Below are 57,047 nucleotides of genomic sequence, written 5' to 3'. Positions count from 1 at the left end.
CAGGTTCGTAAGCCCTGTTGCTACCTGCAACCTTGAAGCAGGCGACGTCAACCGCTCCATCGCCCTCGACCCGGTGCAGGTCAGTGCTTTCAACAGCAGCCCCTACGCTGGCGCACACAACTTTGAGCTGACGGCCAATTGCAGCGATGCCGCCAACGTCACCTTTCGTTTTTCCGGCCCGCCCTCGCCTGAAAATGACCTGCTCTTCGCCAATACAGGCACCGCTGGAGGCGTGGCGCTGTGGCTGTATTCACGTATCAACGGAACGAATCAAACGATCCCTGCCAATGGCAGCGACAACGAACGCACGCTGGTTGTGAGCGGCAATCGCGCGGTACTGCCACTCGGCGCTGCGTACCACAAAAGCGGCACGGTCGGCCAAGGCACGCTGATCAGTACCGCTACCGTCAACATCACCTACAACTGAAACCCTGAGGATTAACGATGCGTCTCTCAATACTGCCTCTGCTATTGGCGTTCACGGCCAGCCTGGGCGCTCCTGTCGCCTTCGCTGCTACCACCGGCACCCTGACCTTCCAAGGCGTGGTCAACGCGGGCACGTGCAACCTGATCGCCGGCGATGTAAACCGCACCATCACTCTACCGCCCGTCAAAGTGTCGGACTTCGATAGTGCCGACTCCGCTGGAGAACACGATTTCGAGCTTGCCGCTGACTGCGACTCTGACGTCAAGAACGTGATCTTTCAATTCGCTGGCACACCCTCCGCCGGCAACGCAGAGCTCTTTGCCAATACGGGAACTTCGGGCGGCACCGCTCTTTGGCTGGCCAGCGCAGGCATCATCCCCGCCAACGGTACGGAGGCCCAGCGTAGCCGTACGGTTGCAACGAGCAGCAGCAAGGCGGTACTGGCGCTCAAAGCGGCTTACCACAAAACCGGCGCGGCGATTTCCCACGGCACGCTGGCCAGTGCCGTCACCGTTTCTATCACTTATAACTGATGGGCTTGGTGTAGCGCCCGCGACGCCTGATTGCTGTGGCCCATAAAAAATGCCCGACCTTTATAGGCCGGGCATTTTCTGGTCCCGCAAAAATCAGGACTGACTGGATGGCGTCGGGGTTACCGGCGTTGCAGTCGGGGTAGCAGCGGTGGGCGACGGCGCGGACACCGAATTGGCTGCAGAAGCAGTCGGAGCCGGCTTGGCCGCCACGGCAGGCTTTGGCGCTGCTGGCTTTTTCGCCGCGGCAGGTTTTTTGGCCACCGCAGGTTTTACCGCCGGTTTGGCTGCTGCTGGTTTCGCGGCGGATTTTGCCGCAGCTGGCTTGGCAGCGGGTTTGGCGGAAGCTGGCTTGGCAGCGGATTTGGCAGCAGCCGGTTTAGCCGCAGGTTTCGCTGCTGCTTTAGCAGCCGCTGGCTTGGCGGCAGGTTTGCTGGCCGGTTTGGCAGCAGCTGTTTTGGCCGCTGGCTTGGCCGCAGGTTTCGTCGCGGCTTTGGCTGGCGCCTTGGCCGCAGATTTTGCAGCCGGTTTAGCGGCAGCTTTAACCAGAGGCTTGGCAGCGGCTTTGGCTGCTGGTTTTGCAGCTGCAGTTTTGGCCGCTGGTTTTGCCGCAGGTTTTGCTGCGGCAGTCTTGGCTGGAGCCGCTTTGGCGCCAGTGAGTTTTTCGATTTGCCTGGTCAAGGTATCGACCTTGCTGTGCAACGTTTTCAACTCAGCCTTGCTAGGCACGCCCAGTCGCGAAATAGCACTGTTGAGGCGCTTGTCGAAGGTTTCTTCCAACTTGCCCCACGTGTCAGAAATACTCGACTTGGCGGAACCGGCCGTTGCCTTGGCCGCATCAACTTTTTTCCCCACTGTACTCTTGGTCAACTTCTCGGCCTTCTCGCCGTCCTTGACCAGAGTCTCGAAGTATTTACCGCCGTCACTGCTAACCTTCGAGTACACGCCTAAACCAGCAAGCCAGATTTTGCGGGAATATTTTTCAACTTCCCCGACCCACGAGCTGCCTTCTTTCTGAGTAGTCTTTTTAACAGCCATCCCGATGTCTCCTTAGTGTTTACGCGCGACACGTTCGAGCAATGCCGTCAGCTCTTCGAGCTTAGCAGAGAGTGTCTCCACGTCATGTTTAGACGCAATGCCGATTCGATTCAAGGCACTTGCAACACGCGTGTCAAAAGCTTTTTCAACTTTATCCAGCTGAACTTCAACCAGGCTCCTGACGCCGGAGACATTACTCTTTACCTGGTCAATCTGACTGTTGGCGGCATCAAGTTGTTCAACTACAACTTTTTTACCTTTACTTTCAACATGTTGGCCGCTCTTAACCAGCTCTTTGAAGTACTCGCTGCCCTCACTGCCGACCTTCGCATAGGCACCAAGACCCGCCAGCCAGATCTTGCGGGCATAGCTTTTAACCTCACTCAGGGGAGTGGTTTGAACGTCGATTTTTTTCTTCAAAATAACTTTGGCCATGGTGCACCTCACACAAAAAGGGGGGGAGGACGGCCCGCAGGAGTTGAGGGCTTGGGCACAAAGTAGGGTTTAAAATTAGAATCGGCACCCTAAGAGCAGCCAGGTCAGGCCAACGCTTTATCCAAGGCCTTTTCGATTTCGGACTTTATCGTGCCACTCATGGCCGACATCAACAGGCCGAGTTCGACATCGATGCGCAGTGAGTTGTCGGCCACCGCAACCGTGCCTTTAACCCCGGAGCGCTTGAGCTTCAGGGTGTCGCCAGCCCATGAAGACTCCACCCCATATTTATCCTCGAGTTTGCGCGCCAATTGCTCAGCCTTGGCCCGCGCCTGTTCTTTTCCCAGGGTATGTTCACGCTCAACGGTAATACGGGCCATTGCAATGACTCCTCTATATAACGACTCAGAACACCCGCCATGCGGCAAAAGGTCTCGATGAGCGCCTATCTTACCTGCAGCCTTGCCAAGACAAAGTAGGCCTTGGGGATTATCATGTCCCGCATTCTCTTTTGGTGACAGCGATATGACTGATCAGCGCAAAGGCAGCGATGCCGAACCCACCACTCACTTCGGCTTCAAGAACGTCCCGGAAAGCCAGAAAGCGGAAAAAGTCGCTGAGGTGTTCCACTCCGTGGCGGCCAAGTACGACCTGATGAACGATGTGCTCTCCGGCGGCATGCACCGCCTGTGGAAGCGCTTCACCATCGAGTTGTCGGGCGTACGCACCGGCAACCGGGTGCTGGACATCGCCGGTGGTACAGGCGACCTGGCGGCCAAGTTCTCCAAGCTGGTTGGCCCCACCGGCCAGGTGGTATTGGCCGATATCAACGGTTCGATGCTCAAGGTTGGCCGCGACCGCCTGCTCGACAAAGGCGTGGCCGGCAATATCGAGTTCGTTCAGGCCGATGCCGAGAAGCTGCCCTTCCCCGACAACCGTTTCGACTGCGTGACCATCGCGTTCGGCCTGCGTAACGTGACTCACAAAGAAGACGCGATCCGCTCGATGCTGCGCGTACTCAAGCCGGGTGGCCGCCTGCTGGTGCTGGAATTCTCCAAGCCGACCAACGCGCTGATGTCCAAGGTCTACGACACCTATTCGTTCGCCTTCATGCCACTGATGGGCAAGCTGATCACCAACGACGCCGAGAGCTACCGCTACCTGGCCGAGTCGATCCGCATGCACCCGGACCAGGAAACCCTGAAGTCGATGATGGTGGAGGCCGGTTTCGACCGCGTGACCTACCACAACATGACGTCCGGCATCGTCGCCCTGCACCGCGGCATCAAGCCCTGATGCTGCTGCAAGGTCTTCTCGCCAGCGTCGAGCACGGCCTCAACCGTGTACTGCGCCTGGACAGCACCGCCCTGGCGCGGCTCGCGCACCTGACCGGCAAAGTCATTGCCGTCGACTGCCGAAGCCCCGCCTTGCAGCTGTTTATCCTGCCCAGCGATGAAGGCCTGTTGCTCGCCACTCAATGGGCCGCTGAGGCCGATTGCACTCTGCGTGCGCCAGCCTCAAGCCTGTTGCACCTGGCACTGAGCCGCAACAAGACCGCCATCCTCCACAGCCCCGAGGTGGAACTGGAAGGCGACAGTGCGGTGCTGATGGACCTGGCCGCCGTGCTGCAAGACCTGGAGCTGGACTGGGAATACGAACTGTCGCGCTGGATTGGCCCCGTCGCCACCCAGTTGATCAGCGGGCACCTGCGCAGCCGCTCGCGCTGGTACCAGCAAGGGTTCGCCAGCCTCAACCAGAACCTTGCCGAATACCTGAGCGAAGAATCGCGCACCCTGGTCGGGCAACGGGAAGCGCAAGCGCGCTTTCGCGAGCTCGACAAGGCCAAAATCGACCTGGAACGCCTCGAGGCCCGCTTCGAGCGCTTGAGCCGTTCCCTTGATCCAAGCGATAACGCATGAAGCTGCTCGCCGTCCGCCGTTTGTTTCGTATCCAGCGCGTCGTAATCCGCTACCGTCTCGATGACCTGCTGTTTGCCCTGCCTTTGCCATGGTTCCTGCTGGCGGTGCGTTATGTGCTGCCGTGGCGCTGGTTGCCGCGCAAACCGTCACCGTTGAGCCGTGGCGCCAGCCTGCGCCTGGCGTTGCAGGATTTGGGGCCGATCTTCATCAAGTTCGGGCAGATCCTCTCCACCCGCCGCGACCTGTTGCCCGAAGACATCGCCGACGAGCTGATGCTGCTGCAAGACCGCGTGCCGCCGTTCGATTCGCAGCAATCGATGGCGCTGATCGAAGAACAGCTGGGCCAGAAGATCAGCGAGGTGTTCAGCCGCTTCGACGTCGAGCCCCTGGCCTCGGCGTCGGTGGCGCAAGTGCACGCCGCGCAGCTCAAGACCGGCGAAGAAGTGGTGGTGAAAGTCATTCGCCCAGGCCTCAAGCCGATCATCGGCCAGGACCTGGCATGGCTGTTCATCCTGGCCCGCGCGGCCGAACGCTTCTCTGCCGATGCGCGCCTGCTGCACCCGGTGGACGTGGTCGCCGACTACGAAAAAACCATCTACGACGAACTCGACCTGCTGCGCGAAGCGGCCAACGCCAGCCAATTGCGACGCAACTTCGAAGGCTCGCAACTGTTGTACGTGCCGCAGGTGTATTGGGACTGGTGCCGGCCCAAAGTGCTGGTGATGGAGCGCATCTACGGCGTGCAGGTCACCGACCTTGCGACCCTGGCCGACCAACGCACCGACATGAAGATGCTGGCCGAGCGCGGTGTGGAAATCTTCTTCACCCAAGTGTTCCGCGACAGCTTCTTCCACGCCGACATGCACCCGGGCAACATCTTCGTCAGCACCGTCAACCCGTGGAGCCCGCAGTACATCGCCATCGACTGCGGCATCGTCGGCAGCCTCACCCCGGAAGACCAGGATTACCTGGCGCGCAACCTGTTTGCCTTCTTCAAGCGCGACTACCGTCGTGTGGCGCAGCTGCACATTGATTCGGGTTGGGTGCCGGCGGAAACCAAGCTCAACGAATTCGAAGCGGCGATCCGTACCGTCTGCGAGCCGATCTTTGAAAAACCGTTAAAAGATATTTCCTTCGGTCAGGTACTGATGCGTCTGTTCCAGACCGCGCGGCGTTTCAATATGGAAGTACAGCCGCAGTTGGTGTTGTTGCAGAAGACCCTGCTGAACATCGAAGGCCTGGGCCGCCAGCTGTACCCGGACCTCGACTTGTGGAACACCGCGCAACCCTTCCTGGAACGCTGGATGCGCGAGCGCATGAGCCCCAAAACCATGCTGGGCAACCTGCACAGCCAGTTCGAACAGCTGCCGCACCTGACCAACATGACCCGCGACCTGCTGGAGCGCATGTCCCAGCCCCACGCCAAGGACCCTGAGCCACCGTGGCGCAAGCGCAAGGACGACTGGTTCCTGCGCCTGCTCGGCGCCGCGCACCTGGTGGGCGGTGTGATGCTGGCGATTGGTGGGCCATTGAACCAACTGGGCCACTGGCCAGCCGGCATCATGGTCGCCGTGGGTGTTTATCTGATCGTGCGTCGATAGCCCATCCGGTTATACACTGTCGCAAATTGCCGGAGCCGAACATGAAAGACTGGCTGGATGAGATCAAGTGGGACAGTGACGGCCTGGTGCCGGCCATTGCCCAGGACTACAAGACCGGGCGCGTGCTGATGATGGCCTGGATGAACCGCGAGGCCCTGAGCCTCACCGCCGCCGAGCAGCGCGCCATCTACTGGTCACGTTCGCGTGGCAAACTGTGGCGCAAGGGCGAAGAATCCGGGCACGTGCAGACCCTGCACGAGCTGCGCCTGGACTGCGATGCCGACGTGGTGATCCTCAAGGTCGAGCAGATCGGCGGCATTGCCTGCCACACTGGCCGCCACAGTTGCTTCTATCGCGTGTTCGAGAATGGCGAATGGAAGGTTGTGGAGCCGGTGCTCAAAGACCCGCACGCCATCTACCCAGCAGGACACTGAACATGAGCGATACCCTGAACCGTGTGGCCCAGGTGCTGGAAGACCGCAAAGGCGCGGATGCCGACAGCTCCTACGTCGCCAGCCTGTACCACAAGGGTCTGAACAAGATTCTGGAAAAACTCGGCGAAGAATCCGTCGAGACCATCATTGCGGCCAAGGACGCGCAAATCAGCGGTGATTACAGCGATGTAATCTATGAGACCGCAGACTTGTGGTTCCATAGCCTGGTGATGCTCGCCCAACTGGGGCAGCACCCACAGGCCGTGCTGGATGAACTGGACCGTCGCTTCGGCTTGTCCGGGCACGCCGAGAAGGCCTCGCGCCCGTCCGCCTGAATAACGTAAGACTTGAGGATTTGAAGCATGGGCATTTTTGACTGGAAACACTGGATCGTCATTCTGGTGGTGGTGGTATTGGTGTTCGGCACCAAGAAGCTCAAGAACCTGGGCACCGATGTGGGCGAGTCGATCAAGGGCTTTCGCAAAGCCATGAACGATGATGAAAAGCCAGCCGAGCCAAGCGCCAACCCGGTGCCACCGGCCCAGCCTGTTCACCCGCAGGCCACCCAGCCGATCACCGAGCGCCGTACCTTCGACGTGCAGGCTGAAAAGGTCCAAGAGCCGACCCGCAAAGACTCGTGAGCACTGACTAATGTTTGGTATCAGCTTCTCTGAACTGCTGCTCGTCGGCCTGGTGGCCCTGCTGGTACTGGGGCCGGAACGCCTGCCCGGTGCCGCACGCACCGCCGGCTTGTGGATCGGGCGCCTCAAGCGCAGTTTCAACGCGATCAAACAGGAAGTTGAACGGGAAATCGGTGCCGACGAAATCCGTCGGCAATTGCACAACGAGCACATCCTCTCGTTGGAGCAGGAAGCCCGCAAGATTCTTTCCCCGGTGCAAGAGCCGGCCAAGCCGGTAACGCCGGTGGCCGAGCACAGCATCGCGCCAGCCCCTGTGGCCGACGCCGCACCGGCAGCGCCCGCTCCTACGACGCCCGCGCCGACGCCCGTTGCGTCGCCCGCGCCCCATGACCCTACATTGCCGCCGCGAGCCCCATGAGCGCTGATAAACCGGAAAACGACCAGCATATGCCGCTGGTCTCGCACCTCACCGAGCTGCGTACCCGCCTGCTGCGTTGCGTGGCGGCGATCTTCATCATCTTTGCCGGGCTGTTCGCCTTTACCCAGCAGATCTACACCTTCGTCTCGACGCCCCTGCGCCAGTACCTGCCGGCCGGCGCGACGATGATCGCCACCGATGTGTCGTCGCCGTTCCTGACGCCCTTGAAGCTGACCATGATGGTCTCGCTGTTCCTGGCGATCCCGGTGATCCTGCATCAGATCTGGGGTTTTATCGCGCCAGGCCTCTACAAGCATGAGAAGCGCATCGCCGTGCCGTTGCTGGTGTCGAGCATCCTGCTGTTCTACACCGGCATGGCCTTCGCCTATTTCCTGGTGTTCCCACTGATCTTCAAGTTCTTCGCCGCCGCGACTCCAGCCGGTGTGGAAATGATGACCGATATCACCAGCTACCTCGATTTCGTGATGACGCTGTTCTTCGCCTTTGGCGTGGCGTTTGAAATTCCGGTAGCGGTAGTGTTGCTGGTGTGGATCGGCGTGGTCGACGTCAAGTACCTGAAGAAGATCCGCCCGTATGTGATCATCGGCTGCTTCGTGGTCGGCATGATCCTCACGCCACCGGACATCTTCTCCCAGACCTTGTTGGCCGTGCCGATGTGGATGCTGTTCGAAGTGGGCATCCTGTTCAGCGGCTTGATCAGCAAGCGTGGCGAACACCCGGATGACGCGCCTGTCGACGACGACCAGCCGCCTGCGACCCAGCCGTGAACCTGCTGCTGCTCGAAGAGGCCGACTTTATCGCGGCCGACCGCGTAGTGCTGCGTGATCGGCGCCTGGTGCATATGCAGGAGGTTCACCGCGCCGCCGTCGGTGACTCCCTGCGCGTGGGCCGGATTGGCGGGCTGATGGGCAATGCCCAACTGCTGCGCCTGGAAGCCGCTGAAGCCGAACTGCAAGTGAGCTTCGACCAACCGCCACCGAGCAAATTACCCCTGACCTTGCTGCTGGCCCTGCCCCGCCCGAAGATGCTGCGCCGGGTGTTGCAAACCGTGGCGGCCATGGGCGTGCCCAAGGTGGTGCTGGTCAACAGCTACCGGGTGGAAAAAAGCTTCTGGCAAACCCCGTTCCTGGAGCCGGAAGCGGTGCGCGAGCAATTGATCCTCGGCCTGGAACAAGCGCGGGACACGGTGCTGCCCGAGATCATTATCGAGAAACGCTTCAAGCCGTTTGTGGAAGATCGGCTGCCGGCCATGGCGGCTGGCACCCTGGGCCTGATCGGCCATCCGGGCGATTACCCAGCCTGCCCCCGAGCCCTCGAGGAACCGGTGACCCTGGCGATCGGCCCGGAAGGCGGCTGGATTCCCTATGAAGTGGACTTGCTGGCCAAGGCCGGTTTGCAGCCGGTGCAACTGGGTGCACGTATTTTGCGCGTCGAAACCGCCGTAACGGCCCTGCTCGCCCGCCTGTTCTAACCCCCCGACTGATCGTTCCCACGCTCTGCGTGGGAATGCCGCTCAGGACGCTCTGCGTCCGCCCTTGTGACGCAGAGCGTCACGCCATTCATTCCCACGCAGAGCGTGGGAACGATCAGCAGAGCGTGAGAACGATCAGCAGAGCGTGAGAACGATCAGCAGAGCGTGGGAACGATCATGTGCATAGCTACAGAATCTCGCGCCCGTGCCGATAGCCTTTGAATAAGTCCAAGCCTTGTTCCAGGGGAGTTCGCAGCATGTATCGTTGGTTAGCCGAGAAGTTGGGGAATGTAAGCGTCAACCGCAAGCTGAGCGTCGGCTTTGGCCTGGTATTGGTCCTGACGCTGTTGATCACCTTTACCGGCTGGACCGGCCTGGGGGATGTGATCAGCCGCGGCGACAAGCTGGGCTTCATTTCCAGCCTCAATGGCCTGACCAAAGACCTGCGCCTGGCACGTCTGGACTTCGATATGCGCCGTGGCGAGCAAGGCACGGACAAGGTCGACGGCCTGCTCGCCCACCTCGACAGCGGCCTGAAGACCGCCGCCGAGCTGATCGAGCAACCTGACGACAAAGCCCTGGTCGAGCAACAGCAGGAAGCCTTGAACCAATACAAAAAGGCCTTCGCGGCCATGGTCCAGGCGGGCCTCAAGCGTGAGGGTGCTCGCAGCAAGCTCGGCGACACTGCCGACAATGCTGTCGCCAAGATCAATGAAATCGAAAAAGCCCTGCTGCAAGGTGACAGCGTCACCCAGTTCAACAGCGTGGTGGAGCAGAGCAAGCTGATCCAGCAATCGCGCTTCCAAGTACGCGGCTACACCTACAGCGGCAAGGTCGAAGCCGAGCAACCGGCCCTGGATGCTATCGACAACGCCCTGAAGAAAATCACCGAACTGCAAGGCCAGCTGCCGGCCCAATACCAGGCCAACCTGCAAGAAGCCGGGGCTTCACTGCAAGCCTACCGCGCCGCCGTCAGCCAGTATCGCGATTCCCAGGTCGCCAGCGCGGCTGCGCTGAAAACCATGATCGCCCAAGGCGACATCCTGCTGGGCCACAGCGAAAAACTCACCGTCTCCCAGACCGCCGTGCGTGACGCAGATGCCGCGCAGGCCAAATACCTGTTGCTGCTTGCCACCGTGCTGGCGCTGATCGTCGGCATCTTCGCAGCCTGGGCCATCACCCGCCAGATCGTCATCCCCCTGAACCAGACCCTCAAAGTCGCCGAGCGTGTGGCCTCCGGCGATCTGAGCCACAACCTGGAATCGGGCCGCCAGGACGAACTGGGTCAATTGCAGCGTGCCATGCAAAGCATGACCGTAGGCCTGCGCGAGTTGATCGGCGGGATCAGCGACGGTGTCACCCAGATCGCCAGCGCCGCCGAGCAGTTGTCGGCCGTGACCGAACAAACCAGCGCCGGGGTCAACAGCCAGAAGGTCGAGACCGACCAGGTGGCCACCGCCATGAACGAGATGGCGGCCACCGTGCAGGAAGTGGCGCGCAATGCCGAAGAGGCCTCGGAAGCCGCCGTGGCTGCCGACCAGCAAGCCCGTGAAGGCGATCAGGTGGTGGGTGAAGCCATCGCCCAGATCGAGCGCCTGGCCACCGAGGTGGGTAATTCCACAGTGGCCATGGGTGAACTCAAGCGCGAGAGCGACAAGATCGGCAGTGTGCTCGACGTGATCAAATCCGTAGCCCAGCAAACCAACCTGCTGGCCCTTAACGCCGCCATTGAGGCCGCGCGTGCCGGTGAGGCCGGCCGTGGCTTTGCCGTGGTGGCCGACGAGGTGCGCAGCCTGGCCCAGCGCACGCAGAAGTCCACTGAAGAGATCGAAGAGCTGATCGTCGGCCTGCAAAGTGGTACCCAGCAGGTGGCAACCATCATGGACAACAGCCGCGGGCTGACCGAGAGCAGTGTTGAGCTGACGCGCCGCGCTGGCCACGCGCTGGGCAATATCACCCGCACCGTCTCGACCATTCAGGCCATGAACTCGCAGATCGCCACCGCCGCCGAGCAACAAAGCGCCGTGGCTGAAGAGATCAACCGCAGCGTGTTGAATGTGCGCGACATCTCCGAACAAACCTCGTCGGCCAGCGAAGAAACTGCGTCCTCCAGTGCCGAACTGGCGCGCCTGGGGATCTACCTGCAGACCCTGGTTGGGCGCTTCCGGGTCTGAATTACCCTACACGGCGGCTTACCAAAGCCGCCGTAACTTGTGAAATTTCCTACGCAGTTATCAGCCCTCCACGGCCCCGAATCGAATTAGCGTTTCATGTGTTGCGAAATGCTTTCTCTGATTCGGAGGTTCACCATGTTTTCTCGGCTAACCCGCGTGCTGGTCAATGCCAGCGTCCGCCTCAAGCTCGCCCTGGGTTTTGGCCAAGTGCTGATCCTCAGTTTCCTGATCGCCGCTACGGGCTGGCAAGCCTTGAACGCCGTGCTTTACCGATCCAATAGCCTGACGACCCTGGGTCAATTGGCCGTTGACGCCGAGGCCATGCGCGCCGACCGCATCGTGTACCGCACCCTGACAGACAGCGATAGCCTGAGCAAAATGGCCGCGAAGATTGAACGGATGGACCAGCACTTGGCCGACCTATCAAACCGCCTGAAAGACCCGGCTGACCTGCAGCGACTTGAAGAAGCCAAGAGCCTTGCAAGCCACTTCAAGGCGGCCCTGACGCAACTTCCGCCCTTGGTCGAACAGCGTGAGCGCATCCGCCCGGTGCTGAAAAAAGTCGCCCTGCAAGCCAGCGATACCCTCGCCCAATTTGCCAGTGACCTGCCTGATCAGAACGACGAAAAGGCCCTTGATGCCATTGAGCAACTGCGGCAGGCCATGGAGCTGGCCGAAGATCGCGCCCAGAGCCCCGCCTGGGCCGCGCAATCGCTGGCAATGTATACAGAGGCCATCGGCAAGGCCCTTGACGCCCTGGAGACCGCGCAACTGGCAGTCACAGCGCTGCCCGTGGACTCAGCACTGCTCAAGACCGACCTGGCTAACTATCGCGAGCAGTTGATCGAGCTCAAGGAAGCCCAGCTCAACGTGGAGACCGTGCAAAACCGCTTCGAACAGCAACTCGATGACCTGCGCGACAACAGTAACCAGTTGAGCCAAAGCCAGAACACCAAGCGCAACAGCGAGGCAGACCACACCCGCACATTGCTGATGAGCGTGACAGTGGCCGCCCTGGCCCTGGGCGCGCTGGCCGCCTGGTGGATCGCCCGGCAGATTGCGGTACCACTGCGGGAGATCCTTGGCGCCGCACGCCGCATTGCCGAAGGCGACCTCAGCCACGACATGGCGGTCGACCGTCGCGATGAACTCGGCCAGTTGCAGCAAAGCATCGGGCAAATGACCCGCAGCCTGCGTAGCCTGATCAGCAGTATCGGTGACAGCGCCCGGCAGATCGCCGGAGCGGCCACGCAGTTATCCACCGTCACCGAGCAGACCCGCAGCGGGCTCAACGAGCAGAAAGATGAAACCGACCAGGTGGCGACGGCAATGAATGAAATGCTCGCCACTGCCCAGGAAGTGGCGCGCCACGCCGAACGCGCCTCGCTGGCGGCCCAAGAAGCCGACCATCAGGCCGGCGCCGGTGAGCAGGTGGTCACCCAGGCTATGGAGCAGATTGGCAACCTGGCCAGTGAAATGGCGCTGTCGGGCCGTGCGATGCTCGCGCTGCAACAGGAGAGCCAGAAGATCGCCAGTGTGCTGGATGTGATCAAGTCTGTTTCTCAGCAGGCCAACCTGCTGGCCCTGAACGCAGCCATTGAAGCGGCGCGTGCGGGCGCTGCCGGCCAAGGCTTTGCGGTGGTCGCCGACGAAGTGCGCAGCCTGGCCCAACGCACTCAGGAATCGGCCGAGGAGATCGAAGGGCTGATCCTCGGCCTGCATAGCGGCACCCAGCAGGTGGCGGATATCATGGACAGCAGCCGTAACCTGACCGATAACAGCGTCACCCTGACCCGCGACGCCGGCGACGCCCTGATCGCCATTGCCCGCACGGTGTCGATCATCCAGGAAATGAACCCGCAGATCGCCGCCGCAGCGGAACAGCAAAGCGCTGTAGCCGAGGAGATCAACCGCAGTGTGCTGAAGGTACGGGACGTGTCGGAACAAACCGCCGCCGCCAGCGAGGAAACGGCGGCGGCGAGTGTTCAGTTGGCGAGGTTGAGCCTGGACTTGCAGACGCTGGTCGACAAATTCAAGCTTTGACCTGTGGCGAGGGAGCTTGCTCCCGCTGGGCTGCGCAGCGGCCCCAAAATCTTGGGAGCGCTACGCACTCCAGCGCGAGCAAGCTCGCTCGCCACAGAGGCAAATATTTCTACAGGACTTGGCGCAGGAAGGCTTGGGCGCGTGGGTCTTTTGGCGCATTGAAGAACTCCGCCGGCGCGGCGTCTTCCAGCAATTTGCCGTGATCGAAAAACAACACCCGGTCTGCCACTTCCCGGGCAAAGCCCATCTCGTGGGTGACGCACACCATGGTCATGCCTTCCAGGGCCAGGGTCTTCATCACGTCCAGCACTTCACCGACCATTTCCGGGTCGAGGGCCGAGGTGGGCTCGTCAAACAGCATCACCTTAGGCTCCATCGCCAGGGCCCGAGCAATGGCAACCCGCTGCTGCTGGCCGCCAGACAGGCGCGATGGAAACTCGCGGGCTTTCTGCGCTATACCGACCTTTTCCAGCAGCGCCAGGGCCTTGGCCTCCCGCTCTTGCTTGCCGCGCTTGCGCACGACCTTTTGCGCCAGGCACAGGTTTTCCAGCACGGTCATGTGAGGGAACAGGTTGAAGTGCTGGAACACCATGCCGACTTCACGGCGGTAGGCATTCACGTCGGTCTTCGGGTCGGCCAGTTGCAGGCCGTCGATGCTCACCGAACCCGAGTCGAATTCTTCCAAGCCGTTAAGGCAGCGCAGAAAGGTGGACTTGCCGGAACCCGAGGGACCGATCACCACCAGCACCTCGCCCTTGGCCACTTGGGTGGTGACATGATCCACCGCGCGCACCACCTGCCCACGGGTATCGAAGACTTTTACCAGATCGCGTACTTCAATCACTTTGGGCAAGCCTCCGCTCAAGCCGGCTGGCCATCTTCGACAGCGGCAGGTTGATCAGCAGGTACAAGCCCGCCACACAAAACAGGATTTCAAACGGCGAGAACGAGGTGGTGATCACTTCGCGGCCGCTCTTGAGCAACTCGGTAATCGCGATCACCGACACCAGGGACGTGTCCTTGACCAGGCTGATAAATTGCCCGGCCAGGGGCGGCAGCACGCGCTTGAAGGCCTGCGGCAGCACCACGTGGCGCATCGACTGGCTGGCACTCAAGCCCAGGGAGCGCGCCGCTTCGTCCTGGCCACGGGTGATGGACTGCACGCCGGCGCGCACGATTTCTGCCACGTAGGCACCCGTGAACAACGACAGCGCGGCAATCCCGGCAAACTCCCGGGACAGGTTGAGCACCGTGCCGATAAAGAAATAGAAAATGAAGATCTGCACCAGCAGCGGTGTGCCCCGCACCAGCTCGACGTAGATTGTCGACAGGTCGCGCAAGGTGGGGTTTTTCGACAGCCGGCACAGCCCGGTCGCCAAGCCAATCGCCAAGCCCAGGATGCCCGACACCACCGACAGCCACAGCGTGGTCCACAAGCCCCACATCAACGGCCCCAGTGCCCATTGCCGAGTCACGCCGACCACATCGCCTTCAGCCACATCATCGCCGCGCGCCACTTGCAGGCTGTTATCGGCGACTGTGAGCTTTTGTTCCACTCCGGCGTCGTTGCGCAGGGTGACTTCGGCCATATCGCCTTTGCGCACTAACTCGACCACGGTGGAAATATCCGCGGCGCGCTGGGAGGTTTCGGCTTGATAGGCGAAGTATTGGGGGACGCGGTTCCAGCGCCACTCGTAGGACATCAACGACGTGGCGTAGTACAAGGCACCCGCCAGGCCGACCAGCACCACCACCGTCAGCAGGTGCCAGGGCCATTGGGCTTTTTTATGTTTCATTTCACTTTCCGCATAGGTGTCGCCTGATAGGCCGCCATCGCGGGCAAGCCCGCTCCCACAGGTTGATGTGTGAATACAGTCAAATGTGGGAGCTGGCTTGCCTGCGATGCAGGCAACTCGGTGTCAGGCCTTATTCCATGTCCTTGAGCCACTCGGAGCTCTTGAACCACTTGTCATGGATGCGATCGTAGGTGCCGTCGTTACGGATCTGGTGCAGGAAGTTGTTGATGAAGTTGATGCTGTCGTAATCGCCTTTCTTCAAACCGAACGCCAGAGGTTCAAAGGTGAAGGGTTCTTCCAGGAACACCAGCTTGCCGTTCCCGACCTTCTTTTCGGCCACCACGTTGTACGGTGCGTCGTAGACGAACGCATCAGCCTTGCCGTTGACCACGTCGAGCACGCCTTCCTGCTCGTTGTCGTAGCCGTGGTACTTGGCCTTGGAGATCAGCTTCTTGGCAACCATCTCACCGGTGGTGCCGAGCTTGGAGGTCAGGCGGTATTTCTCGTCGTTCAGGTCTTTGTAGGACTTGATGGTGCCTTCCAGCTCCTTGCGGATCAGCAGCGTCTGGCCGACCACGATGAAGGGTTCGCTGAAGTTCAGGCGCAGGTTGCGTTCCTGGGTCAGGGTCATGCCGCTGCCAATCATGTCGAACTTGCCGGTCAGGAAGGCCGGGATGATGCCGTCGTACCCGGTGGACACCAGCTCCAGCTTGACGCCCATGGACTTGGCCATAGCCTTGAGGATGTCCACTTCGAAACCGATGATTTCGCCGCGCTTGTCGGTCATTTCGAACGGCATGTAGGTGGGGTCCATACCGACTTTCAACGTGCCGCGCTTGACCGCCTCATCAATGGCGCCGGCTTGGGCCGCAGTGGCGGCGACCAGCGCGGTGACACCGAGCATCAGCATCGAAAGATACTTTTTCATCATCAAGACCCCTGAACGATTCTTATAAGGTGGGCGCACAGAAGGGCTGCGCCATTTCGGGGTGCGATCCTAACCCACTCGTTGTCCGCCACAAAGGTTTCACCGGTAAATGTTATCGGCGTGTGTCGCAAAACACTGACAGCGAGCCGGCCAGGCACAGAGGCAGACGCTTGCGCGCGACCTCTCGATTAGGGATTGATGTGTAAGCAGTTATGACGATCAGTCGATCTCGGCTATCCAGGCCGTGTCCCTGAACCACTTGTCATGGAGGCGATCGTAGGTGCCGTCCTGGGCGATCTGGTTGAGAAAATGGTTGATCCAATTGAGGCTGTCGTAATCGCCTTTTTTCAGGCCAAACGCCAAAGGCTCAAAGGTGAAGGGTTGCTCCAGTACCAACAATGCACTGTTCTGCGGCCGACTCATCGCGATCAGGTTGTAGGGCGCATCATGGATAAAAGCATCGGCCTTGCCTTCAACGACCTGCCGCACGCCTTCTTCCGGGTTGGCCACACTGTTGAGCCGCGCTGATAGGAGAAAGCGCTGTGCCGCGGCTTCGCCGGTGGTGCCTTGGGTTGCAACGACGCGGTAACTGGGATCGTCCAGCTCTTCAATACTGGACACTTTCCCGCCCAGGCGCGGATGCAGTAGCACAGTCTGGCCCACCACGATAAACGAGTCACTGAAGTTGAGCTTGAGGTTGCGCTCCTGAGTGACCGTCATGCCGCTGCCAATCAGATCAAAGTTGTTCGCCATCAGCCCCGACAACAACTCCGTGTAGGGCACCGCTACCAATTCAAGCTCTACGCCCAGCGCGCGGCTCATGGCGTGGAGCAAGTCAATTTCAAAGCCGACGATGCGCCCCTGCTTATCGAGCATTTCGAAGGGCACGTTATTGGGGGTGGTGCCGACCTTAAGCACGCCGCGGTGCACAGCATTGTCCAGCGCGCCGGCGTAAAGCAGGCCTGCCTGTCCCCCCAGGAAAAAGCCCATCAGCAATGCCAAACAATACCTTTTGATCATGAATGCCCCCGTAGCGAGTCCAATTTGGGGGGCGATCCTAACCCAGCCGCAGGCACGGCAATACGCTTCGAACAAAGGTCTTTTGTTTCGAAATAACAAGGAGTTAGCGATAAAAGGAAGAGGCTAAAAACGCTGTAGGACCAACGTTTGAAACACCCCCGAAGTGAGCCTTCGGGGGTGCCTGAATCAGGCCGGCTGGGCCTGGGGCGACTGTGGTTGCAGGGGCAGCAATGGCGCGTGCGGATCGGCCTTGATCGAGGCACGCCAAGCGCCTAGCCACTCGGCGTGACCTTCGCTCCACACCTGCTCATGCAGACGAGCCAAGGCCACCGGATCGCTGAGCAAGGCCAGGCGTTCGCTGTTGTTGAGGCCAGCCGGGCCGACTTTCAACGCGTGGCGAACACGCTCCATGCGCAGGTACTCGATGGGCTCGGCCTCACGGTGCCGCGAGGTCGCCAAGGCGCAGGCCAGAGCGTTCTGCTGCGGGTCTACCACCGAACGCACAAAGCCGTCGTTGAGGGCGTGCCAACGGTTTTCGTGGGTGTACTTCTCGGTCGACAGCAGGGCCTGCGGCGGGTTGTATTCCTCAGGGATCAGGAACAGGCTCTCGTCGCGGGACTTGAGGCCCAACTTGACCCGGCTGGAAATCACCGACACCGGGATCGACAGCATCAGCGAGCCGACAATCGGCACCAGCCACCACAGGAAGCTGGGGTTCAGCCACACCACCAGCAGCGCCCACAGGAAGCCCAGCACGGTTTGCGGACCGTGGCGCTTGACCGCTTCGCTCCAGGGCGTGGAGTCGTCGTCACGTTGCGGCGAGTTCCAGGTAGCGGCCCAACCGAGGAACGCGGCGAGGACGAAACGGGTGTGGAAAATCATCCGCACCGGCGCCAGCAGCATGGAGAACAACATCTCCAGCAGCATCGACAGGGTTACCTTGAACTTGCCACCGAACTCTTTGGCGCCCTTGGCCCAGATCAAGATGATGCTGAGCAGTTTAGGCAGGAACAGCAGCACGATGGTGGTGGAGAACAGCGCCACCGCCTTGTCCGGGTGCCATTGTGGCCATAGCGGGTACAACTGGCGCGGGGCCATGAAGTACTGCGGCTCCATCAGCGTGTTCACCGCCAGCAAGGCCGTGGACAGCACCAGGAAGAAGAACCACAACGGCGCCGACAGATAAGACATCACGCCGGTCAGGAACACCGCACGGTGCACCGGGTGCATGCCTTTAACCAGGAACAGGCGGAAGTTCATCAGGTTACCGTGGCACCAGCGACGGTCACGCTTGAGTTCGTCCAGCAGGTTCGGCGGCAGTTCTTCGTAGCTGCCCGGCAGGTCGTAGGCAATCCACACGCCCCAGCCGGCACGGCGCATCAGCGCGGCTTCAACGAAGTCGTGGGAGAGAATCGCACCGGCAAACGCGCCTTTACCGGGCAGCGGCGCCAGGGCGCAGTGCTCGATAAACGGCTTCATACGGATAATGGCGTTGTGGCCCCAGTAGTGGGATTCACCCAACTGCCAGAAGTGCAGGCCGGCGGTAAACAGCGGGCCGTACACGCGAGTGGCGAACTGCTGCATGCGCGCATACAGGGTGTCCATGCCCGACGCACGCGGCGCGGTCTGGATAATCCCGGCATCCGGCGTGGCTTCCATCAGGCGCACCAGGCTGGTCAGGCACTCGCCGCTCATCACGCTATCGGCGTCGAGAACGACCATGTACTTGTAGTCACCGCCCCAACGACGGCAGAAGTCGTCGAGGTTGCCGCTCTTGCGCTTAACGCGGCGGCGGCGACGGCGGTAGAAGATCTTGCCGAAGCCACCGGCTTCGCGGCATACGTCGAGCCAGGCTTGCTGTTCGGCGATGCAGATGTCGGCGTCGTTACTGTCGCTGAGCACGAAGAAATCGAAGCGATCCAGGTCACCGGTCGCGGCCACCGATTCGAACGTTGCACGCAAGCCGGCGAATACACGCGGCACGTCTTCGTTACAGATCGGCATCACCAGGGCGGTGCGCGCATCTTTCGGAATCGGCTCGTCACCGGCACTTTTACCGGAAATACGGTATTTATCGTGACCGGTCAGCAGCTCCAGGAAGCCCATGAGCGCAGTCCAGAAACCGGCCGACACCCAGCAGAACAGAATCCCGAACATGATCAGGATGCTGGTTTGCAGCGCGTAAGGCAGTACCTGGGTAGCGGTTTGCAGCAGGGTCTGGTTGCGAATTTCGTCGAAGTCGACCAGCGACCAGCCCTGGTACGGCATGATGCCTTTCATGTACCAGCCGGCCACGATGGTCTGGCCCAGCATCAGCACCAGCAGGATGTAACGACGGATCGAGCCCACGGTACGCCAGCGCGCAGCCGGCAATACCCGCTCATCTTTCGGTGGCTTGGGCGGGTTGGTGCGGCCGGTCATCCGGCGCCAACCGCGCACCAGGATGTTGGTGCGCCAAGGCTCGGGCACCACTTTGGTCCGACGAATCGGCGGCGTGGCCTTGAGACACACACGACCGCTGGCATCGAGCGCCAGCATCTCGGCGTCTTGCAGCTCTTCGGCGCTGTTGAGGGTCAAGCGGCGGCCGACCGACGCTTGGGCAGCGTCGGTCGGTGCGTCGAAGGTCTTGGACGACAGACGTTCGTGCAACTCGCTGAAGGACTTGCAGCCCGCCAGCTCGGCGCGCTGCTCAGCCGTCATGGGTAGATGCGCCAGGTACTCGGACAGAGTCTCTGGCTTGACTTGAGAATTACTCATCGGCAGGCAACTGATAGCTCCAGGTTTCGGTCAGGACTTGCTCGGTCTTGATCGGCTCCGGTGTGGCTGGGGCAGCCTCAGGCTGTTTGGCTTCCTTGTCCTTGGCGTCTTTCTTGGCCTGCTTCTCATGCTGCTTGGCCAAGACTTTGTCGGCCTTGAGCACATGGTTGGAAACCGACTCAGGCTCAGGCTGCACGATATCCTGCACCAATGCCGCACGCATTTCGGTCGGTTTGCTTGCGTCCTTGATCTTCATACGCAGGGTCAGGCGCCAGCCTTTGGTGTGTTCGTTGTAGCGCACGCTGTTTTCAACCAGTTCAGCGTTATCACCCACGCTCACCTGGCTACGTACCGGAGCGTCCGGCAGCAGTTTCTTCAGGGACGGGCCCTCGAAATCTACCAGGTAGGCCACGCTGCCATCGGGCTGACGGATCAGGTTCGATTGCTTCACGTCACCGGTAGAACGCAGGGTCTGCTTGACCCAGGCACTGTCCGGCGAATGGAAGGCCGCGTCGTCCAATGTCCAGTGCAGACGGTAAGCCACGTCCAGCGGCTTGCCGACTTCCGGCAGCTCGGCCGGGCTCCAGAAGGCCACGATGTTGTCGTTGGTCTCATCGGCGGTCGGAATTTCGACCAGGTCGACGGAGCCTTTGCCCCAGTCACCTTCAGGCTCGATCCAGGCGCTTGGGCGCTTGTCGTAGTTGTCGTCCAGGTCTTCGTAGTGGCTGAAGTTGCGGCCACGCTGCAGCAGGCCGAACCCACGCGGGTTCTCGACGCTGAAGTTGCTGACCGACAGGTGTTTAGGGTTGTTCAGCGGACGCCAGATCCACTCGCCATTGCCGGCGTGAATCGACAGGCCGCTGGAATCGTGGAGCTCGCGACGGTAGTTGAGGACCTTGGACGGCTGGTTGGCGCCGAACAGGAACATCGAGGTCAACGGCGCAACGCCCAGCTTGCTGACCTTGTCACGCAGGTACATCTGGGATTTGACGTCCACCACGGTGTCGGTGCCAGGGCGCAGGATCAGACGATAAGCGCCAGTGGCGCGTGGCGAATCCAGTAGCGCGAAAATCACCAAATGCTTGTCACCCGGCTTTGGACGCTCGATCCAGAACTCGGTGAAACGCGGGAATTCTTCGCCAGACGGCAACGCGGTGTCGATTGCCATGCCACGGGCAGACAGGCCATACACTTGGTCCTTGCCTACGACGCGGAAATAGCTGGCGCCGAGCATGGTCATGATTTCGTCTTGCTTGTCGGCCTTGTTGATCGGGAAAAGCACACGGAAACCGGCGTAACCCAGCTGTTCGGTGGCTTTAGGATCAAATTTCACGTCGCCGAAATCGAAACGCGTCGGGTCGTACTTGATTTCGTGCACGCTATCGGCGGTGACTTCGTTGATTTTCACCGGGGTGTCGAAATGCATCCCCTGGTGATAGAAGGACAGCTTGAACGGGGTGTTCTGATCGGCCCACTCGGCTTTTTCATTGCGGAAACGAATTTTCTGGTAATCCGCAAATTTCATTTCGCGGAATTCGTTCGGCAGATTGCTGCGCGGAGCTTCGTACTTCTGCCCAGCCAGCTCTTTTGCCTTGGCCGACACATCATCCAGACTGAACGCCCACAGTTGACCCGCGCCGAACAGGCAAAACAGGGCAGAGCCCGTCACCAGTGCGTTTCGTAACCGTTTGGCAGACAATTTTGGTGCATTACAGGGACTAACAATCACGAGCAACCCTCGCCGAAAACAGATCAAAAAACCAACGGCCAGCTATCTATATGCCAGGTTGGCGAGCAATGTTCCGACTCCTCTGGGGCAAAATGATTCCCCATGCGGTTGTCGGACAAGGCTCTACCTAAGTCAAAAATGGACCAAACAACGCTGATCCCCGTAGCGCGCGATTATCTAGTAGCCCGCGAGACAACGCATCAGGGACAGTGAAGTATTTGTAGCGAAACCCTGCGTTTTTAGGCATTAACGTCGTTTTTCATACATTCATGTCTGTAAGAGGAAGGTCACAGGGCCATCATTGACCAAGTGCACCTGCATATCCGCGCCAAAACGCCCGGAAGCCACCTTGCCATGCAATTGTTGCGCTTGTAACAACAAGTGCTCAAAAAGCGCCGCTCCCAGGGTCGGAGGAGCCGCTGTGGAGAAGCTGGGCCGTAGCCCGCTTTTGGTATCCGCCGCCAGGGTGAACTGCGACACCAGCAGCAAACCGCCGCCGATGTCCTTGAGGGACAGGTTCATCTTGCCCTCCTCGTCACTGAACACCCGATAGTTAAGCAGCTTGTGCAGCAGTTTGTCGGCGCTTTCGGGCGTATCTGAAGGCTCGACGGCCACCAGCACCAGCAAACCCTGGTCAATCGAGCCTACCACCTCCCCTGCGACCTCAACCCGGGCGCCACGCACCCGCTGCAACAGGCCCTTCATGCTTCTTCAGGCGGCAGGTCGAGCAGGCGCCGGGCCATTTCGCCGGTCGCACGCACCAGCGCGTCGGTAATGCCCGGCTCGGACGCCGCATGCCCGGCTTCGCGGATCACCTGCAACTCGCTGTTGGGCCAGGCCTGATGCAGCTCCCAAGCGTTATCCAGCGCGCAGATCATATCGTAGCGGCCATGGATGATGACGCCAGGCAGATGGGCGATCTTGTGCATATCGCGAATCAGTTGGTTGGGTTCCAGGAAGGAGTTGTTGGTGAAGTAATGGCACTCGATACGTGCGATGGACAAGGCGCGCTGCGGCTCGGAAAACCGTTCCACATGCTGCGGGCTCGGGCACAGGCCCAACATACGGCCTTCCCAGCCCGACCAGGCTTTGGCCGCATGCATCTGGGCGATCTGGTCGTTGCCGGTCAGTCGCTTGTGGTAAGCGGCGATCATGTCGTGGCGCTCTTCCACCGGGATCGGTGCCACGTAGTCCTGCCAGTAATCGGGGAACAGGCGGCTCGCGCCCTCCTGGTAGAACCAGCGAATATCCTGGGGGCGGGCAAGGAAAATGCCGCGCACGATCAGGCCGAGCACACGCTCGGGATGGGTTTGCGCGTAGGCCAGGGCCAGGGTTGAGCCCCAGGAGCCGCCGAACAGCACCCACTTGTCGATGCCCAGGTGCTCGCGGATACGTTCAAGGTCGGCGACCAGATCCCAGGTGGTGTTGTTCTCAAGGCTGGCCCTTGGCGTAGAGCGGCCGCAGCCACGCTGGTCGAAGGTGACAATATGGTAGAGGTTCGGGTCGAAATAGCAGCGGCTCTGGGCGTCGCAACCGGAGCCGGGACCTCCATGGATGAACACGACAGGCAAGCCTTCGGGGGAGCCACTTTCATCGACATACAGGGTGTGGGTGTCATCGACAGCCAGATCGTGCCGGGCGTAGGGTTTGATCTGCGGGTACCAAGTCTGCATTGCGTGCTCCGTAGGGTGTCGGGTTCATCCCTGGGGGGACGTCTATTATTTTGCCGTCTGGCATCATAAACCCGAATTGTGCAATGAGCATGTCCTTGAGCACTTAGACCTGTGTCAGCAGTTCGCACCTCAGATAACCGAGCAGATAGTCATACAGCCGATCCACCTCCGGCACCTGGCCGCGTGCCCGCAAACAACCGTGGGCCAGCCCTTTGCCGGGATGGCGGTGTGTCAGTTGATAAAAGTGTTGCTGAACCACCGTTATCGCAGGCAAGCCAGCTCCCACATTTCGAGCGCATTCTCATGATAGAGCGCGGTCAAGCGGGCTTGCTCGCGAAAGCTATTGCAGCAGCACCAACAATTACCGGTAGTGCTTCTGTCCCCAAGCCAACAGCCCTTCAAGCAACTGCCTCAACACCACCCGAGTCGGCTCGGCCAAATCCGGGCGATAACGGAACGGTTCGAACTCCTCCATATAGGTGCTCTGGCACAACTCCAGCTGCACCGCGTGGATATCCTGCGCGGGGTTGCCATAATGACGGGTGATATGGCCGCCCTTGAAGCGCCCGTTCAGCACATGGGTATATTGCGGATGCTGAGCGCAGATGGCTTCCAGCTGGCTGGCTAGCTGCGGGTCGCACGCAGCGCCGTTGAAGGTACCCAAATTGAAGTCCGGCAATTTGCCGTCAAACAGGTGCGGGATCAACGAGCGGATCGAGTGCGCATCGAACAGCAACGCATAGCCGAACTCGGCCTTGAGACGTGCCAGTTCTTCTTGCAGTTGACGGTGGTACGGCCCCCAGATTTTTTGCAGGTAGCTGGCCCGCTCCTCCTCGGAGGGCGTTTGCCCTTCCCGGAACAACGGCACGCCATCGAACAGCGTCTCGGGGTACAGGCCCGTCGTAGCGCCGGCATACAGCGGCGTGTTGTCGGAAGGCCGGTTGAGGTCGATGACAAACCGCGAGTACTCCGCAGCCAGGGTGCTGGCGCCCAGTTCTTCGGCAAAGTCATACAACAGGGGGATATGCCAGTCGGTGTCCGGCAGGCTTTGCGCCTCGGGGATCAACCCGGCCTCCACCGCAGGGGTGAGCCGCAGGCCGGCGTGGGGCATGCTGATCAGCAGCGGTACGCGGCCTTGCTTGAATGTCAGAACCTTATCCACAACTGCATCCTCTCAAACAGTGACGTCGGCGCCGTGGCGCACAACGCGTTTATCCAGCTCGCCACCCAGCCAGTAGGCCAGGTCGGCTGGGCGATCGATCTGCCAGGCGACAAAATCCGCGACCTTGCCCACTTCCAGGGAACCATGGGTATCACCCAGGCCCAACGCGGTGGCTGCGTGTTGCGTGGCGCCAGCCAGGGCTTCTTCCGGGGTCATGCGGAACAGGGTGCAGGCCATGTTCAGCATCAGCCGCACCGACAGCGCCGGTGAAGTACCGGGGTTGAGGTCGCTGGCGATGGCGATCTTCACACCGTGCTTGCGCAGGGCCTCCATCGGCGGCAGCTGGGTTTCACGCAGAAAGTAGAACGCGCCCGGCAATAGCACAGCGACGGTACCGGCCGCAGCCATGGCGATGGCGTCTTCTTCAGTCATGAATTCCAGGTGGTCGGCCGACAACGCGTGGTAGCGCGCCGCCAGGCTTGAGCCATGCAACGACGAGAGTTGCTCGGCGTGCAGCTTCACCGGCAGGCCAAGTTGCTGGGCGACCTTGAATACCCGCTCAACCTGCTCGGGGGAAAACGCCAGGTATTCACAGAAGGCATCGACCGCATCCACCAACCCCTCAGCGGCCAGGGCCGGCAGCATCTGGCTGCAGATGTGCTCGATGTAATCGTCGGCGCGGTCCTTGTACTCCGGCGGTAACGCGTGGGCGGCCAGGCAGGTGGCACGCACGCTGACCGGCAGTGCTTCACCCAGGCGCCGGGCCACACGCAGCATCTTGCGTTCGTTGGCCAGGTCCAGGCCGTAGCCGGACTTGATCTCCACCGTGGTCACGCCGTCACGCAGCAAACTGCGCAGGCGCTTTTCAGCGCTCGAGAACAGCTCATCTTCGCTCGCCGCACGGGTTGCGCGCACCGTGCTGGCAATGCCGCCGCCCTTGGCCGCGATCTCGGCGTAGCTGACACCTTCGAGGCGCTGCTCGAATTCGCCACTGCGATTGCCACCAAACACCGTATGGGTGTGACAGTCGATCAGCCCGGGGGTGACCCACGCGCCTTGCAGGTCATGCACCTGGGCGTAATCCGCGGTTGGCGCCTGGCTGCGGGGGCCGACCCACTCGATGAGCGAGCCGGCAGTCACCATGGCGGCATCCTCGATGATCGAGTATTTGCCGTTGGCCATGGTTGCGACGTGGCAGTGTTGCCAAAGCGTTTTCATCAACGCCTCCCTAAGTTATCGATGAGACAAAACCGGGTCGTAATCGACCTTGGCCGTTTGCCCGGCGGCAGGCTTGACCCACAGCCAGTAGGCGATGATCAGCAGCACGATCCACACGGCGCCCACCATCAACGCCGCCTGGGTATCCGGGAAGTAACCGAGTACACCAAACACAAACAGCATGAACACAATGGCCGCTGCCGGCGCATAGGGCCAGAACGGCACCGGGAATTTCAGTTCGGCGACCTGCGCCTTGGTCATCGAGCGGCGCATGGCGACCTGGGTAAACAGGATCATCAGCCATACCCACACCGTGGCGAAGGTGGCAATCGAAGCAATCAGCAGGAACACGTTTTCCGGGATCAGGTAGTTGAGCACCACACCGCCGAGCAAAGCGGCGCCCATGACCACCACGGTCATCCATGGCACGCCTTGTTTGGACAATTGCGCGAAGCCCTTGGGCGCCTGCCCTTGTTGAGCCAGGCCGTACATCATGCGGCCGGCGCCGAAAATGTCGCTGTTAATGGCCGACACCGCCGCCGAGATCACCACAATGTTGAGGATAGTCGCCGCCGAGCCAATCCCCAGGTTGCTGAAGATCTGCACGAACGGGCTGCCCTGGCTGCCGATCTGCGGCCACGGGTAGATGGCCATCAACACGAACAGGGTCAGCACGTAAAACAACAGGATACGCAGCGGCACCGCGTTGATCGCCTTGGGGATCACCCGCTGCGGGTCCTTGGCTTCACCGGCGGTGATGCCGATGATTTCGATGCCACCAAAGGCAAACATCACCACGGCAAACGAGGCGATCAGCCCACCGATGCCGTTGGGCATGAAGCCGCCATGGGCCCACAGGTTACTCAGTCCGCTGGCCTGGGTTTCGCCCGCCGAGTGAATGCCGAACAACATGATGCCAAAGCCGCCGAGGATCATCGCCACAATGGCACCGACCTTGAGCAACGACAGCCAGAACTCCATCTCGCCAAAGACTTTGACGTTGCACAGGTTCAGGCCGCCGATCAAAAACACGATGCCCAGCACCCAGACCCAACGGGCCACTTCGGGAAACCAGAAGCCCATGTAGATGCCGAACGCGGTGACGTCGGCGAGGCAGACGATGATCATTTCAAAGGCGTAGGTCCAGCCGAGGATAAACCCGGCCATGGGCCCCAGGTAGGTGCTGGCATAGTGGCCGAAGGAGCCAGACACTGGGTTGTGCACGGCCATCTCACCGAGGGCGCGCATCACCATGAATACAGCAGCGCCGCCGATCAGGTAGGCCAGCAGCACGGCAGGGCCAGCCATTTGGATGGCGGAGGCGGAGCCATAAAACAGCCCGGTGCCGATCGCGGAACCCAGGGCCATGAAGCGAATATGTCGGGCGTTGAGCCCGCGTTTCAAACCTTTTTCTGGCTGGTGCATTTCTCTTCCCTAGTTATTCTTATCCCGAGAAAATTCAAAGCTGCAAACATTCAAACTGTGGGAGCTGGCTTGCCTGCGATAGCTGTCTAGCGGTGAATGCATCTGTGACTGATACACCGCTATCGCAGGCAAGCCAGCTCCCACATGGGTCAATGTCGCTCTTAGAGGCTTGGCAGCAACCTGGCCGGCACCAGCTCATTCAGGCAGCGGCTGGCGAGCAGTTCGCTGGCGGCGTTGATGTCCGGGGCGAAGAAGCGGTCCTTGTCATAGAACGCCACCTTGTCGCGCAGGATGCCACGGGCTTTTTCCAGCTTGGGCGAGGTCTTCAGGCCGTCGCGCAGGTCCAGGCCCTGGCACGCCGCGAGCCATTCCACCGCAAGGATGCCCCGGGTGTTCTCGGCCATTTCCCACAAACGCTTGCCCGCAGCCGGGGCCATGGACACGTGGTCTTCCTGGTTGGCCGAAGTCGGCAAGCTGTCGACGCTATGGGGATGGGCCAGCGCCTTGTTCTCGCTGGCGAGCGCGGCGGCGGTCACCTGGGCGATCATGAAGCCGGAGTTCACCCCGCCATTGCCCACCAGAAACGGCGGCAGTTGCGACATGTGCTTGTCCATCATCAACGAGATCCGGCGCTCGCTCAGGGAGCCGATTTCGGCAATGGCCAGCGCCATGTTGTCGGCGGCCATGGCCACGGGTTCGGCGTGGAAGTTGCCACCGGAAATCACGTCACCCTCGGCGGCAAAGACCAGCGGGTTATCCGACACTGCGTTGGCTTCTACCACCAGCACCTCGGCGGCCTGGCGCAATTGAGTCAGGCACGCACCCATGACCTGCGGCTGGCAACGCAGGGAATACGGGTCTTGCACCTTGTCGCAGTTCTGGTGCGATTGGGACACCTGGCTGCTCTCACCGAGCAGGTCGCGATAGGCCGCTGCCGAGTCGATCTGGCCACGCTGGCCACGCGCTGCATGAATACGCGCATCGAACGGCGAACGCGAACCCAGTACCGCCTCCACAGTGAGGCCGCCGCAAGCGAGGGCGCCGGCGAACAGGTCTTCGCCTTCGAACAGGCCACGCAGGGCATAGGCCGTGGACACCTGGGTGCCGTTGAGCAGGGCCAGGCCTTCTTTGGCGGCCAGGGTCAGCGGCGTGAGGCCGGCGATTTTCAGCGCCTCGGTGGCTTCCAGCCATTGGCCCTTGTGGCGTGCCTTGCCTTCGCCAAGCAGTACCAGGGACATGTGCGCCAACGGCGCCAGGTCACCGGAAGCACCCACTGACCCCTTGAGTGGGATGTGCGGGTACACCTCGGCGTTGATCAGCGCGATCAACGCGTCGATCACCTGGCGACGAATCCCGGAGAAGCCACGGCTCAGGCTGTTGACCTTGAGCACCATGACCAGTCGCACCAGCGCATCGCTGATCGGCTCACCGACGCCGGCGGCGTGGGACAGCACCAGGGAGCGCTGGAGGTTTTCCAGGTCTTCGCTGGCGATGCGGGTCGAGGCCAACAGGCCAAAACCGGTGTTGATGCCATAGGCGGTGCGGTTCTCGGCGAGAATCTGCTCCACGCAGGCAACGCTGGCTTCGATCTGGGCCGAGGCGCTGTCATCCAGGCTGAGGGTTACTGGCTGCTGGTAGATGGCACGCAGTTGGGCGAGGCTCAGTTGGCCTGGAATCAGGTTTAGCGCAGTCACATTCATTCTCCTTGTGAATTGTTCTTAGGTGTTCAGTGCAAATTCGGTAATGCGGTGTCTTTAAGCAGCTGGGCAGCGGCGGCAATATCCGGCGCCAGCCAGCGGTCCTGTTCATAAGCAGGGACCACTTCGCGCAGCAATCGCCAGGCGCGGTCGGTACCGGCACCGAAGCGCTGGTCCTTGAGAAACTCGAAAGCCTGGGCCGCCAGCAGGTATTCGATGGCAAGAATCTGGGTGACGTTGACCAGCACCTGGTGCAGCTTGAGCGCGGCGTTGGTGCCCATGCTCAAGTGGTCTTCCTGCAGGCCCGAGGTGACGAAATTGTCGAGCACCGCGGGTTGCGCCAACTGGCGGTTCTGCCCGCACAAGGACGCGGCGACGTACTGCACGATCATCATCCCGGAGTTGACCCCCGGGTTGCTCACCAGGAAGGCTGGCAGGCCGCTGACATGCGGGTTGACCAGGCGGTCCAGGCGACGCTCGGCCACCGAACCGATCTCGGCCATGGCGATGGCGAGCATGTCGGCCGCCATCGCGACGGACTGCCCGTGGGGGTTGGCCTGGGACACCACGCGGTAGCTGTCTGGCGTGCCCAGCACCAGCGGGTTGTCGGTGGCGCTGTTGAGTTCGGTCTCGATCTGGCGCGTGGCGTGTTCCACCTGATCGCGGGCCGCGCCGTGAATCTGCGGGATCGAGCGAATGCTCAAGGCATCCTGGGTGCGAATACCTTTACTGCTGGCAATCACCTCACTGCCGTCGAGCAGGGCACGCAGGTTGATACCCACTTGCTGCATGCCAGGATGCGGCTTGAGAGCAATGATTTCTTCGTCAAAGGCGTCGATCTGGCCGCGCTGGGCTTCGAAGCTCATGGCACCGATCACGTCGGCCCATTGCAGCAAGTGATGTGCATCGGCCAGGGCCAGGCAGCTCAGGCCGGTCATGCACGGCGTGCCATTGACCAGGCACAGGCCGTCCTTGGCGCCGAGCACCACCGGCTGCAAGCCTTCAGCCTGCAACGCGTGTTGCGCCGTGACGATCTGGCCGCGATAACTCACATTGCCGACGCCCAGCAGGGCCACGCCGATATGGGCCATGTGGGTCAGGTACCCCACCGAGCCTTGGGACGGCACTTGCGGGGTGATGCCGTGGTTGAGCAACGCCAGCAGCGCGTGCACCACCTGCGGATGCAGGCCGGACTTGCCATGGCTGTAGTTGATGATCGCCGCGCAGATGATCGCGCGGGTTTGCTCATCGCTGAGCACCGGGCCGACACCACAGGCATGGCTCAACAGCGTATTGCGCGACAGTTGGCTCAGTTGCTCGGTCTTGAGCGAGACGTTGCACAGCGCGCCCAGACCGGTGTTGACACCATAGGCACGCTCGCCGCTGGTGACGATGCGCTGCACGATGGCTTGGGCATTGTCGATGCGCGCCCAGGCGTGGCCCGACAGTTCGAGCATGGCGCCGTGGCGGGCGACGGCGACCACGTCCTGCCAGCGCAGTGGGGTGTCGGCGATGATGATTGTTGTTGCCTGGGACATCGTTGACCTCTTCATAATCTCTACAGCATTGCCGGCGTCATCGCGGGCAAGCCCGGCTCCCACATTTGAACTGTGTGAACCCAATCAAATGTGGGAGCTGGCTTGCCTGCGATGGCGTCCGTCAGACCACCGCCGCCCGCCGCTGAACAAACCGGTCCACATATTCATCCGCCGGCGAATGCAGGATCTCCCGCGGCGTGCCGACCTGGATCAGCTTGCCGTCCTTGAGGATCGCAATGCGATTGCCGATGCGCACGGCCTCGTCGAGGTCGTGGGTGATGAACACGATGGTCTTGTGCAGGGTCTTTTGCAGCTCGAGCAATTGGTCTTGCATCTCGGCGCGGATCAGCGGGTCGAGGGCGCTGAAGGCTTCGTCCATCAGGATGATATCGGTGTCGGCCGCCAAGGCGCGGGCCAGGCCCACGCGCTGGCGCATACCGCCAGAAAGCTGGTGGGGATATTTGTTTTCATAGCCTTTGAGGCCCACGGTTTCGATCCAGTGCAACGCACGTTCGGCGCAGACTTGCTTGGTTTCGCCACGCACTTTCAGGCCGTAGGCAACGTTGTCGAGCACGCTCTTGTGCGGCAGCAGGCCGAAGCTCTGGAACACCATGCTGATCTTGTGCCGACGGAATTGGCGCAGGGCTTCCATGTCCAGTTGCAGGATGTCTTCGCCGTCCACCAGGATCGCGCCACTGGTGGGGTCGATCAGGCGGTTGAAGTGGCGCACCAGGGTGGATTTGCCCGAACCCGACAAGCCCATGATGACAAAGATCTCACCGGTGCCGATGCTCAGGGACAGGTCATTGACGCCGACCACGCAACCGGTCTCGGCCAGTACCTGGTCCTTGGTCTTGCCCTGGCCGACCATGGCCAGCGCATCCTTGGCGCGTGCGCCGAAAATCTTGAAGACGTTTTTGACTTCGATTTTGCTGACAGTCGTCATTTGCTCGCCTCATGCCGTGGGCGGCCATAAGCCTGGGTAATGCGGTCGATGACCACTGCGAGAATCACGATCGCCAGCCCGGCTTCAAGGCCGCGGCCGACGTTGAGGGTCTGGATGCCGACGAGCACGTCTTCACCCAAGCCACGGGCGCCGATCATCGAGGCGATCACCACCATCGACAGCGCCATCATGGTGGTCTGGTTAATCCCGGCCATGATGCTCGGCAACGCCAGCGGCAATTGCACGCCGAACAGTTGCTGCCAGCGGTTGGCGCCGAAGGCGTTGATGGCTTCCATGACTTCGCCATCGACCTGGCGAATACCCAGGTCTGTCAGGCGAATCAGCGGCGGCGCGGCGTAGATCACCGTGGCGAAAATCGCCGGGACCTTGCCCAGGCCGAACAGCATCAGCACCGGGATGAGGTACACGAAGCTGGGCATGGTTTGCATGATGTCCAGCAGCGGCATCAGCACCGAACGCAGGCGATTACTGCGCGCCGACAGGATACCCAGGGGGATGCCGATCAACACCGAAATCACCGTGGCCACCATCATCAATGCCAGGGTTTGCATCAGCTTGTCCCACAGGCCAACCGCGCCCACCAGGAACAGCAGACCGACAATCACCGCCGTGGTCACCACCTTGCGGGTGGCATGCCAGGCAATACCGCCGACGATGGCCAGCATCAGCCACCAGGGCGCTGCGCGCAGCAGGCCTTCCAGGTTGACGATGGCCCACAGCAGCGTATCGGAGATGTGCCGGAACACATCGCCGTAGTGGGTGACCAGTGCGTCCACCCAACCGTTGACCCAGTCGGCGATGGAAAAGGTAATGCTCTCAGGAAACATATCGTGCTCTCGATCCAGTGGGTTGTGGCCAGCCGCCCGGCCACCCTTGAGGGTAGCCGTGCACACTTGACCTACAAGGCCGCGTCGATTTTCTTGGCTGCGTCGTCGCTCACCCAGGCGTGCCAGACTTCAGGATGTTCCTTGAGGAATATTTTCGCCAGTTTCGGCGACTCGATCCGCTCCTTGGCCATGCGGCCCAGGTTCTGGTTCAGCAGGTCGATGGGCAGGTTGACCTTTTCCAGCACGGCCACCAGTTCCGGGGCTTGCTCGTGGAAAGTCTTGGAGAGGCCGACCTTGATGCTCACGGTTTTGTCCACGCCGGGCTTTTCTTCCAGCTTGACCAGATCGACCTGGCCCATCAGCGGCGTCGGTGACCAGTAGTAGAACAGGATCGGCTCGCCACGCTTGTAGCTCGACAGCACCGCTGCATCCAGCGCCGGGCCGGTGCCCGGGCGGAAGTTGGTGTAGGTGCTTTCCAGGCCGTAGCTCTTGAGCATTTCGCTGTTGTCCAGCTCGCAGGTCCAGCCGGCCGGGCAGTTGTAGAAGCGGCCCTTGGACGGCTCTTCCTGGTCCTTGAACACCGAGGCGTACTTGGCCAGGTCGGCGATGTTTTTCAGGTCCGGCGCCTTGGCTTCCAGCTTGCGCTTGGCGTCGCCTTCGATCACATAGCGCGGCACGTACCAGCCTTCGACCGCGCCGACCACCGGAGCACCGACGCCCACGACTTTGCCGGCCTTCTCGGCTTTGTTCCAGACCTCGCTGCGACCTACCCACTCCTCGGCGAACACTTGGATGTCGTTACTGCCCAGGGCGTTTTCCATGGTGATGGAATTGCCCGGCAAGCTGTCGGTTTTGCAGTCGTAGCCTTTTTCCAGCACGGTTTGCAGGATGTCGGTGAGCAACATGCCGCTTTCCCAATTCAGGCCGGCGAATTTCACCGGTTTACCCGACTCGCACCAACCAGCCGCCTGGGCGCCGGCACTTGCCAGCACGCCAGCTGCGAACAAAGTAGCCAGCAAGGTCTTATTCATAGTCATTGTTGTGACGCTCCCAATCATGAAATGGATTACGGCAGTCAGTAGGCGTCCTGCCCTGTCCACGTCCCATCAGGCTTGTGCAGCCAGCCCGTTTGTTGTGGGTGAAGCGCCCTGCTCTTTTGGCAGGATCAGGTGATCGGGTACCGTGCCGTGCCATTTTTTTGCACACACGTAATACAGGGCCGCCGGCAGTACCAGGCCGATGATCCAGGAGATATCTACATCCCCCAGCGCGGCCACCAGGGGGCCGGTGTAGAACTTGGTGGAGATGAACGGCAACTGCACCAGCACGCCGAATACGTAGACGCTGATGCCCAGCAGGTTCCAGCGGCCGTAGCGACCGTTCGGGTCGGCCAGCGCCGGCACGTCATAACGCTCGCGGGTGATGCAGTAGTAATCCACCAGGTTGATCGCGCTCCAGGGCGTAAAGAACGCCAGCAGGAACAGGATGAACGACTTGAATGCACCGAGGAACGAATGCTGGCCGAGCAACGCGATCAGCGTGGCCGTGCCGACGATCATCAGCACAAACACCAGACGCTGCAGACGCGTGACCTCCAGACGCCCACGAAAGCCGCTGATGATAGTGGCGATGCACATGAAGCTGCCGTAGGAGTTGAGCGTCGAGATGGTGACCTTGCTGAACGCGATGCTGAAGTACAGCAACGCAGCGGTAGCCCCCGTGCCGCTCAAGCCAACGATGTACGCCACCTCGTGGCCGGCAAACTGCCCGTTGGACATGGCCGCGGCAAACACGCCGAGGACCATCGCCACTTGGGCACCGATGACCGAACCTGCGCCAGCAGCGAGAAAGGTTTTCACCGATGACGTGTGGCTCGGCAGGTAACGCGAGTAATCCGCCACGTAAGGGCCGAACGCAATCTGCCAGGAGGCCGCCAGCGACACGGCCAGCAGGAAACTGCTCCAGCTGAAGTGGCGGATCTGCAGGAGCGCGCCAACGTCGGTCTGGCTCATCAAGCGGCTGAACAGGTACACAAAGGCAACCACGCCAATCAGGCTGGCGACCCGGCCGATGAAGTGGATCACCCGGTAACCCAGCACCGTGACCAGCACGATGACACTGGCGAAGATCAGGATGCCGACGCTGTCGCTGACCCCGAACAACTGGCCCAGCGCCTGGCCCGACAGCACGGTGCCGGTGGCGGTGAAGCCCAGGTACATCAAGCACACCAACACGATCGGAATGGCCGCGCCGTACACGCCGAACTGCACCCGGCTGGAAATCATCTGCGGCAGGCCAAGCTTGGGCCCTTGCGCCGCATGCAGCGCCATGACGCCACCGCCGATCAGTTGACCGATCAGCAAGCCGATCAACGACCAGAACACATCACCGCCCAGCACCACGGCCAACGCCCCGGTGACAATCGCAGTGATCTGCAGGTTGGCACCCATCCACAGGGTGAATTGACTGAATAGACGACCATGTCTTTCCGCTTCCGGGATGTAGTCGATCGAACGTTTCTCGATCAACGGGGTGGTGTCGTTTGCAGCCATGTTGTTCAACCTCTGATGGATTGTTTTGTATGCATCTTGCTCTTCCGTGGGCGCTGGCTTGCTGTGGCGAGGGAGCTTGCTCCCGTTCGACAGCGAAGCTGGAGCCGGCTTTTTGGGGCTGCTTCGCACCCCCAGCGCAAGCAAGCTTGCTCGCCACACAAGCCCACCCCACATTGAGTTACTTGATCATCGGCAGGTTCAGGCCTTGTTCCTTGGCGCAGTCGATAGCGATCTGGTAACCCGCATCCGCATGACGCATCACCCCGGTCGCCGGGTCGTTGTGCAGCACGCGGGCAATCCGCTCGGCCGCTTCGTCAGTACCGTCGCAGACAATCACCATCCCTGAGTGCTGGGAGAAGCCCATGCCCACGCCACCACCGTGGTGCAGCGACACCCAGGTCGCGCCGCTCGCGGTATTAAGCAAGGCGTTGAGCAGCGGCCAGTCGGACACAGCATCGGAGCCGTCCTGCATGGCTTCGGTTTCGCGGTTCGGGCTGGCGACCGAGCCGGAGTCCAGGTGGTCACGGCCGATCACTACCGGCGCGGACAGCTCGCCGCTGCGCACCATTTCGTTGAACGCCAGGCCCAACTTGGCACGCTGGCCCAGGCCGACCCAGCAGATACGTGCCGGCAGACCCTGGAAGCTGATGCGCTCGCGGGCCATGTCCAGCCAGTTGTGCAGGTGGGCATCGTTCGGGATCAGTTCTTTGACTTTGGCGTCGGTCTTGTAGATGTCTTGCGGGTCACCGGACAGCGCCGCCCAGCGGAACGGGCCAATGCCACGGCAGAACAGTGGGCGGATGTAGGCCGGTACGAAACCTGGGAAGTCGAACGCGTTTTCCACGCCCTCTTCCTGGGCCATCTGGCGGATGTTGTTGCCGTAGTCGAAGGTCGGGATGCCTTGCTTCTGGAATTCGAGCATGGCTTTGACGTGGACGGCCATCGACTGCTTGGCGGCCTTGATCACGACGGCCGGCTCGGTCTTGGCGCGAGCGCGGTATTCGTCCCAGGTCCAGCCGGCCGGCAGGTAACCGTTGAGTGGGTCGTGGGCGCTGGTCTGGTCGGTGACCATGTCCGGGCGCACGCCACGCTTGACCAGTTCCGGCAGGATCTCTGCGGCGTTGCCCAGCAGCGCGATGGAGATGGCCTTGCCTTCCTTGGTGTACTTGGCGATACGCGCCAGGGCGTCGTCGAGGTCGGTAGCCTGCTCGTCGACGTAGCGGCTGTTCAGGCGGAAGTCGATGCTGACTTGCTGGCACTCGATGTTCAGCGAGCAGGCGCCGGCCAGGGTCGCGGCCAATGGCTGCGCGCCGCCCATGCCGCCGAGGCCGGCGGTGAGTACCCAACGGCCGGTGAGGTCACTGTTGTAATGCTGGCGGCCGGCTTCGACGAAGGTTTCGTAGGTGCCTTGGACAATGCCTTGGCTGCCGATGTAGATCCAGCTGCCGGCGGTCATCTGGCCGTACATGGCCAGGCCCTTGGCATCCAGTTCGTTGAAATGCTCCCAACTGGCCCAGTGCGGTACCAGATTGGAGTTGGCAATCAGCACGCGTGGGGCGTTGCTGTGGGTCTTGAACACGCCGACCGGCTTACCGGATTGCACCAGCAGGGTTTCGTCGTCGTTCAGATTAGTAAGGCTCTCGACGATCTGGTCGTAGCACTCCCAGTTGCGCGCCGCGCGGCCGATACCGCCGTACACCACCAGTTCTTTGGGGTTCTCGGCCACTTGTGGGTCGAGGTTGTTCATCAGCATGCGCAGCGGCGCTTCGGTCAGCCAGCTTTTGGCGGTGAGCTTGTTACCGCGGGCGGCGCGGATTTCGACGTCACGGTATTTTGTAGGCTTGGTCACAGCTAGGACTCCTCGGCGATCGATGCGCGAACAGGGATGGTGCAAAGTCTTACGCACACATCTTTACTTGTATGTACAAGCATATGCAATCGAGCGGCCAACTTTAGCCAGGAGTGGTTGGGTTTTTTTTGCACGGGGCGTGCGAGCCTTGTAAATCAAGGCTTCAAAGCTTGATGAAATTTCTTACGGAGGTTTGTTGCAGCGCGGGGAATTTGTCACGGCAGCGAAGCTTTGCGTCACGCTGGGGCATTCGGTAACAAATTGGTGCGCGGAGTGGAAACAGATTTTGTGAACAATGCAAAAACAAAGGTGGGAGCTGGCTTGTCTGCGATAGCGGTGTGTCAGTCAGCGCATCAACTACTGATATACCGCTATCGCAGGCAAGGCAGCTCCCACAGTTTTTAATCGCGTGCGGTCAGTTCGATGATGCAGCAGCGGCCAGTGACAGAGATATCCAGCAGGCCCGTGTTACCGTCCACTTGCAGGCAATCATGGTGGCCGAGCTTCTCGCCCAGCACCTTTACCTCATCCGCCACGCTGAACACCAGCACCGTCTGCGCGGTGCTGAAAAACTGCTGCACGCCATCCACCCACTGCAAGCGTGCGTGGTAACGCTGTGGCGAGTAGATCAGGTTGAAGTCGCGAATCGGCCCGGTGATCAAGCGGCATGACACCTGGCTTTCACCCTTGAACGCGAACGGCTGCAACGGTAACAACCCGCGTTGCTCCTCACCGTCTACGGTCAACACCATGCCGGCGCCTTTGATCACCGTAATCACGCGCTGGTAGCCAGCGAAGGTGGAAAACCCACCCGATTCGGCGATATCGGCAATCGACAAACGCCAGCCAAAACCCTCCAGGCCGGTGCCGGCGTCGCGACTGATTTCTTCGGTACTGCCGCCGCCGTTCTTCCACGGCATGCGCACGTAGTCGGCGGCACGCCAGACGTTGATCTCACTCATTTACTGAAGCGTCCTTCGAGGCTGTGACGGGAACCGGGGTGGATCAACCGCGCCGCAGTCACCGGCTGGCGACCCGACCAGGTGCGTCGGCGAATCAACAGGCACGGCTCGCTCGGCTCGATCTGCAACAATTTGCACTCGGCGGCATCGGCGAGGATCGCCTCAACCACATGCTCGCCCTCAGTCAACGGCGCGACCTGGTTCAAATAGGCATACGGGGTTTGCTGGGTGAAGTCCTGCTGCAAGTATTCCGGCGCGACCAGGGCGTTGACGAAACGGTCTTCTATTTGCACAGGAATGTCGTTCTCGTAATGCACGATCAACGAGTGGAACACCCGCCCGCCTTCGCGCATTTCCAAGGCAACGGCGCGTTCGGAGCCGGCGGCCTCTTCGCCCAGGGTGATCACCTGGCAAGTGTGCCGATGCCCGCGGGAGGCGATTTCATCGGCGATGTTATGCACTTCAAACAGGGCTGACTGGCTTTTCGGCTCGGCAACAAACGTACCCACACCCTGCATACGCACTAGCAGGCCTTCGGCGGTCAGCTCGCGCAGGGCGCGGTTGATGGTCATGCGGCTGAAGCCCAACTGGCTGACCAGCTCGCTTTCCGACGGCACGCGGTAATGGGGCGGCCAGTTGCCGTTGAGGATCTGCTGGCTGATCATCTGTTTGACGCGGGCATACAAGGGCGCCGGACTTTCGTCCATGTGGGCAGCCAGCGAAGACTTGGCGGGCGGAGTCGGCACAGGGAATCCTTGCAGGGGAAAAAGATGCATAGATTGCCGGAGTTTACCGAGCAGGCAAACGTCTGTATATGTATATACAAATAAACACACGACCGGGGTGCCTTGATCATGTCCGCTTTCTTTGCCGAACGCGCACTGCTGCCTAATGGATGGGCCAATGATGTACGTCTTGAAGTCAGCACCGATGGCCTGCTGACAAAGGTTGAGCCCAACGCCAGTGCAGAAGGTGCGGAGCGGCTCAGGGGCCCGGTGTTGGCGGGCATGCCGAACCTGCATTCCCATGCCTTCCAGCGCGCCATGGCGGGCTTGGCCGAAGTGGCCGGCAACCCCAATGACAGCTTCTGGACCTGGCGCGACTTGATGTACCGCATGGTCGGCAAGATCAACCCCGAGCAGTTACAGATCATCGCCCGCCAGCTGTATATCGAAATGCTCAAGGCCGGCTACACCTCGGTGGCCGAGTTCCATTACGTGCACCACGATCTCAGCGGCCAGCCCTATGCCGACCGTACGGAACTGTCCCGCCAGATCAGCCAGGCGGCCGCCAGCAGCGGGATCGGCCTGACCTTGCTGCCGGTGCTCTACACCCACGCGGGCTTTGGTGGCCAAGCGCCGAATGAAGGCCAGCGACGGTTTATCAACAGCACGGAACACTACCTGGACTTGCAAGCGCGCCTGCAGCCCATTCTGGCGGCACAACCGGCGCAGCAACTGGGTCTGTGCTTCCACTCCCTGCGCGCCGTCACCCCCGAACAAATCCATACCGTGCTGGCCGCCAGTGACAAGAGCTGCCCGGTGCATATCCACATCGCCGAACAGCAAAAAGAAGTCGACGACTGCTTGGCCTGGAGCGGCAAGCGCCCGTTGCAATGGCTGTATGACAATGTCGAGGTGGATGAGCGCTGGTGCCTGGTGCACGCCACCCATGCCGATGCCGACGAAGTGACACGCATGGCCAACAGCCGAGCGATTGCCGGTTTGTGCCTGACCACGGAGGCCAACCTGGGCGATGGGATTTTTCCTGCGGTGGACTTCCTCGCCCAGGGCGGCCGCATGGGCATTGGTTCCGACAGCCATGTGTCACTGAGCGTGGTGGAAGAACTGCGTTGGCTGGAATACGGCCAGCGCCTGCGCGATCAACGGCGTAATCGGTTGTATCGCAGTGACCAACCGATGGTGGGTCGCACGCTGTTCGATGCTGCGCTGGACGGTGGCGCACAAGCGCTGGGCCAGCCGATTGGTCGACTGCAAGTGGGCAAGCGTGCGGACTGGATAGTGCTGGACGGTAGCGACCCGTACCTGGCGACGGCCAGTGAGGATGGGATTCTCAACCGCTGGCTATTTGCCGGTGGTGATCGGCAAGTGCGCGATGTACTGGTCAATGGCAAGTGGGTGGTGCGAGATGGGCATCATGCTGGCGAAGAAGACAGCAGCCGGGCATTCACCCAAGTGCTGAAGGACTTGCTGAACTAACGGCCAACCCATGACAACTGTGGGAGCTGGCTTGCCTGCGATAGCATCAACCCGGTGCAACTGATGCACCGAGGTGCCTGTATCGCAGGCAAGCCAGCTCCCACATTGGGTTGAGAGTACTCAGGATTACTGAGAGGACTTTGCCATCTGCTTGTCCGACGTACGCCAGATCAGCCGCGTGGTGTCATACCCTTGCTGTCGCGCCCTGCTCAGCAGGTCTTCGCGGGTATCGGCACTCACCGTCGGCGTGCGCGACAGGATCCACATATAGCGCCGGCTCGGGCTGCCGACGATGGCGGTCTTGTAGTCATCGCTGACATACAGCACCCAGTAGTCGCCCTTGGCAACGCCCGGCAACAGTGATGTAAACCAGTTATTGAATTCCACCCACAGCTTGTCGGTCTTGCCTGGTACCTGCGGCGTAGCCGTGCCTTTGGCCTCTTGCCACTTCCACTCAGGCGTCAGGCAGCGGTTGAACACCGACATGTCACCATCAGGCAGCAAGGTATAGCGGGCTTCGGATTGCGCACAGTTGCGCTGAAAGTACATCGGCAACCGGGCCAACTCATACCAGGTGCCCTGGTAACGCTTGAGGTTGACGTTGCTCGCAGTCTTGGGTTGCAGATCATCGCCAGAATGGCTGGCGCAGCCCGCCAAAAACAGGCTGGCGCAAAGGAACAAAACAAAACGCATCATTCTTCTTCTCCCGCAGGCTCGCGCCCCGGTTTACTTCAGGCCTTGCCCGGAAAACATCAGAACTTTGTCACCGGCGTACTGCACGCTGATAAAGCTGTTTTTATCGCCCCAGGTGCAGCTGGACATGCCCAGTGCGCCGGAACAATCGGTTGGCTTGCCCAGCAACGACTCCACCTCGGCCTTGGCCATGCCGGCTGAGAGCTTTTGGTAGTTTTCTTGGGTGACCTTGCTGCAAGCGGCTAAGAGCACGCAAAAAGCCAGCAGGGCGAGACGGCGTATAGACATGGAAAAGCTCCTGGAGAGACAAAGCAGCTGGGGTATCTGCCAGAAGCTTAGAAGGGAAAAGGGGTGTCTGGTTCCCGATGGGGGGTGCTATTTATTTTTTATGTGAACTGGCCCCTTGAACCGTGTTTTCGAGTGAAAAATCACCGCCTTTCATCAGTTGCTGTCTAGCAAAGACCAAATTAAGACTAAAATCAGTCACACCTTGAGCAGGGGTCATCCCATGAAATTTTCTTCGCAGATAAAGCCGATCAGCTACTTGAAAAGTCATACCGCCGAGATCGTCAAAACACTCACGGAAAGCCGCGAACCCCTGGTCATCACCCAAAATGGCGAAGCGAAGCTGGTGGTGATGGATGTGAAGAGTTTTGAGGAGCAGGCAGAAACCATGGCCTTGTTAAAGCTATTGGCCCTGGGCAACCGGCAGATTGAATTGGGGCAGTTTCAAGACATGGAGGACGTGTTCGCCGAGCTGGACAAGGACGACGCTCAATGACATTCAAGGTTGTGATTCTTCACTCGGCAAAACGCGACCTTAAAGATATCAAGTCATACCTCATCCGGCAGTTCTCGACATCGACCTGGCAGCAGTCCTACGACGCGATGAAACAGGCCATGCGACTGCTTGAGTCTCAACCCTATGCTGGCTCGATACCGCAAGAGATCGAGAAGTTGAATCTCAGCCAATATCGACAGGTTGTCTGTGGCATGAATCGGATCATCTACGAAATTCGAGACCCGATCATTTACGTCCACATCATCGCCGACACTCGGAAAAACCTGCAGGCGTTGCTGCTGAAAAACCTTATTCAATAAAAACAAAAGCCCCGAAGCGCTGAGCGCATTTCGGGGCTTTTTTGTTACCGCAAGCTCTTACTTCTTGTGATAAGCCGTCACGCGCTCAACTTCTTCCTTCGAACCCAGGAACACCGCCACACGCTGGTGCAGGCCTTCAGGCTGGATGTCGAGGATGCGCTGGTGGCCGTCGGTAGACGCACCGCCTGCCTGTTCAACCAAAAACGACATCGGGTTGGCTTCGTACATCAGGCGCAGCTTGCCTGGCTTGGACGGCTCGCGGCTATCGCGTGGGTACATGAACAGGCCACCACGGGTCAGGATGCGGTGCACGTCGGCAACCATCGCGGCTACCCAGCGCATGTTGAAGTTCTTCTTCAACGGGCCTTCTTCGCCTTCCATCAGCTCGTTGACGTAGCGCTTCACCGGTTCTTCCCAGTGGCGCTGGTTGGACATGTTGATGGCAAATTCCTGGGTAGAAGCAGGAATCGAAATGTCTTCGTGGGTGAGTACGAAGCTGCCCATTTCACGGTCCAGGGTGAAGCCTTTGACGCCGTCGCCAAGGGTCAGCACCAGCATGGTCTGTGGGCCGTAGATCGCGTAGCCGGCAGCAACCTGCTCGGTGCCTGGTTGCAGGAAGGCCTTTTCGTTCAGGGCTTCGTTCTGGCTCAGGTATTCGTTGGGGCAACGCAGCACCGAGAAGATGGTGCCGACCGGTGCGTTAATGTCGATGTTGGACGAACCGTCCAGTGGGTCGAATACCAGCAGGTATGCGCCCTTCGGGTATTTGCCTGGGATCTGGTAGGCATTGTCCATTTCTTCGGACGCCATGCCGGCCAGGTGGCCACCCCATTCGTTGGCTTCGAGCAGGATTTCGTTGGACAGAACGTCCAGTTTCTTCTGCACTTCGCCCTGCACGTTTTCAGTGCCCATGCTGCCCAGGACACCGCCCAGTGCGCCTTTGGAAACGGCGTGGCTGATTTCCTTGCAAGCACGCGCCACCACTTCGATAAGGAAGCGCAGATCGGCAGGCGTGTTGTTGCTGCGGGTCTGCTCGATCAAATAGCGACTCAAGGTAACGCGGGACATGGACGGCTCCGGAGAATGGGGGGCTGAAAACCCGCGCAGTTTAGCGCGAGTCGAGGCTGATTTCCTCTAATCAGAGGATTTAACGCCAATAGAGTTCACGACCAGGCTTGATGTGGGAGGGGGCTTGCCCCCGATTGCGGTCATTCAGTCAATGCATGAGTGACTGATCAACCGCTATCGGGGGCAAGCCCCCTCCCACATTTTTAACCGCGGCCGTCAGTCGAGGGCTTTCCAGATCTCGGTGGCATATTCGCGGATGGTGCGGTCCGAGCTGAACCAGCCCATGCGCGCTGTGTTGAGCACGGCCGAGCGCCACCAGGCCTTGGAGTCGTGCCAATGCGCCTCGACCCGCGCCTGGGCGTCCCAGTAGGCGTCAAAGTCGGCACACACCAGGAACCGGTCGTAGTCGATCAGCCCATCGATCAGGCCCACATAGCGGCCCGGGTCGTCCGGCGAAAACACCCCGCCACGGATCGCTTGCAGCACATCATTCAAACGATGGGAGGCAGCGATATCCGGCCCGGCGTTGAACTCGCCGGCGTGTTTGCGGGCCTCCACCTGCTGGGCACTGAGGCCAAAGATAAACATGTGCTCGGCGCCGACACGCTCGTGCATCTCAACGTTGGCGCCGTCCATGGTGCCGATGGTCAGCGCGCCGTTGAGGCCGAACTTCATGTTGCTGGTGCCGGACGCTTCGAAACCGGCGGTGGAAATCTGCTCCGACAAATCCGCTGCCGGAATGATGCTTTCCGCCAGGCTGACGTTGTAGTTGGGCAGGAACACCACCTTGAGCAGGCCGCGCACGGTCGGGTCGTTGTTGACGGTGCGGGCGATGTCGTTGGTCAGCTTGATGATCAGCTTGGCCTGGTGGTAGCTGGCTGCCGCCTTGCCGGCAAAGATCTTGACCCGAGGCACCCAGTCGATGCCCGGCTCGGCACGGATCGCCTGGTACAGCGCCACGGTGTGCAGCAGGTTGAGCAGTTGGCGCTTGTATTCGTGGATGCGCTTGACCTGCACGTCGAACATCGCCGCCGGGTTGATCGCAATGCCCAGGCGCTCATGGATGATCTGCGCCAGGGCGCGCTTGCTGTGCAGGCGCTGCTCAGCAAATGCTTTGCGAAAGGCCGGTTTCTCGGCAAAGGGTTCCAACTCGATAAGACGCTGCTCGGGCTGGTCGAGAATATCCGGGCCCAGCGCTTCCACCAGCATATCGGTCAACTTGGGGTTGGCCTGATACAGCCAGCGACGGAAGGTAATGCCGTTGGTTTTGTTATTGATGCGTTCGGGGTAGAGCTTGTGCAGTTCGGAGAACACCGTGCTGCGCATCAGCTGGGTATGCAAACCGGACACGCCGTTGACGCTATGGGAGCCCAGGAACGCCAGGTTGCCCATGCGCACGCGGCGGCCGTTGTCTTCTTCGATCAGCGACACAGCGCGCAAAACATCGAAGTCGTGGATGCCTTTGGCACGCAGCGAGTCGATATGCTGGGCGTTGATCAGGTAGATGATCTGCATATGCCGGGGCAGCATGCGTTCCATCAAACCTACCGGCCAGGTTTCCAGCGCTTCGGGCAGCAGGGTGTGGTTGGTATACGAAAGGGTCTCGACGGTGACATCCCACGCGGCTTCCCAGGGAATGTCATGCAAATCGACCAGCTGGCGCATCAACTCGGCCACGGCGATGGACGGGTGGGTGTCGTTGAGTTGGATGGCGGCGTGCTCGCCCAGGCTCAATACCGAACCGTGCATGTTCTTGTGGCGGCGCAGCAAATCCTGCAGGGACGCGGAGACGAAGAAATATTCCTGGCGCAGGCGCAGTTCCTGCCCTGCTTCGGTGCTGTCGGCCGGGTAAAGCACTCGGGAGATGCTTTCGGCGCGGGCCACTTCGGCGACGGCGCCCAAATGGTCACCGGCATTAAAGCGCTCCAGGTGCAGGTCTTCTACGGCCCGTGCACGCCAGAGGCGCAGGGTGTTGACGCTGGCCCCGCGCCAGCCGACGACCGGCGTGTCATAGGCCACGGCACGTACGGTTTCGTTGGGCGACCACACCTGGATCATCTTGCCGGAGGCGTCCGCAATGGTTTCAACGCTCCCGCCAAACCCGATCGGGTAAATCACCTCGGCGCGCTCGAATTCCCAAGGGTTGCCGAAATCCAGCCAGCGTTCGGTCTGCTCCTGCTGCCAACCGTCGACAATGGCCTGGCGGAACAAGCCGTGTTCATAACGAATGCCGTAACCGTGGCCCGCAATGCCCAGCGTCGACATGCTTTCCATAAAGCACGCCGCCAGACGGCCCAGACCACCGTTGCCGAGCGCCGCGTCGGGCTCCAGCAGGCGGATGCGCTCCAGATCCACGCCCAGCTCCGACAGCGCTTCGCGAGCGATCTCCAGCACACCCAGGTTGCTCAGGCTGTCGTAGAGCAAGCGGCCGATGAGAAATTCTAGGGACAGGTAATAAACACGCTTCTGGCCTTTGCGATAAATACGCCGCGTGTGGTCCATCCAGTGGTCGACCATCTGGTCGCGGGCGGCCAGGGCAATGGCTTCGAACCAGTCATGATCGAAGGCGTGATCCGGGTCCTTGCCCACCGCGTAGGTGAGTTTGGTCAAGACAGCATCGCGGAATGCGGCTACCTCTGCTTCTCGTGCAAGCGGTTCCTGAGACATCGGTGCGACCTCGGGCGAGATTGAAGGAGTTGCTAGAGCCTAGTCGGTCTGACAGACGGTAGACGTGCTGGTTCGGCAGTTTTTTAACTCATTCGCCATGGACTGAATTTGATGCAGGGGTCGTGCCCGATCAGGCAGTGGCCAAACCTTTGAGCTGAAACCTGCAAAATATTGTTCAAAAAACCACCAATCCCGGTATGATCCCGCGCCCGTATACCGCCCCACCCTGGAACCCTGATGAAGCCTCAACTGATCGCCGCCGCGGAACTCGACCGTTTAGAGACCTGGCAGAAATATTCCGCCCACATGTGCGGCGGCTGCGTGTCCAGCTGCTGCACCCTACCGGTTGAGGTGAAGATCAAGGACCTGATCCGCATTGGCATCGTCGATGAGTTCGAGCGCGGCGATCCGCCGAAGAACATCGCCAAGCGTTTGCAGAAAGAAGGCATCGTCGAGCGGTACAACAACAAGTCCGAAATTTTTACCCTGCAGCGCATGAGCAACAACGACTGCCTGTACCTGGATCGTAAGACGCGCTTTTGCACTATTTATGACAAACGCCCGGATACGTGCCGCAACCATCCGAAAATCGGGCCGCGGCCGGGGTATTGCGCGTATAAGCCCAAGGAAGTGGTGCGCGAGACCAACTTCAAGACCCTCGACAAGTTCTAAGTTTTTGATCGTTCCCACGCTCTGCGTGGGAATGCAGCTGTGGACGCTCTGCGTCCGCTCTTGAAAGCAGGACGCGGAGCGTGGGAACGATCACAACGGCACAGTCACCACAAAACCTGCAGGCATAAAAAAACGCCCCCGGCCTTTCGACCGGGGGCGTTTTTCATTCAGCCTGAGTTAACTCAGTTCTTGGCTTTCTTGGCAGCGCGGGTACGCTCGCCTTCGTCCAGGATCTTCTTACGCAGGCGGATCGACTTAGGCGTGACTTCGCACAGCTCGTCGTCCTGGATGAATTCCAGGGCCTGTTCCAGGGTGAAGCGAACAGGTGGAACCAGAGCGATGGTTTCGTCTTTGCCCGAAGCACGCATGTTGTCGAGCTTCTTGCCTTTGGTTGGGTTGACGCCCATGTCGTTGTCACGGCTGTTCAGACCAACGATCTGGCCGTTGTAGATCTCTTGACCGTGTTCAACGAACAGCTTGCCACGCGCCTGGAGGGTTTCCAGGGAGTAGGTCAGCGCCTTGCCGGTTTCTACCGATACCAGAACACCGTTCTGACGGCCGGACATGTCGCCGGACTTCATGGTGTCGTAGCGATCGAAGATCGAGGTCAGGATGCCAGCACCGTTGGTCAGGGTCAGGAACTGGTTACGGAAACCGATCAGACCACGAGCAGGGATGTTGTATTCCAGACGCACACGGCCTTTGCCATCCGGCACCATGTTGGTCAGGTCGCCCTTACGCAGGCCCATCTCTTCCATGACCTTGCCCTGGGATTCTTCAGGGGTGTCAATGGTGACGTTTTCGAACGGTTCCTGCTTCACGCCGTCAACCTGACGGATGATCACTTCCGGACGACCAACACCCATTTCGAAGCCTTCGCGACGCATGGTTTCGATCAGTACCGAGAGGTGCAGCTCACCACGGCCGGAGACCTTGAACTTGTCAGCCGAGTCGCCTTCTTCAACGCGCAGAGCAACGTTGTACAGCAGCTCTTTGTCCAGACGCTCCTTGATGTTACGGGAGGTCACGAACTTGCCTTCTTTACCGCAGAAAGGCGAGTCGTTTACCTGGAAGGTCATGGAAACGGTTGGCTCGTCAACGGTCAGAGGCTTCATCGCCTCGACGTTGTCCGGCTGGCACAGGGTGTCGGAGATGAACAGCGAGTCCATACCGCTCACGCATACGATGTCGCCAGCGAAAGCTTCTTCAACGTCGATGCGGTGCAGGCCGTGGTGACCCATCAGCTTCAGGATACGACCGTTACGCTTCTTGCCGTCAGCGCCGATAGCAACAACCGGGGTGTTCGGCTTGACGCTACCACGAGCGATACGGCCAACGCCGATAACACCCAGGAAGCTGTTGTAGTCCAGTGCCGAGATTTGCATCTGGAACGGGCCTTCACGGTCGACTTTCGGTGCTGGTACGTTGTCGACGATCGACTGGTACAGCGGGGTCATGTCTTCAGCCATGTCGGTGTGGTCAAGACCAGCAATACCGTTCAGGGCCGAGGCGTAGATGACTTGGAAGTCCAGCTGTTCTTCGGTAGCACCCAGGTTGTCGAACAGGTCGAAGATCTGGTCCAGAACCCAGTCCGGACGCGCGCCTGGACGGTCAACCTTGTTGATGCACACGATCGGACGCAGGCCGGCTTCGAAAGCCTTCTTGGTCACGAAACGGGTTTGCGGCATAGGGCCGTCTTGAGCGTCAACCAGCAGCAGAACGGAGTCAACCATCGACATTACGCGTTCTACTTCGCCGCCGAAGTCGGCGTGGCCCGGGGTATCCACGATGTTGATGTGGTAGCCGTTCCAGTTGATAGCGGTGTTTTTAGCCAGGATGGTAATACCGCGCTCTTTTTCCTGGTCGTTGGAGTCCATCACGCGCTCGTCGTTGAGCTCGTTGCGCTCCAGGGTGCCGGATTGACGCAGGAGTTTGTCTACCAGGGTGGTTTTACCATGGTCAACGTGAGCAATGATGGCGATGTTACGTAGATTTTCGATCACTTGTGTATCTCGATCAGAGGATTCGGTGTGCTGACAGGTCGTGGCAGCGATTAACAGTAGAGTCAGGCCTTGCCGTTACAGCTTGACGGCAGAGTCGGGGGGCCGGTGACGCAGGCCACAGGCAAACAGCCCCGGGCTCTTAGCTCGGTCGATAAACGCGCACATTGGCATGCCCCTCACTGAGCAAATGGTGGGCATGCAGGCGACTCATCACGCCTTTGTCGCAATACAGCAGGTACTGACGGCTGTCATCCAGTTCCTTGAAACGCGCGTTCAATGCATAGAACGGCAGCGTTTGTACGTCGATGCCAGGAATCTCCAGCGGCTCGTCGTCGGCGGCATCCGGGTGACGGATGTCGATGATGATCTGGCCGGCCAGGGCTTCGCTGACTTCTTCGATCTGCACATCCTGGCCCAATTCGTCGATCACTCGATCGATTGGCACCAGCTTGGCGTTCTCGAGCGCACGCTCCAGAATCGCCATGTCGAATTCTTTTTCTTCATGCTCCACGCGGTGACGCTTGGCGTGGGTCTTGGGGTTCACCGAAATGACCCCGCAGTATTCAGGCATATGCTTGGCAAAGTCGGCGGTGCCGATTTGCTCGGCCAGGTCGATGATGTCCTGCTTGTGGCTGGCGATCAGCGGGCGCAGCACCAGCTTCTCGGTCACGCAATCAATGATCGACAGGTTCGGCAGCGTCTGGCTGGAAACCTGGGAAATCGCTTCGCCGGTCACCAGGGCGTCGATCTGCAATTGATCGGCGATTCGGGACGCAGCGCGCAACATCATACGCTTCAATACTACGCCCATATGACTGTTATCGACTTTGCCGAGAATTTCGCCCAGCACTTCCTCGAACGGTACGCTTACAAATAGCACGCGCTGGGAGCTGCCGTATTTCTTCCAGATAAAGTGCGCGACTTCCATCACGCCCAATTCGTGTGCACGCCCGCCCAGGTTGAAGAAGCAGAAATGGCTCATCAGGCCGCGACGCATGATCTGGTAGGCCGCCACCGTGGAATCGAAACCGCCGGACATCAATACCAGGGTCTGTTCCAGGGCACCCAGCGGGTAGCCGCCGATGCTGTTGTGCTGGCTGTGGATCACGAACAACCGTTGGTCGCGAATTTCCATGCGCACTTCAATTTGCGGCGCTTTGAGGGAAATTCCAGCGGCACCGCACTCGCGACGCAGCTTGCTGCCGACGTATTTCTCGACATCCATGGAGCTGAACGGGTGCTTGCCGGCACGCTTGCAACGCACCGAAAAAATCTTGCCTTCAAGCGCATTGCCGTAGTGCTGCTTGCACTTTTCGGTGATGTCGTCGAAGTCGCCCAGCGGGTACTCATCCACCTGCAGGAAATGCGCGATGCCCGGCATGCAGCTCAGGCGCTCGGTCATGTCCTTCAAGGCTTTGGCGTCGGTAATGCGGGTTTCCAGCTCGAGGTTGTCCCACACGCCGTTCACCACCACAGCCGGGTCCAGGTCACGGAGCACGGCACGGATGTTCTTGGCCAACTGACGGATGAAACGCGTCCGTACCGGTCGGCTTTTGATGGTGATCTCGGGGAAGACTTTAACGATTAATTTCATGGAAACAGCGCGCGCCGGGCCTGCTGAAAAAGGGGGGCGCGGATTATAGCGGAAATCGCTCAAGGTTTAACCAGTTAATATGCATTGCCTACGCAATGCACCAAAACGGGTCATTTACACAAATAAACGCTACATTGCAGTGCGCGATTTATGCCGTTTTTGCCGATTGCACCGTTATAGGGGCTATTTTGAGGCAGAACGGCCATGTTGGCGCACTGGCATGCAATTTGCTCTCTTGTGAGGCAGGTTGCCTTGGCGGAGTATCCGCGCCGGCATCACCCAAATTCTAAGGGCTAACTCCACTACCCAAGCCCGAAGCCACCCGGAGGACACCATGTCGAAGTCGGTTCAACTCATCAAAGATCATGACGTTAAATGGATTGATCTGCGCTTCACGGACACAAAAGGCACTCAGCACCACGTGACCATGCCGGCTCGCGATGCGCTGGAAGATGACTTCTTCGAAGTCGGCAAGATGTTCGACGGTTCCTCCATCGCCGGCTGGAAAGGCATCGAAGCCTCCGACATGATCCTGCTGCCAGACGACAGCACCGCCGTACTCGACCCGTTCACCGAAGAGCCAACCCTGATCCTGGTGTGCGACATCATCGAGCCTTCGACCATGCAAGGCTATGACCGCGACCCACGCGCCATCGCCCACCGTGCCGAGGAATACCTGAAGTCCACCGGTATCGGCGACACCGCATTCTTCGGCCCTGAGCCAGAGTTCTTCATCTTCGACTCGGTGAAGTTCAAATCCGACATCTCCGGCTCCATGTTCAAGATTTTCTCCGAGCAAGGTTCGTGGATGTCCGACCAGGACGTGGAAGGCGGCAACAAAGGCCACCGTCCAGGCGTGAAAGGCGGCTACTTCCCAGTACCACCGTTCGACTTCGACCATGAAATCCGTACCTCCATGTGCAACGCACTGGAAGAAATGGGCCAGACCGTTGAAGTTCACCACCACGAAGTGGCGACTGCCGGCCAGAACGAAATCGGCGTGAAATTCAACACGCTGGTGAAGAAGGCTGACGAAGTTCAAACTCTGAAATACTGCGTGCACAACGTTGCCGATGCCTATGGCCGCACCGCTACCTTCATGCCTAAGCCGCTGTACGGCGATAACGGCTCAGGCATGCACGTTCACGTATCGATTTCCAAAGACGGCAAGAACACCTTCGCTGGCGAAGGCTATGCCGGCCTGTCCGATACCGCCCTGTACTTCATCGGCGGCATCATCAAGCACGGCAAGGCCCTGAACGGCTTCACCAACCCGTCGACCAACTCCTACAAGCGTCTGGTCCCAGGTTTTGAAGCGCCGGTGATGCTAGCCTACTCGGCACGCAACCGCTCCGCCTCGATCCGTATTCCTTACGTCAACAGCCCTAAAGGCCGTCGTATCGAAGCGCGCTTCCCAGACCCGGCTGCCAACCCTTACCTGGCCTTCGCCGCCCTGATGATGGCCGGCCTGGACGGTATCCAGAACAAGATCCACCCTGGCGACGCCGCCGACAAAAACTTGTACGACCTGCCGCCTGAAGAGGCCAAAGAGATCCCACAAGTGTGCGGCAGCCTGAAAGAAGCCCTGGAAGAGCTGGACAAGGGCCGTGCGTTCCTGACCAAAGGCGGCGTTTTCAGCGACGACTTCATCGACGCTTACATCGCCCTGAAAAGCGAAGAAGAAATCAAAGTACGCACCTTCGTACACCCACTGGAATACGAGCTGTACTACAGCTGCTGATCCGGTAGCGCTGCTTGAGGCAGCGTGATGAAAAAGACCTCCTTCGGGAGGTCTTTTTTTTGCCTGGGCGTTACGCTACGCCAACTCTGCAAACCCAATCAAAGTGTGGGAGCTGGCTTGCCTGCGATAGCGCACTGCCGGCCACCTGCTGTATCACTGACACACCGCCATCGCGGGCAAGCCCGCTCCTACAGGAGATCACCTTTGAGATATCGACTTGTATTTGCCCTGCTGTTCATCAGTGCCAGTGCGAGCGCTGCGCCGCCTACGCTCGAACCCCTGCTCAACAGCATCGCCGAACGCCTTGAGATTGCCGACCAGGTAGCACTGAGCAAGTGGGACAGCCACAAGCCCGTGGAGGACGAGAAGCGCGAACAAGAGGTGATCGCCAGCGTCACTGCCCAGGCGCCGAGCTACAAGCTGGACCCGGCCGCTGCCGAGCAGTTCTTCGCCGCCCAGATCGAAGCCAACAAACTGGTGCAATATACCCACCTGTCCGACTGGCAGTTCCAGGGCAAAGCGCCCGACGACCCGCGCCCGGACCTGGTCCAGCAGATTCGCCCGCAATTGGACGCGCTGCAAAAAAGGCTGCTGCAGCAGTTGGCTGACTTCACGCCCCTGCGCACAGACCCCAAATGCCCCCAATGGCTGGCCGAGGCCGTGCACGAACCGCTGAATGATCCGCTGCGCCAGCTGGCGATGATCCGCGCCACCGCCGAGCTTTGCATCTATAAAGGTTAAAAGGACTGCAAATCCAATTAAAAATGTGGGAGCTGGCTTGCCTGCGATAACGGTGTTGAATGCACCACAGCTATCGCAGGCAAGCCAGCTCCCACACTGACTGCGATTTGCCTTCAATCTTCAGTGGCTGAACAACCTTCACAAAACCGCACTATATTGGTGCGATAGCCTGCACCCTTCTCAATTGCCCAGCCCATTTTGGTTCGAAACTTCCCGTTGAGGCTGGCAGAACGCCACAGTTTCGCGCCTGAACCCCTTATTTCAGGGCATTAGCGCTTCTTTTCGGAGCCTTGGTTTGGTTTTTGCATTTTCCTTGTATCAGCGTGTGCCTCAAGCCCGCGCCTTGCTCCAAAAGAGGTCCCGATGACCATCAGCGATGCACTGCACCGTTTGTTACTCGACAACCTGACCACCGCGACCATCCTGCTCAATGCCGACCTGCGCCTTGAGTACATGAACCCGGCGGCGGAGATGCTCCTGGCGATCAGCGGCCAGCGCAGCCATGGGCAGTTCATCAGCGAATTGTTCACCGAGTCGGCCGAAGCCTTGAGCTCGTTGCGCCAGGCCGTGGAGCAGGCACACCCGTTCACCAAGCGCGAAGCGATGCTCACCGCGCTGACCGGGCAAACGTTGACCGTCGACTACGCCGTAACCCCAATCCTGAGCAATGGCGCGACCCTGTTGCTGCTCGAAGTCCACCCCCGCGACCGCCTGCTGCGTATCACCAAGGAGGAAGCACAGCTGTCCAAGCAAGAAACCAGCAAGATGCTGGTGCGCGGCCTCGCCCATGAGATCAAGAACCCGTTGGGCGGCATTCGCGGCGCGGCACAGTTGTTGTCCCGCGAGCTGCCGGACGAGCACCTCAAGGACTACACCAACGTCATCATCGAAGAAGCCGACCGTCTGCGTAACCTGGTAGACCGTATGCTCGGCTCCAACAAGCTGCCGTCCCTGGCGATGACCAACGTGCATGAGGTGCTGGAGCGCGTCTGCCAATTGGTCGAGGCCGAAAGCCAAGGTTGCATCACCTTGGTGCGCGACTACGACCCAAGCATTCCCGACGTGTTGATCGACCGCGAGCAGATGATCCAGGCGGTGCTCAACATCGTGCGCAACGCCATGCAGGCCATCAGCAGCCAGAACGAGCTGCGCCTGGGCCGCATCAGTTTGCGCACCCGCGCCCTGCGCCAGTTCACCATCGGCCATGTGCGCCATCGCCTGGTGACCAAGGTCGAGATCATCGACAACGGCCCCGGCATTCCTGCGGAGCTGCAGGAAACCATCTTTTTTCCCATGGTCAGCGGCCGCCCGGACGGTACCGGGCTGGGCCTGGCCATTACCCAGAACATCATCAGCCAGCACCAGGGCCTGATCGAATGTGAGAGCCACCCCGGCCACACCACGTTCTCGATCTTCCTGCCATTGGAACAAGGAGCCCCCACGACATGAGCCGTAGTGAAACTGTCTGGATCGTCGACGACGACCGTTCTATCCGCTGGGTCCTCGAAAAAGCCTTGCAACAAGAAGGCATGACCACCCAGAGCTTCGACAGCGCCGATGGGGTGATGAGCCGCCTGGCACGTCAGCAACCGGACGTGATCATTTCCGATATCCGCATGCCTGGGGCCAGTGGCCTGGACTTGCTGGCGCGCATTCGCGAGCAGCACCCGCGCTTGCCGGTGATCATCATGACCGCCCACTCGGACCTGGACAGCGCTGTCGCGTCCTATCAGGGCGGCGCCTTTGAATACCTGCCCAAGCCATTTGACGTGGATGAGGCGGTAGCGCTGGTCAAACGCGCCAACCAGCACGCCCAGGAACAACAGAACCAGGAAGCGCCGCCGACCCTGACCCGTACTCCGGAAATCATCGGGGAAGCGCCGGCGATGCAGGAAGTGTTTCGCGCCATCGGGCGCTTGAGCCATTCCAACATCACCGTGCTGATCAACGGCGAATCGGGGACCGGTAAAGAACTGGTGGCCCACGCCCTGCACCGCCACAGCCCTCGGGCGGCCTCGCCGTTTATCGCACTGAATATGGCGGCGATTCCCAAGGATTTGATGGAGTCCGAGTTGTTCGGCCATGAAAAAGGCGCGTTCACCGGGGCAGCCAACCTGCGTCGCGGACGCTTTGAACAGGCGGACGGCGGCACACTGTTCCTTGATGAAATCGGCGACATGCCGGCCGACACCCAGACTCGCTTGCTGCGCGTGCTGGCTGACGGCGAGTTCTATCGTGTGGGCGGGCATACGCCGGTGAAGGTGGATGTGCGCATCATCGCGGCCACCCACCAGAACCTGGAAACACTGGTGCATGCGGGTAAATTCCGTGAGGACTTGTTCCACCGCCTCAACGTGATCCGCATCCACATTCCGCGCATGTCGGACCGCCGCGAAGATATCCCTACCCTCGCCCGCCATTTCCTCAGCCGCGCCGCCCTGGAGCTGGCGGTGGAGCCCAAGCTGCTCAAAAGCGAGACCGAGGAATACCTCAAGAATCTGCCGTGGCCCGGCAACGTGCGCCAGCTGGAGAACACCTGCCGCTGGATCACCGTAATGGCCTCCGGGCGCGAAGTGCACATCAGCGACCTGCCGCCGGAGCTGCTGAGCCTGCCGCAGGACTCGGCTCCCGTGACCAACTGGGAACAGGCGCTGCGCCAATGGGCCGACCAGGCCTTGGCACGCGGCCAGTCGAACCTGCTGGACAGCGCCGTGCCAGCGTTCGAGCGGATCATGATCGAGACCGCGCTCAAACACACCGCCGGCCGCCGCCGTGATGCCGCCGTGCTGCTGGGTTGGGGGCGCAATACCCTGACGCGCAAGATCAAGGAATTGGGGATGAAGGTGGATGGTGGGGATGATGACGAGGGTGATGAAGCCTGAACCCCAAGACCGCTGAAGGCCCCGTGTGGGAGCCGGGCTTGCCCGCGATGACGGTGTGTCGGTCACCCAGTATAGGGCTGACACGCCGTCATCGCAGGCAAGCCAGCTCCCACATTGGTTTTGTGCCTGCAGACTGTGCACCGCTTCAATGCACGATGAACCGGCATTGAGCACAGACCAGAAAACTCGCCTATCGCTTTTGCTACAAATTTCTTGGCAGTAGAAACAAACAAAGCCCCGTATTCCGGGGCTTTGCGCTTTTTGGCATTTTTTTCCAGCAGCAATTGCAAGTTTTGGCACGCCCCCTGCTATAACCCCAGTACCACCCAGTTTCGGGGACCTTGGTACAGGCAGGCCGAGAATCCCCCCTTTAACACCGAAGCCTCAGGCTTCACCCCGTTTTGGGAGCCCTGGTACAGGCAGGCCGGGAACTCCCTCTTTTATTGCTCTTGGAGATGGATCTCCAGCCGCCAGCGGCCATCGACCTCTGCACCGCTCCACTCCCCACGCAACGGCCGAGCCGCCACCAGGTTCAGCAGCAGGCCAGCATCGGTCTTGCGTATGCGCCAATTCACGTCCTTGTCATTGACCTTGAGCTGCCCGCTGGCAGCCTTGCCCTGGGCGTCAAACAGCAACGCCACGGTGCCGTCGATATGCTCGCCGTGCAGCTTGGGTTCGTCGTTGAACCACACCACCAAACCATCCGCCGCAGGTTCTACCTGTTGCAGCTCAAGCGGCTCGGGGGTGGTCAAGCGACCGAGCATCAAGCCAATCATCAAGCCGACAATCGCCAATGAGCCCAACACCCTCGGCAATAGCTTCGGTCTCGGGTCGTCTTCGGGGGTAGAATGCAGCGCATCTTTGCCTTCGGAGCCGTGCATGTTTCACGTCATCCTTTTTCAACCAGAAATTCCGCCGAATACCGGCAACGTTATCAGGCTGTGCGCCAACAGTGGCTGCCACCTGCATTTGATCGAGCCGCTGGGCTTTGACATGGACGACAAGCGCCTGCGCCGCGCCGGGCTGGACTACCACGAGTACGCCACCCTCAAGCGCCATGCCGACCTCGCCAGTTGCCTGGAGAGCCTGGGCCACCCTCGGCTGTTCGCGTTCACCACCAAGGGCTCGCGGCCGTTTCATGATGCCAGCTTTGCCGAGGGCGACGCGTTCCTGTTCGGCCCGGAGAGCCGAGGCCTGCCGGCCGAGGTGCTTGACGCATTGCCCGATGGCCATCGCCTGCGCTTGCCGATGCGTGAAGGCTGCCGCAGCCTGAACCTGTCGAACACCGTAGCCGTTGCCGTCTATGAAGGCTGGCGCCAACTGGGCTTTAAATAACACCGCATAACAAATGTGGGAGCGGGCTTGTGTGGGAGCCGGGCTTGCCCGCGATGCAGGCACCTCGGTGTGTCAGTCACACCGCAGTGATGCTATCGCAGGCAAGCCAGCTCCCACACAAGCCCGCTCCCACATTTTAGAACGGCATCGCTCAGCAAATTACTGAACGGTTGGCGCGCCTTCCTGTTGCATGCGCTGCAGCTCTTGGGCGTACAGGGCATCGAAGTTCACCGGGGCCAGCATCAGGGCCGGGAACGAACCACGGGTGACCAGGCTGTCCAAGGTCTCACGGGCATACGGGAACAGGATGTTCGGGCAGAACGCGCCCAGGGTGTGGCTCATGGACGCCTCGTCCAGGCCCTGGATCAGGAAGATACCGGCCTGTTGCACTTCAGCGATGAAAGCGACTTCTTCACCATTCTTGACGGTGACCGACAGGGTCAGCACGACTTCGTGGAAGTCACCTTCCAGGGATTTCTGACGGGTGTTCAGGTCCAGCGCAACGCTTGGGGTCCACTCCTGACGGAAGATGGCCGGGCTTTTTGGCGCTTCGAACGACAGGTCGCGCACGTAGATCCGCTGCAGCGAGAACTGTGGGCCTTGAGCTTCTGCTGCTTCGGTGTTCTGTTGATCAGTCATCGCAGATCCTTCTTTATCTTGGGTTCTTGAGGGTTTAGGCGTCAGGCGGACAGCAGCGCATCAAGTTTACCGGCGCGCTCCAGAGCGAACAGGTCGTCGCAACCACCGATATGCCGGGTGCCGATCCAGATCTGCGGGACCGACGTGCGGCCAGCCTTCTGGGCCATTTCGGCGCGCACCTGGGGCTTGCCATCGACCTTGATCTCTTCAAAGGCAACACCCTTTTTCTCAAGCAAGGCCTTGGCCCGCATGCAATAAGGGCAATAATCGCTGGAATACACGACAACCTGGCTCATATCACTTCACCAACGGCAGGTTATCGCCACGCCAGCTGCTGATACCACCCGACAGCTTGGCGGCGGTGAAGCCGGACTTGAGCATCTCACGGGCGTGGGTGCCGGAGTGCTGGCCCTGGGCATCGACCAGGATGATGGTCTTGG

At 60.3% G+C, this 57,047-nt stretch carries 54 protein-coding genes and 3 pseudogenes (2 of these 57 cut by a window edge); 23 read left to right on the top strand and 34 right to left on the bottom strand.

Annotated elements, in window-relative coordinates; all coding sequences use genetic code 11:
* Window positions 1-427: the final stretch of a fimbrial protein gene (locus tag GH769_RS26940; protein ID WP_014716561.1), read on the top strand. It extends 530 nt beyond the left edge of the window; only the last 427 of its 957 coding nucleotides appear in the window; its start codon lies beyond the left edge, outside the window; it ends in the stop codon at window positions 425-427.
* 17 nt (window positions 428-444) lie between these two features.
* Window positions 445-960, top strand: coding sequence for a fimbrial protein (locus GH769_RS26935; protein WP_014716560.1), 516 nt, complete (start codon window positions 445-447; stop codon window positions 958-960).
* 93 nt (window positions 961-1,053) lie between these two features.
* Here GH769_RS26935 and GH769_RS26930 read toward each other — a convergent pair whose 3' ends face one another.
* The 3 genes from GH769_RS26930 to GH769_RS26920 form a co-directional block, all read right to left on the bottom strand.
* Window positions 1,054-1,995 carry a phasin family protein gene (locus tag GH769_RS26930; RefSeq protein WP_014716559.1) on the bottom strand — a complete coding sequence of 314 codons (942 nt, stop codon included), beginning with the start codon at window positions 1,993-1,995 and terminating at the stop codon, window positions 1,054-1,056.
* 12 nt (window positions 1,996-2,007) lie between these two features.
* The gene (locus GH769_RS26925; protein ID WP_014716558.1) at window positions 2,008-2,430 is read right to left on the bottom strand and encodes a phasin family protein; all 423 of its coding nucleotides are present in this window, start codon (window positions 2,428-2,430) and stop codon (window positions 2,008-2,010) included.
* A gap of 104 nt (window positions 2,431-2,534) precedes the next feature.
* On the bottom strand, window positions 2,535-2,810 hold the full coding sequence (locus GH769_RS26920; RefSeq protein ID WP_014716557.1) for a polyhydroxyalkanoic acid system family protein: 276 nt from the start codon (window positions 2,808-2,810) through the stop codon (window positions 2,535-2,537).
* 145 nt (window positions 2,811-2,955) lie between these two features.
* On the opposite strand from GH769_RS26920, the gene ubiE reads away from it, so the two are divergent.
* The 12 genes and pseudogenes from ubiE to GH769_RS26865 all read left to right on the top strand — a co-directional run bounded on the left by ubiE (window position 2,956) and on the right by GH769_RS26865 (window position 13,152).
* Complete coding sequence (gene ubiE / locus GH769_RS26915) at window positions 2,956-3,726, top strand: bifunctional demethylmenaquinone methyltransferase/2-methoxy-6-polyprenyl-1,4-benzoquinol methylase UbiE (protein WP_153649944.1); 771 nt, start codon at window positions 2,956-2,958, stop codon at window positions 3,724-3,726.
* Window positions 3,726-4,349, top strand: a complete 624-nt coding sequence (locus GH769_RS26910; RefSeq protein ID WP_019820017.1) for an SCP2 domain-containing protein — start codon at window positions 3,726-3,728, stop codon at window positions 4,347-4,349. The genes ubiE and GH769_RS26910 overlap by 1 nt, the downstream gene beginning before the upstream one ends.
* Window positions 4,346-5,950, top strand: a complete 1,605-nt coding sequence (ubiB, locus tag GH769_RS26905) for a ubiquinone biosynthesis regulatory protein kinase UbiB (RefSeq protein ID WP_032901824.1) — start codon at window positions 4,346-4,348, stop codon at window positions 5,948-5,950. Before GH769_RS26910 ends, ubiB begins: the two co-directional genes overlap by 4 nt.
* A 41-nt stretch (window positions 5,951-5,991) precedes the next feature.
* The gene (gene hisI, locus GH769_RS26900; RefSeq protein ID WP_003187884.1) at window positions 5,992-6,384 is read left to right on the top strand and encodes a phosphoribosyl-AMP cyclohydrolase; all 393 of its coding nucleotides are present in this window, start codon (window positions 5,992-5,994) and stop codon (window positions 6,382-6,384) included.
* A gap of 2 nt (window positions 6,385-6,386) precedes the next feature.
* Complete coding sequence (locus GH769_RS26895; protein ID WP_003187881.1) at window positions 6,387-6,719, top strand: phosphoribosyl-ATP diphosphatase; 333 nt, start codon at window positions 6,387-6,389, stop codon at window positions 6,717-6,719.
* Between the two features lie 27 nt (window positions 6,720-6,746).
* Window positions 6,747-7,025, top strand: coding sequence for a twin-arginine translocase TatA/TatE family subunit (locus GH769_RS26890; RefSeq protein ID WP_003187877.1), 279 nt, complete (start codon window positions 6,747-6,749; stop codon window positions 7,023-7,025).
* A 10-nt stretch (window positions 7,026-7,035) separates the two neighbouring features.
* On the top strand, window positions 7,036-7,443 hold the full coding sequence (tatB, locus tag GH769_RS26885; RefSeq protein ID WP_003187876.1) for a Sec-independent protein translocase protein TatB: 408 nt from the start codon (window positions 7,036-7,038) through the stop codon (window positions 7,441-7,443).
* Window positions 7,440-8,231: a twin-arginine translocase subunit TatC gene (tatC, locus tag GH769_RS26880; RefSeq protein ID WP_003187874.1), complete on the top strand. Its 792-nt coding sequence runs from the start codon at window positions 7,440-7,442 to the stop codon at window positions 8,229-8,231. Before tatB ends, tatC begins: the two co-directional genes overlap by 4 nt.
* On the top strand, window positions 8,228-8,935 hold the full coding sequence (locus GH769_RS26875; RefSeq protein WP_014716554.1) for a 16S rRNA (uracil(1498)-N(3))-methyltransferase: 708 nt from the start codon (window positions 8,228-8,230) through the stop codon (window positions 8,933-8,935). The genes tatC and GH769_RS26875 overlap by 4 nt, the downstream gene beginning before the upstream one ends.
* A gap of 257 nt (window positions 8,936-9,192) precedes the next feature.
* Window positions 9,193-10,251: pseudogene (locus GH769_RS29520) on the top strand (methyl-accepting chemotaxis protein); the annotation flags it as partial.
* Window positions 10,237-11,109: a methyl-accepting chemotaxis protein gene (locus GH769_RS29515; protein WP_370694792.1), complete on the top strand. Its 873-nt coding sequence runs from the start codon at window positions 10,237-10,239 to the stop codon at window positions 11,107-11,109. The pseudogene GH769_RS29520 and the gene GH769_RS29515, both read left to right, overlap by 15 nt.
* A 135-nt stretch (window positions 11,110-11,244) precedes the next feature.
* Window positions 11,245-13,152 (top strand): methyl-accepting chemotaxis protein, encoded by a 1,908-nt coding sequence (locus GH769_RS26865; RefSeq protein WP_032901822.1) that lies wholly within the window; start codon window positions 11,245-11,247, stop codon window positions 13,150-13,152.
* 109 nt (window positions 13,153-13,261) lie between these two features.
* On the opposite strand, the gene GH769_RS26860 is transcribed toward GH769_RS26865, so the two are convergent.
* The 21 genes and pseudogenes from GH769_RS26860 to hutC all read right to left on the bottom strand — a co-directional run bounded on the left by GH769_RS26860 (window position 13,262) and on the right by hutC (window position 37,959).
* Window positions 13,262-13,996, bottom strand: a complete 735-nt coding sequence (locus GH769_RS26860; protein ID WP_020302382.1) for an amino acid ABC transporter ATP-binding protein — start codon at window positions 13,994-13,996, stop codon at window positions 13,262-13,264.
* A complete protein-coding gene (locus GH769_RS26855) occupies window positions 13,989-14,948 on the bottom strand; it encodes an amino acid ABC transporter permease (RefSeq protein WP_014716550.1) in 960 nt (319 codons plus the stop codon). The genes GH769_RS26860 and GH769_RS26855 overlap by 8 nt, the downstream gene beginning before the upstream one ends.
* Window positions 14,949-15,078: 130 nt before the next feature.
* Complete coding sequence (locus GH769_RS26850; RefSeq protein ID WP_032901820.1) at window positions 15,079-15,876, bottom strand: transporter substrate-binding domain-containing protein; 798 nt, start codon at window positions 15,874-15,876, stop codon at window positions 15,079-15,081.
* Between the two features lie 219 nt (window positions 15,877-16,095).
* Window positions 16,096-16,896 carry a transporter substrate-binding domain-containing protein gene (locus GH769_RS26845; RefSeq protein ID WP_032901819.1) on the bottom strand — a complete coding sequence of 267 codons (801 nt, stop codon included), beginning with the start codon at window positions 16,894-16,896 and terminating at the stop codon, window positions 16,096-16,098.
* 178 nt (window positions 16,897-17,074) lie between these two features.
* Window positions 17,075-19,653: pseudogene (mdoH, locus tag GH769_RS26840) on the bottom strand (glucans biosynthesis glucosyltransferase MdoH); the annotation flags it as partial.
* Window positions 19,646-21,382, bottom strand: a complete 1,737-nt coding sequence (locus GH769_RS26835; protein ID WP_014716546.1) for a glucan biosynthesis protein G — start codon at window positions 21,380-21,382, stop codon at window positions 19,646-19,648. The gene GH769_RS26835 and the pseudogene mdoH, both read right to left, overlap by 8 nt.
* Before the next feature lie 267 nt (window positions 21,383-21,649).
* Window positions 21,650-22,087: a D-aminoacyl-tRNA deacylase gene (dtd, locus tag GH769_RS26830; RefSeq protein WP_014716545.1), complete on the bottom strand. Its 438-nt coding sequence runs from the start codon at window positions 22,085-22,087 to the stop codon at window positions 21,650-21,652.
* Entirely contained in the window at window positions 22,084-23,055 is a 972-nt protein-coding gene (gene pip, locus GH769_RS26825; protein WP_032901818.1) for a prolyl aminopeptidase, read from the bottom strand. Before pip ends, dtd begins: the two co-directional genes overlap by 4 nt.
* 103 nt (window positions 23,056-23,158) lie before the next feature.
* Window positions 23,159-23,278: pseudogene (locus GH769_RS29245) on the bottom strand (alpha/beta hydrolase); the annotation flags it as partial.
* 138 nt (window positions 23,279-23,416) lie between these two features.
* Window positions 23,417-24,217, bottom strand: a complete 801-nt coding sequence (hutG, locus tag GH769_RS26815; protein ID WP_014716542.1) for an N-formylglutamate deformylase — start codon at window positions 24,215-24,217, stop codon at window positions 23,417-23,419.
* Between the two features lie 12 nt (window positions 24,218-24,229).
* Window positions 24,230-25,435, bottom strand: a complete 1,206-nt coding sequence (hutI, locus tag GH769_RS26810; RefSeq protein WP_014716541.1) for an imidazolonepropionase — start codon at window positions 25,433-25,435, stop codon at window positions 24,230-24,232.
* A 15-nt stretch (window positions 25,436-25,450) separates the two neighbouring features.
* Window positions 25,451-26,860, bottom strand: a complete 1,410-nt coding sequence (locus GH769_RS26805) for an amino acid permease (protein WP_014716540.1) — start codon at window positions 26,858-26,860, stop codon at window positions 25,451-25,453.
* A 161-nt stretch (window positions 26,861-27,021) separates the two neighbouring features.
* Window positions 27,022-28,560, bottom strand: coding sequence for a histidine ammonia-lyase (gene hutH, locus GH769_RS26800; RefSeq protein ID WP_093114373.1), 1,539 nt, complete (start codon window positions 28,558-28,560; stop codon window positions 27,022-27,024).
* A gap of 26 nt (window positions 28,561-28,586) precedes the next feature.
* Window positions 28,587-30,095, bottom strand: coding sequence for a histidine ammonia-lyase (gene hutH, locus GH769_RS26795; RefSeq protein WP_032901817.1), 1,509 nt, complete (start codon window positions 30,093-30,095; stop codon window positions 28,587-28,589).
* Window positions 30,096-30,216: 121 nt separating this feature from the next.
* Window positions 30,217-31,041 (bottom strand): glycine betaine/L-proline ABC transporter ATP-binding protein, encoded by an 825-nt coding sequence (locus GH769_RS26790; RefSeq protein ID WP_014716537.1) that lies wholly within the window; start codon window positions 31,039-31,041, stop codon window positions 30,217-30,219.
* Complete coding sequence (locus tag GH769_RS26785) at window positions 31,038-31,889, bottom strand: proline/glycine betaine ABC transporter permease (RefSeq protein ID WP_020302389.1); 852 nt, start codon at window positions 31,887-31,889, stop codon at window positions 31,038-31,040. Before GH769_RS26785 ends, GH769_RS26790 begins: the two co-directional genes overlap by 4 nt.
* 71 nt (window positions 31,890-31,960) lie before the next feature.
* Window positions 31,961-32,926: an ABC transporter substrate-binding protein gene (locus tag GH769_RS26780; protein ID WP_014716535.1), complete on the bottom strand. Its 966-nt coding sequence runs from the start codon at window positions 32,924-32,926 to the stop codon at window positions 31,961-31,963.
* A 69-nt stretch (window positions 32,927-32,995) separates the two neighbouring features.
* Entirely contained in the window at window positions 32,996-34,441 is a 1,446-nt protein-coding gene (locus tag GH769_RS26775; RefSeq protein ID WP_153649943.1) for a cytosine permease, read from the bottom strand.
* Between the two features lie 178 nt (window positions 34,442-34,619).
* Entirely contained in the window at window positions 34,620-36,290 is a 1,671-nt protein-coding gene (gene hutU, locus GH769_RS26770) for a urocanate hydratase (protein WP_032901816.1), read from the bottom strand.
* A gap of 401 nt (window positions 36,291-36,691) precedes the next feature.
* Window positions 36,692-37,252, bottom strand: coding sequence for a HutD family protein (locus tag GH769_RS26765; protein ID WP_032901815.1), 561 nt, complete (start codon window positions 37,250-37,252; stop codon window positions 36,692-36,694).
* Window positions 37,249-37,959 (bottom strand): histidine utilization repressor, encoded by a 711-nt coding sequence (gene hutC, locus GH769_RS26760; protein WP_224796965.1) that lies wholly within the window; start codon window positions 37,957-37,959, stop codon window positions 37,249-37,251. The genes GH769_RS26765 and hutC overlap by 4 nt, the downstream gene beginning before the upstream one ends.
* 147 nt (window positions 37,960-38,106) lie before the next feature.
* Here hutC and GH769_RS26755 point away from each other — a divergent pair, with 147 nt between their 5' ends.
* Entirely contained in the window at window positions 38,107-39,471 is a 1,365-nt protein-coding gene (locus tag GH769_RS26755) for a formimidoylglutamate deiminase (protein WP_032901814.1), read from the top strand.
* Window positions 39,472-39,597: 126 nt separating this feature from the next.
* Here GH769_RS26755 and GH769_RS26750 read toward each other — a convergent pair whose 3' ends face one another.
* Together GH769_RS26750 and GH769_RS26745 are read right to left on the bottom strand one after the other, a co-directional pair.
* Window positions 39,598-40,167, bottom strand: coding sequence for a lipocalin family protein (locus tag GH769_RS26750; protein WP_014716529.1), 570 nt, complete (start codon window positions 40,165-40,167; stop codon window positions 39,598-39,600).
* A gap of 30 nt (window positions 40,168-40,197) precedes the next feature.
* Entirely contained in the window at window positions 40,198-40,452 is a 255-nt protein-coding gene (locus GH769_RS26745; RefSeq protein WP_003187823.1) for a hypothetical protein, read from the bottom strand.
* A 220-nt stretch (window positions 40,453-40,672) separates the two neighbouring features.
* Between GH769_RS26745 and GH769_RS26740 the strand changes: the two genes are divergently transcribed.
* Together GH769_RS26740 and GH769_RS26735 are read left to right on the top strand one after the other, a co-directional pair.
* A complete protein-coding gene (locus tag GH769_RS26740; RefSeq protein ID WP_003171142.1) occupies window positions 40,673-40,945 on the top strand; it encodes a type II toxin-antitoxin system Phd/YefM family antitoxin in 273 nt (90 codons plus the stop codon).
* Window positions 40,942-41,265 carry a type II toxin-antitoxin system RelE/ParE family toxin gene (locus GH769_RS26735; protein ID WP_014716528.1) on the top strand — a complete coding sequence of 108 codons (324 nt, stop codon included), beginning with the start codon at window positions 40,942-40,944 and terminating at the stop codon, window positions 41,263-41,265. The genes GH769_RS26740 and GH769_RS26735 overlap by 4 nt, the downstream gene beginning before the upstream one ends.
* A 57-nt stretch (window positions 41,266-41,322) precedes the next feature.
* Here GH769_RS26735 and GH769_RS26730 read toward each other — a convergent pair whose 3' ends face one another.
* Together GH769_RS26730 and GH769_RS26725 are read right to left on the bottom strand one after the other, a co-directional pair.
* Window positions 41,323-42,333 carry a class 1 fructose-bisphosphatase gene (locus GH769_RS26730; protein ID WP_003187818.1) on the bottom strand — a complete coding sequence of 337 codons (1,011 nt, stop codon included), beginning with the start codon at window positions 42,331-42,333 and terminating at the stop codon, window positions 41,323-41,325.
* A 216-nt stretch (window positions 42,334-42,549) separates the two neighbouring features.
* Window positions 42,550-45,000 (bottom strand): glycogen/starch/alpha-glucan phosphorylase, encoded by a 2,451-nt coding sequence (locus GH769_RS26725; RefSeq protein ID WP_020302392.1) that lies wholly within the window; start codon window positions 44,998-45,000, stop codon window positions 42,550-42,552.
* 237 nt (window positions 45,001-45,237) lie between these two features.
* Here GH769_RS26725 and GH769_RS26720 point away from each other — a divergent pair, with 237 nt between their 5' ends.
* Complete coding sequence (locus GH769_RS26720) at window positions 45,238-45,672, top strand: YkgJ family cysteine cluster protein (protein ID WP_003187815.1); 435 nt, start codon at window positions 45,238-45,240, stop codon at window positions 45,670-45,672.
* Window positions 45,673-45,854: 182 nt separating this feature from the next.
* Here GH769_RS26720 and typA read toward each other — a convergent pair whose 3' ends face one another.
* Window positions 45,855-47,675: a translational GTPase TypA gene (typA, locus tag GH769_RS26710; protein ID WP_014716526.1), complete on the bottom strand. Its 1,821-nt coding sequence runs from the start codon at window positions 47,673-47,675 to the stop codon at window positions 45,855-45,857.
* A 139-nt stretch (window positions 47,676-47,814) separates the two neighbouring features.
* A complete protein-coding gene (gene thiI, locus GH769_RS26705) occupies window positions 47,815-49,269 on the bottom strand; it encodes a tRNA uracil 4-sulfurtransferase ThiI (RefSeq protein WP_014716525.1) in 1,455 nt (484 codons plus the stop codon).
* A 334-nt stretch (window positions 49,270-49,603) separates the two neighbouring features.
* On the opposite strand from thiI, the gene glnA reads away from it, so the two are divergent.
* From glnA to ntrC, 4 genes are all read left to right on the top strand, one after another.
* A complete protein-coding gene (gene glnA, locus GH769_RS26700; protein WP_003187811.1) occupies window positions 49,604-51,010 on the top strand; it encodes a type I glutamate--ammonia ligase in 1,407 nt (468 codons plus the stop codon).
* Between the two features lie 204 nt (window positions 51,011-51,214).
* Window positions 51,215-51,751, top strand: coding sequence for a chorismate mutase (locus tag GH769_RS26695; RefSeq protein WP_020302393.1), 537 nt, complete (start codon window positions 51,215-51,217; stop codon window positions 51,749-51,751).
* 363 nt (window positions 51,752-52,114) lie between these two features.
* Window positions 52,115-53,200, top strand: a complete 1,086-nt coding sequence (gene glnL / locus GH769_RS26690; protein WP_014716523.1) for a nitrogen regulation protein NR(II) — start codon at window positions 52,115-52,117, stop codon at window positions 53,198-53,200.
* Window positions 53,197-54,633 (top strand): nitrogen regulation protein NR(I), encoded by a 1,437-nt coding sequence (gene ntrC / locus GH769_RS26685; protein WP_003187806.1) that lies wholly within the window; start codon window positions 53,197-53,199, stop codon window positions 54,631-54,633. Before glnL ends, ntrC begins: the two co-directional genes overlap by 4 nt.
* A gap of 440 nt (window positions 54,634-55,073) precedes the next feature.
* Here ntrC and GH769_RS26680 read toward each other — a convergent pair whose 3' ends face one another.
* A complete protein-coding gene (locus GH769_RS26680; RefSeq protein WP_032901813.1) occupies window positions 55,074-55,514 on the bottom strand; it encodes a hypothetical protein in 441 nt (146 codons plus the stop codon).
* Here GH769_RS26680 and GH769_RS26675 point away from each other — a divergent pair.
* Window positions 55,513-55,968 carry a tRNA (cytidine(34)-2'-O)-methyltransferase gene (locus GH769_RS26675; protein ID WP_003171120.1) on the top strand — a complete coding sequence of 152 codons (456 nt, stop codon included), beginning with the start codon at window positions 55,513-55,515 and terminating at the stop codon, window positions 55,966-55,968. The two genes, GH769_RS26680 and GH769_RS26675, sit on opposite strands and share 2 nt — an antisense overlap.
* 159 nt (window positions 55,969-56,127) lie before the next feature.
* Here GH769_RS26675 and secB read toward each other — a convergent pair whose 3' ends face one another.
* The 3 genes in view from secB to GH769_RS26660 are tightly spaced (at most 41 nt apart) and all read right to left on the bottom strand, a layout consistent with a single transcriptional unit that may run on beyond the window.
* Window positions 56,128-56,607: a protein-export chaperone SecB gene (gene secB, locus GH769_RS26670; RefSeq protein ID WP_032894017.1), complete on the bottom strand. Its 480-nt coding sequence runs from the start codon at window positions 56,605-56,607 to the stop codon at window positions 56,128-56,130.
* A 41-nt stretch (window positions 56,608-56,648) separates the two neighbouring features.
* Window positions 56,649-56,903, bottom strand: coding sequence for a glutaredoxin 3 (grxC, locus tag GH769_RS26665; protein ID WP_032901812.1), 255 nt, complete (start codon window positions 56,901-56,903; stop codon window positions 56,649-56,651).
* A gap of 1 nt (window position 56,904) precedes the next feature.
* Window positions 56,905-57,047, bottom strand: partial view of a rhodanese-like domain-containing protein gene (locus GH769_RS26660; RefSeq protein ID WP_032901811.1) — the 3' portion only. Its footprint extends 271 nt past the window's final position; only the last 143 of its 414 coding nucleotides appear in the window; its start codon lies beyond the right edge, outside the window — the gene reads right to left on this strand; the stop codon is at window positions 56,905-56,907.

This window comes from Pseudomonas sp. CFSAN084952 (assembly GCF_009648855.1).
Classification (GTDB): domain Bacteria; phylum Pseudomonadota; class Gammaproteobacteria; order Pseudomonadales; family Pseudomonadaceae; genus Aquipseudomonas; species Aquipseudomonas paracarnis.
The sequence above is the reverse complement of the archived record's forward strand: the minus strand, read 5'-3'. Positions and strand labels throughout refer to the sequence as shown.

Coding starts and splice junctions, on each gene's coding strand:
- GH769_RS26935 (WP_014716560.1), top strand. CDS start 445: ATGCGTCTCTCAATACTGCCTCTGCTATTGGCGTTCACGGCCAGCCTG.
- GH769_RS26930 (WP_014716559.1), bottom strand. CDS start 1,995: ATGGCTGTTAAAAAGACTACTCAGAAAGAAGGCAGCTCGTGGGTCGGG.
- GH769_RS26925 (WP_014716558.1), bottom strand. CDS start 2,430: ATGGCCAAAGTTATTTTGAAGAAAAAAATCGACGTTCAAACCACTCCC.
- GH769_RS26920 (WP_014716557.1), bottom strand. CDS start 2,810: ATGGCCCGTATTACCGTTGAGCGTGAACATACCCTGGGAAAAGAACAG.
- ubiE (WP_153649944.1), top strand. CDS start 2,956: ATGACTGATCAGCGCAAAGGCAGCGATGCCGAACCCACCACTCACTTC.
- GH769_RS26910 (WP_019820017.1), top strand. CDS start 3,726: ATGCTGCTGCAAGGTCTTCTCGCCAGCGTCGAGCACGGCCTCAACCGT.
- ubiB (WP_032901824.1), top strand. CDS start 4,346: ATGAAGCTGCTCGCCGTCCGCCGTTTGTTTCGTATCCAGCGCGTCGTA.
- hisI (WP_003187884.1), top strand. CDS start 5,992: ATGAAAGACTGGCTGGATGAGATCAAGTGGGACAGTGACGGCCTGGTG.
- GH769_RS26895 (WP_003187881.1), top strand. CDS start 6,387: ATGAGCGATACCCTGAACCGTGTGGCCCAGGTGCTGGAAGACCGCAAA.
- GH769_RS26890 (WP_003187877.1), top strand. CDS start 6,747: ATGGGCATTTTTGACTGGAAACACTGGATCGTCATTCTGGTGGTGGTG.
- tatB (WP_003187876.1), top strand. CDS start 7,036: ATGTTTGGTATCAGCTTCTCTGAACTGCTGCTCGTCGGCCTGGTGGCC.
- tatC (WP_003187874.1), top strand. CDS start 7,440: ATGAGCGCTGATAAACCGGAAAACGACCAGCATATGCCGCTGGTCTCG.
- GH769_RS29515 (WP_370694792.1), top strand. CDS start 10,237: ATGCAAAGCATGACCGTAGGCCTGCGCGAGTTGATCGGCGGGATCAGC.
- GH769_RS26865 (WP_032901822.1), top strand. CDS start 11,245: ATGTTTTCTCGGCTAACCCGCGTGCTGGTCAATGCCAGCGTCCGCCTC.
- GH769_RS26855 (WP_014716550.1), bottom strand. CDS start 14,948: ATGAAACATAAAAAAGCCCAATGGCCCTGGCACCTGCTGACGGTGGTG.
- GH769_RS26850 (WP_032901820.1), bottom strand. CDS start 15,876: ATGAAAAAGTATCTTTCGATGCTGATGCTCGGTGTCACCGCGCTGGTC.
- GH769_RS26845 (WP_032901819.1), bottom strand. CDS start 16,896: ATGATCAAAAGGTATTGTTTGGCATTGCTGATGGGCTTTTTCCTGGGG.
- dtd (WP_014716545.1), bottom strand. CDS start 22,087: ATGAAGGGCCTGTTGCAGCGGGTGCGTGGCGCCCGGGTTGAGGTCGCA.
- pip (WP_032901818.1), bottom strand. CDS start 23,055: ATGCAGACTTGGTACCCGCAGATCAAACCCTACGCCCGGCACGATCTG.
- hutI (WP_014716541.1), bottom strand. CDS start 25,435: ATGAAAACGCTTTGGCAACACTGCCACGTCGCAACCATGGCCAACGGC.
- GH769_RS26805 (WP_014716540.1), bottom strand. CDS start 26,860: ATGCACCAGCCAGAAAAAGGTTTGAAACGCGGGCTCAACGCCCGACAT.
- hutH (WP_093114373.1), bottom strand. CDS start 28,560: ATGAATGTGACTGCGCTAAACCTGATTCCAGGCCAACTGAGCCTCGCC.
- hutH (WP_032901817.1), bottom strand. CDS start 30,095: ATGTCCCAGGCAACAACAATCATCATCGCCGACACCCCACTGCGCTGG.
- GH769_RS26790 (WP_014716537.1), bottom strand. CDS start 31,041: ATGACGACTGTCAGCAAAATCGAAGTCAAAAACGTCTTCAAGATTTTC.
- GH769_RS26785 (WP_020302389.1), bottom strand. CDS start 31,889: ATGTTTCCTGAGAGCATTACCTTTTCCATCGCCGACTGGGTCAACGGT.
- GH769_RS26780 (WP_014716535.1), bottom strand. CDS start 32,926: ATGACTATGAATAAGACCTTGCTGGCTACTTTGTTCGCAGCTGGCGTG.
- GH769_RS26775 (WP_153649943.1), bottom strand. CDS start 34,441: ATGGCTGCAAACGACACCACCCCGTTGATCGAGAAACGTTCGATCGAC.
- GH769_RS26765 (WP_032901815.1), bottom strand. CDS start 37,252: ATGAGTGAGATCAACGTCTGGCGTGCCGCCGACTACGTGCGCATGCCG.
- hutC (WP_224796965.1), bottom strand. CDS start 37,959: ATGGACGAAAGTCCGGCGCCCTTGTATGCCCGCGTCAAACAGATGATC.
- GH769_RS26755 (WP_032901814.1), top strand. CDS start 38,107: ATGTCCGCTTTCTTTGCCGAACGCGCACTGCTGCCTAATGGATGGGCC.
- GH769_RS26750 (WP_014716529.1), bottom strand. CDS start 40,167: ATGATGCGTTTTGTTTTGTTCCTTTGCGCCAGCCTGTTTTTGGCGGGC.
- GH769_RS26745 (WP_003187823.1), bottom strand. CDS start 40,452: ATGTCTATACGCCGTCTCGCCCTGCTGGCTTTTTGCGTGCTCTTAGCC.
- GH769_RS26740 (WP_003171142.1), top strand. CDS start 40,673: ATGAAATTTTCTTCGCAGATAAAGCCGATCAGCTACTTGAAAAGTCAT.
- GH769_RS26735 (WP_014716528.1), top strand. CDS start 40,942: ATGACATTCAAGGTTGTGATTCTTCACTCGGCAAAACGCGACCTTAAA.
- GH769_RS26730 (WP_003187818.1), bottom strand. CDS start 42,333: ATGTCCCGCGTTACCTTGAGTCGCTATTTGATCGAGCAGACCCGCAGC.
- GH769_RS26725 (WP_020302392.1), bottom strand. CDS start 45,000: ATGTCTCAGGAACCGCTTGCACGAGAAGCAGAGGTAGCCGCATTCCGC.
- GH769_RS26720 (WP_003187815.1), top strand. CDS start 45,238: ATGAAGCCTCAACTGATCGCCGCCGCGGAACTCGACCGTTTAGAGACC.
- thiI (WP_014716525.1), bottom strand. CDS start 49,269: ATGAAATTAATCGTTAAAGTCTTCCCCGAGATCACCATCAAAAGCCGA.
- glnA (WP_003187811.1), top strand. CDS start 49,604: ATGTCGAAGTCGGTTCAACTCATCAAAGATCATGACGTTAAATGGATT.
- glnL (WP_014716523.1), top strand. CDS start 52,115: ATGACCATCAGCGATGCACTGCACCGTTTGTTACTCGACAACCTGACC.
- ntrC (WP_003187806.1), top strand. CDS start 53,197: ATGAGCCGTAGTGAAACTGTCTGGATCGTCGACGACGACCGTTCTATC.
- GH769_RS26675 (WP_003171120.1), top strand. CDS start 55,513: ATGTTTCACGTCATCCTTTTTCAACCAGAAATTCCGCCGAATACCGGC.
- GH769_RS26680 (WP_032901813.1), bottom strand. CDS start 55,514: ATGCACGGCTCCGAAGGCAAAGATGCGCTGCATTCTACCCCCGAAGAC.
- secB (WP_032894017.1), bottom strand. CDS start 56,607: ATGACTGATCAACAGAACACCGAAGCAGCAGAAGCTCAAGGCCCACAG.
- grxC (WP_032901812.1), bottom strand. CDS start 56,903: ATGAGCCAGGTTGTCGTGTATTCCAGCGATTATTGCCCTTATTGCATG.